This is a genomic window from Lysobacter sp. Soil_N_23 (assembly GCF_057656135.1).
This window is the reverse complement of the sequence record NZ_JBDGKY010000015.1, coordinates 1-57,671: the sequence shown is the minus strand read 5'-3', so window position 1 is coordinate 57,671 and position 57,671 is coordinate 1. Positions and strand designations below refer to the sequence as shown.

At 67.9% G+C, this 57,671-nt stretch carries 49 protein-coding genes and 1 pseudogene (1 of these 50 running past the window's edge); 18 read left to right on the top strand and 32 right to left on the bottom strand.

Translation table 11 applies throughout. From position 1 onward, the window contains the following. Positions 1-496: the start of a type I glyceraldehyde-3-phosphate dehydrogenase gene (gene gap / locus AC3A3X_RS12395; protein ID WP_487583329.1), read on the bottom strand. Its footprint begins 509 nt before the window's first position; only the first 496 of its 1,005 coding nucleotides appear in the window; its start codon is at positions 494-496; its stop codon lies off the left edge, out of view. 196 nt (positions 497-692) lie between these two features. Between gap and AC3A3X_RS12390 the strand changes: the two genes are divergently transcribed. From AC3A3X_RS12390 to AC3A3X_RS12365, 6 genes are all read left to right on the top strand, one after another. Then, positions 693-1,316 carry an OmpW/AlkL family protein gene (locus AC3A3X_RS12390; RefSeq protein WP_487583328.1) on the top strand — a complete coding sequence of 208 codons (624 nt, stop codon included), beginning with the start codon at positions 693-695 and terminating at the stop codon, positions 1,314-1,316. Positions 1,317-1,400: 84 nt separating this feature from the next. Beyond that, complete coding sequence (locus AC3A3X_RS12385; protein ID WP_487583327.1) at positions 1,401-2,204, top strand: S1/P1 nuclease; 804 nt, start codon at positions 1,401-1,403, stop codon at positions 2,202-2,204. 49 nt (positions 2,205-2,253) lie between these two features. After that, positions 2,254-3,120 carry an MBL fold metallo-hydrolase gene (locus tag AC3A3X_RS12380; RefSeq protein WP_487583326.1) on the top strand — a complete coding sequence of 289 codons (867 nt, stop codon included), beginning with the start codon at positions 2,254-2,256 and terminating at the stop codon, positions 3,118-3,120. Between the two features lie 13 nt (positions 3,121-3,133). Beyond that, complete coding sequence (locus AC3A3X_RS12375; protein ID WP_487583325.1) at positions 3,134-3,559, top strand: YeeE/YedE family protein; 426 nt, start codon at positions 3,134-3,136, stop codon at positions 3,557-3,559. Continuing rightward, positions 3,556-3,969, top strand: coding sequence for a DUF6691 family protein (locus tag AC3A3X_RS12370; protein WP_487583324.1), 414 nt, complete (start codon positions 3,556-3,558; stop codon positions 3,967-3,969). The genes AC3A3X_RS12375 and AC3A3X_RS12370 overlap by 4 nt, the downstream gene beginning before the upstream one ends. Positions 3,970-4,016: 47 nt before the next feature. After that, on the top strand, positions 4,017-5,963 hold the full coding sequence (locus AC3A3X_RS12365; protein ID WP_487583323.1) for an acetyl-CoA hydrolase/transferase C-terminal domain-containing protein: 1,947 nt from the start codon (positions 4,017-4,019) through the stop codon (positions 5,961-5,963). Between the two features lie 334 nt (positions 5,964-6,297). On the opposite strand, the gene tkt is transcribed toward AC3A3X_RS12365, so the two are convergent. The 13 genes from tkt to AC3A3X_RS12300 form a co-directional block, all read right to left on the bottom strand. Then, complete coding sequence (gene tkt / locus AC3A3X_RS12360; RefSeq protein ID WP_487583322.1) at positions 6,298-8,289, bottom strand: transketolase; 1,992 nt, start codon at positions 8,287-8,289, stop codon at positions 6,298-6,300. 169 nt (positions 8,290-8,458) lie between these two features. Further along, complete coding sequence (locus AC3A3X_RS12355; protein WP_487583321.1) at positions 8,459-9,775, bottom strand: dicarboxylate/amino acid:cation symporter; 1,317 nt, start codon at positions 9,773-9,775, stop codon at positions 8,459-8,461. A 60-nt stretch (positions 9,776-9,835) separates the two neighbouring features. Next, positions 9,836-11,557 carry a BatD family protein gene (locus tag AC3A3X_RS12350; RefSeq protein ID WP_487583320.1) on the bottom strand — a complete coding sequence of 574 codons (1,722 nt, stop codon included), beginning with the start codon at positions 11,555-11,557 and terminating at the stop codon, positions 9,836-9,838. Then, a complete protein-coding gene (locus AC3A3X_RS12345; RefSeq protein ID WP_487583319.1) occupies positions 11,554-13,296 on the bottom strand; it encodes a tetratricopeptide repeat protein in 1,743 nt (580 codons plus the stop codon). The genes AC3A3X_RS12350 and AC3A3X_RS12345 overlap by 4 nt, the downstream gene beginning before the upstream one ends. Then, the gene (locus AC3A3X_RS12340; protein WP_487583318.1) at positions 13,293-14,309 is read right to left on the bottom strand and encodes a vWA domain-containing protein; all 1,017 of its coding nucleotides are present in this window, start codon (positions 14,307-14,309) and stop codon (positions 13,293-13,295) included. The genes AC3A3X_RS12345 and AC3A3X_RS12340 overlap by 4 nt, the downstream gene beginning before the upstream one ends. Then, the gene (locus tag AC3A3X_RS12335) at positions 14,306-14,782 is read right to left on the bottom strand and encodes a DUF4381 family protein (RefSeq protein ID WP_487583382.1); all 477 of its coding nucleotides are present in this window, start codon (positions 14,780-14,782) and stop codon (positions 14,306-14,308) included. The genes AC3A3X_RS12340 and AC3A3X_RS12335 overlap by 4 nt, the downstream gene beginning before the upstream one ends. Then, positions 14,782-15,732 carry a DUF58 domain-containing protein gene (locus AC3A3X_RS12330; RefSeq protein ID WP_487583317.1) on the bottom strand — a complete coding sequence of 317 codons (951 nt, stop codon included), beginning with the start codon at positions 15,730-15,732 and terminating at the stop codon, positions 14,782-14,784. The genes AC3A3X_RS12335 and AC3A3X_RS12330 overlap by 1 nt, the downstream gene beginning before the upstream one ends. Before the next feature lie 23 nt (positions 15,733-15,755). Then, positions 15,756-16,748, bottom strand: a complete 993-nt coding sequence (locus AC3A3X_RS12325; RefSeq protein ID WP_487583316.1) for an AAA family ATPase — start codon at positions 16,746-16,748, stop codon at positions 15,756-15,758. 175 nt (positions 16,749-16,923) lie between these two features. Beyond that, the gene (locus tag AC3A3X_RS12320) at positions 16,924-18,855 is read right to left on the bottom strand and encodes a type IV pilus secretin PilQ (protein ID WP_487583315.1); all 1,932 of its coding nucleotides are present in this window, start codon (positions 18,853-18,855) and stop codon (positions 16,924-16,926) included. Between the two features lie 19 nt (positions 18,856-18,874). After that, positions 18,875-19,441: a pilus assembly protein PilP gene (locus AC3A3X_RS12315; RefSeq protein ID WP_487583314.1), complete on the bottom strand. Its 567-nt coding sequence runs from the start codon at positions 19,439-19,441 to the stop codon at positions 18,875-18,877. 1 nt (position 19,442) lies between these two features. Next, positions 19,443-20,111 carry a type IV pilus inner membrane component PilO gene (locus AC3A3X_RS12310; protein ID WP_487583313.1) on the bottom strand — a complete coding sequence of 223 codons (669 nt, stop codon included), beginning with the start codon at positions 20,109-20,111 and terminating at the stop codon, positions 19,443-19,445. Continuing rightward, entirely contained in the window at positions 20,108-20,887 is a 780-nt protein-coding gene (locus tag AC3A3X_RS12305) for a PilN domain-containing protein (RefSeq protein ID WP_487583312.1), read from the bottom strand. Before AC3A3X_RS12305 ends, AC3A3X_RS12310 begins: the two co-directional genes overlap by 4 nt. Next, positions 20,887-21,945, bottom strand: coding sequence for a pilus assembly protein PilM (locus tag AC3A3X_RS12300; protein WP_158734115.1), 1,059 nt, complete (start codon positions 21,943-21,945; stop codon positions 20,887-20,889). Before AC3A3X_RS12300 ends, AC3A3X_RS12305 begins: the two co-directional genes overlap by 1 nt. Positions 21,946-22,190: 245 nt before the next feature. Here AC3A3X_RS12300 and AC3A3X_RS12295 point away from each other — a divergent pair, with 245 nt between their 5' ends. Together AC3A3X_RS12295 and AC3A3X_RS12290 are read left to right on the top strand one after the other, a co-directional pair. Further along, on the top strand, positions 22,191-24,686 hold the full coding sequence (locus tag AC3A3X_RS12295) for a penicillin-binding protein 1A (RefSeq protein ID WP_487583311.1): 2,496 nt from the start codon (positions 22,191-22,193) through the stop codon (positions 24,684-24,686). Positions 24,687-24,926: 240 nt separating this feature from the next. Beyond that, entirely contained in the window at positions 24,927-25,592 is a 666-nt protein-coding gene (locus AC3A3X_RS12290) for a hypothetical protein (protein WP_487583310.1), read from the top strand. Positions 25,593-25,604: 12 nt separating this feature from the next. On the opposite strand, the gene AC3A3X_RS12285 is transcribed toward AC3A3X_RS12290, so the two are convergent. The 11 genes from AC3A3X_RS12285 to AC3A3X_RS12235 form a co-directional block, all read right to left on the bottom strand. Further along, on the bottom strand, positions 25,605-26,213 hold the full coding sequence (locus AC3A3X_RS12285) for a hypothetical protein (protein WP_487583309.1): 609 nt from the start codon (positions 26,211-26,213) through the stop codon (positions 25,605-25,607). A gap of 16 nt (positions 26,214-26,229) precedes the next feature. After that, complete coding sequence (locus AC3A3X_RS12280; protein ID WP_487583308.1) at positions 26,230-27,543, bottom strand: citrate synthase; 1,314 nt, start codon at positions 27,541-27,543, stop codon at positions 26,230-26,232. A 501-nt stretch (positions 27,544-28,044) separates the two neighbouring features. Continuing rightward, on the bottom strand, positions 28,045-28,290 hold the full coding sequence (locus AC3A3X_RS12275) for a type B 50S ribosomal protein L31 (protein ID WP_158734120.1): 246 nt from the start codon (positions 28,288-28,290) through the stop codon (positions 28,045-28,047). Between the two features lie 82 nt (positions 28,291-28,372). Further along, on the bottom strand, positions 28,373-29,308 hold the full coding sequence (locus AC3A3X_RS12270; RefSeq protein WP_487583307.1) for a nucleoside hydrolase: 936 nt from the start codon (positions 29,306-29,308) through the stop codon (positions 28,373-28,375). A gap of 37 nt (positions 29,309-29,345) precedes the next feature. Continuing rightward, complete coding sequence (locus AC3A3X_RS12265) at positions 29,346-30,077, bottom strand: copper homeostasis protein CutC (protein WP_487583306.1); 732 nt, start codon at positions 30,075-30,077, stop codon at positions 29,346-29,348. Further along, entirely contained in the window at positions 30,074-31,081 is a 1,008-nt protein-coding gene (locus AC3A3X_RS12260; RefSeq protein ID WP_487583305.1) for a glycosylasparaginase, read from the bottom strand. Before AC3A3X_RS12260 ends, AC3A3X_RS12265 begins: the two co-directional genes overlap by 4 nt. Before the next feature lie 106 nt (positions 31,082-31,187). After that, positions 31,188-32,204 (bottom strand): glucokinase, encoded by a 1,017-nt coding sequence (locus AC3A3X_RS12255; protein WP_487583304.1) that lies wholly within the window; start codon positions 32,202-32,204, stop codon positions 31,188-31,190. 178 nt (positions 32,205-32,382) lie between these two features. Further along, complete coding sequence (recG, locus tag AC3A3X_RS12250) at positions 32,383-34,503, bottom strand: ATP-dependent DNA helicase RecG (protein WP_487583303.1); 2,121 nt, start codon at positions 34,501-34,503, stop codon at positions 32,383-32,385. 79 nt (positions 34,504-34,582) lie between these two features. Further along, positions 34,583-37,006, bottom strand: coding sequence for a TonB-dependent receptor (locus AC3A3X_RS12245; protein WP_487583302.1), 2,424 nt, complete (start codon positions 37,004-37,006; stop codon positions 34,583-34,585). Positions 37,007-37,101: 95 nt separating this feature from the next. Beyond that, positions 37,102-38,262, bottom strand: coding sequence for an SO2930 family diheme c-type cytochrome (locus AC3A3X_RS12240; protein ID WP_487583301.1), 1,161 nt, complete (start codon positions 38,260-38,262; stop codon positions 37,102-37,104). Further along, positions 38,259-39,512, bottom strand: coding sequence for a parallel beta-helix domain-containing protein (locus tag AC3A3X_RS12235; RefSeq protein WP_487583300.1), 1,254 nt, complete (start codon positions 39,510-39,512; stop codon positions 38,259-38,261). Before AC3A3X_RS12235 ends, AC3A3X_RS12240 begins: the two co-directional genes overlap by 4 nt. 161 nt (positions 39,513-39,673) lie before the next feature. On the opposite strand from AC3A3X_RS12235, the gene AC3A3X_RS12230 reads away from it, so the two are divergent. Further along, positions 39,674-40,711 (top strand): AraC family transcriptional regulator, encoded by a 1,038-nt coding sequence (locus AC3A3X_RS12230; RefSeq protein WP_487583299.1) that lies wholly within the window; start codon positions 39,674-39,676, stop codon positions 40,709-40,711. Between the two features lie 590 nt (positions 40,712-41,301). On the opposite strand, the gene AC3A3X_RS12225 is transcribed toward AC3A3X_RS12230, so the two are convergent. From AC3A3X_RS12225 to AC3A3X_RS12205, 5 genes are all read right to left on the bottom strand, one after another. Beyond that, entirely contained in the window at positions 41,302-41,685 is a 384-nt protein-coding gene (locus tag AC3A3X_RS12225) for a RidA family protein (RefSeq protein WP_487583298.1), read from the bottom strand. A gap of 45 nt (positions 41,686-41,730) precedes the next feature. Further along, on the bottom strand, positions 41,731-43,917 hold the full coding sequence (locus tag AC3A3X_RS12220) for a RelA/SpoT family protein (protein WP_487583297.1): 2,187 nt from the start codon (positions 43,915-43,917) through the stop codon (positions 41,731-41,733). 166 nt (positions 43,918-44,083) lie between these two features. Next, the gene (gene rpoZ / locus AC3A3X_RS12215; RefSeq protein ID WP_158734183.1) at positions 44,084-44,383 is read right to left on the bottom strand and encodes a DNA-directed RNA polymerase subunit omega; all 300 of its coding nucleotides are present in this window, start codon (positions 44,381-44,383) and stop codon (positions 44,084-44,086) included. A 181-nt stretch (positions 44,384-44,564) separates the two neighbouring features. Beyond that, on the bottom strand, positions 44,565-45,182 hold the full coding sequence (gmk, locus tag AC3A3X_RS12210; protein WP_487583296.1) for a guanylate kinase: 618 nt from the start codon (positions 45,180-45,182) through the stop codon (positions 44,565-44,567). A gap of 136 nt (positions 45,183-45,318) precedes the next feature. Further along, on the bottom strand, positions 45,319-46,179 hold the full coding sequence (locus tag AC3A3X_RS12205) for a YicC/YloC family endoribonuclease (RefSeq protein WP_487583295.1): 861 nt from the start codon (positions 46,177-46,179) through the stop codon (positions 45,319-45,321). A 71-nt stretch (positions 46,180-46,250) separates the two neighbouring features. Here AC3A3X_RS12205 and rph point away from each other — a divergent pair, with 71 nt between their 5' ends. From rph to AC3A3X_RS12165, 8 genes and pseudogenes are all read left to right on the top strand, one after another. After that, positions 46,251-47,024: a ribonuclease PH gene (gene rph / locus AC3A3X_RS12200; protein ID WP_487583294.1), complete on the top strand. Its 774-nt coding sequence runs from the start codon at positions 46,251-46,253 to the stop codon at positions 47,022-47,024. 135 nt (positions 47,025-47,159) lie between these two features. After that, positions 47,160-47,549 carry a VOC family protein gene (locus tag AC3A3X_RS12195; protein ID WP_487583293.1) on the top strand — a complete coding sequence of 130 codons (390 nt, stop codon included), beginning with the start codon at positions 47,160-47,162 and terminating at the stop codon, positions 47,547-47,549. 8 nt (positions 47,550-47,557) lie between these two features. Beyond that, entirely contained in the window at positions 47,558-48,154 is a 597-nt protein-coding gene (gene rdgB, locus AC3A3X_RS12190; protein ID WP_487583381.1) for an RdgB/HAM1 family non-canonical purine NTP pyrophosphatase, read from the top strand. Between the two features lie 20 nt (positions 48,155-48,174). Further along, positions 48,175-49,338: pseudogene (gene hemW, locus AC3A3X_RS12185) on the top strand (radical SAM family heme chaperone HemW); the annotation flags it as partial. A gap of 250 nt (positions 49,339-49,588) precedes the next feature. Then, positions 49,589-51,901 carry a DUF1631 domain-containing protein gene (locus AC3A3X_RS12180; RefSeq protein ID WP_487583292.1) on the top strand — a complete coding sequence of 771 codons (2,313 nt, stop codon included), beginning with the start codon at positions 49,589-49,591 and terminating at the stop codon, positions 51,899-51,901. 76 nt (positions 51,902-51,977) lie between these two features. Next, on the top strand, positions 51,978-52,328 hold the full coding sequence (locus AC3A3X_RS12175; RefSeq protein ID WP_487583291.1) for a PilZ domain-containing protein: 351 nt from the start codon (positions 51,978-51,980) through the stop codon (positions 52,326-52,328). 130 nt (positions 52,329-52,458) lie between these two features. Next, entirely contained in the window at positions 52,459-53,781 is a 1,323-nt protein-coding gene (gene pepQ / locus AC3A3X_RS12170; RefSeq protein WP_487583290.1) for a Xaa-Pro dipeptidase, read from the top strand. Positions 53,782-53,906: 125 nt separating this feature from the next. Next, the gene (locus AC3A3X_RS12165; protein WP_487583289.1) at positions 53,907-54,437 is read left to right on the top strand and encodes a hypothetical protein; all 531 of its coding nucleotides are present in this window, start codon (positions 53,907-53,909) and stop codon (positions 54,435-54,437) included. Between the two features lie 4 nt (positions 54,438-54,441). On the opposite strand, the gene AC3A3X_RS12160 is transcribed toward AC3A3X_RS12165, so the two are convergent. Together AC3A3X_RS12160 and AC3A3X_RS12155 are read right to left on the bottom strand one after the other, a co-directional pair. After that, positions 54,442-55,713 carry a hypothetical protein gene (locus AC3A3X_RS12160; RefSeq protein WP_487583288.1) on the bottom strand — a complete coding sequence of 424 codons (1,272 nt, stop codon included), beginning with the start codon at positions 55,711-55,713 and terminating at the stop codon, positions 54,442-54,444. A gap of 97 nt (positions 55,714-55,810) precedes the next feature. Further along, complete coding sequence (locus tag AC3A3X_RS12155; RefSeq protein ID WP_487583287.1) at positions 55,811-56,554, bottom strand: SDR family oxidoreductase; 744 nt, start codon at positions 56,552-56,554, stop codon at positions 55,811-55,813. Between the two features lie 101 nt (positions 56,555-56,655). On the opposite strand from AC3A3X_RS12155, the gene AC3A3X_RS12150 reads away from it, so the two are divergent. Further along, positions 56,656-57,552, top strand: a complete 897-nt coding sequence (locus AC3A3X_RS12150) for an AraC family transcriptional regulator (RefSeq protein WP_487583286.1) — start codon at positions 56,656-56,658, stop codon at positions 57,550-57,552. Positions 57,553-57,671 lie beyond the last annotated feature (119 nt).

Genomic DNA, 57,671 nt, shown 5'->3' with positions numbered 1-57,671 from the left:
CATTGACGACCTTGGCAATCGGCGCCAGGCAGTTGGTGGTGCACGAAGCGTTGGAAACGATCGCCTCGCCGTTGTACTTGGTGTGGTTCACACCGTAGACGAACATCGGCGTGTCGTCCTTCGACGGCGCCGACAGCACGACCTTCTTCGCGCCGGCATCGAGATGCTTCTGCGCGGTGACCTTGTCGAGGAACAGACCGGTGGATTCGATGACGACGTCGGCGCCGACTTCATCCCACTTCAAGTTGGCCGGATCGCGCTCCTGGGTCAGGCGGATCTTCTTGCCGTTGACCAGCAGCGTGTTGCCCTCGACCTTCACGTCGCCCTTGAAGCGGCCGTGGACGGAATCGTAGCTGAGCATGTAGGCCAGGTAGTCCGGCTCCAGCAGGTCGTTGATGGCGACGATCTCGATCTCGCCATTGAAGTTCTGCACGGCCGAGCGCAGCACGTTGCGCCCGATGCGGCCGAAGCCGTTGATACCCACCTTGATGGTCATAGCTGGAAAACTCCTGCGGCCGCGCCCGGCGCGGCGGATGGACGGGGAACGCCCATTCTAACAGGCCCGCCCGCGGGCCCGGGATGAAAGGGTCACCGCGGCTCAAGGGCGACTTGATCAGGGGCGACTTGATCCGGATCAAGCGCGTCCGCAGGCTCCTGCAGACACTGGAGCCCTCCTACAACGAGGCTCCCCCATGCACAAGCCGCTTCTGTCCTGCGCCGTCGCACTCGCCCTCGGCAGCGCCGCCCTCCCCGCCCTGGCCCAGTCCGCCGGCGACTGGACCCTGGGCGTCGGCGTCCACGCCGTCGACCCCAAGTCGGACAACGGCCGCCTGGCCGGCGGAACCCTCGACGTCGACGTCGACCGCGACTTCAAGCCGAGCCTGACCTTCGAATACTTCGTGCGCGACAACCTCGGCGTGGAAGTCCTCGCCGCCTGGCCGTTCGAGCACGACATCAACATCGTCGGCCTGGGCCGGGTCGGCAGCACCAAGGAGCTACCGCCTACAGTCTCGCTGCAGTACCACTTCAACGGCCAAGGCAAGATCTCGCCGTTCGTGGGCGCGAGCATCAACTACACCGCGTTCTTCAGCGAGGACACCACGGGTGCGCTGGCCGGCAGCAAGCTCAAGCTCGACGACTCCTGGGGCCTGGCGGCGCATGCCGGCGTCGACTTTGCGGTCGGGCAACGCGGCGCGATCCGTATCGACGCACGCTGGATCGACATCGATACCGATGTCGCCCTCGACGGCGCCAGGCTGGGCACGGTCGCGATCGACCCGATCGTCTACGGCGCTGCCTACGTCATGAAGTTCTGATCATGGCGTTCCGGGGCCGCGTTTCAGCCGCGAACACCCCGCCACGCAAAGGAGTGTCATCGCAGGTCGGCTAAAGTGCGCGCCATGATCAGAGCCCTCACCGCCTTCCTGCTTGTCCTCAGCCTCCTGCCCGCCCCCGCTGCCGCGTGGGGCCGGCTCGGCCATCGCCTGGTCGCGTCGCTGGCCTGGGACGGGATGACCCCGGCTGCCCGCGCAGCCGCCCTGCAACTGCTCGAAGGCGAACCGGAGCCGACCCTGGCCGGCATCGCCAACTGGGCCGACGACCTGCGCGAGAACGACCCCGACCTGGGCAAGCGCACCGGCAAGTGGCATTACGTCAACATCGCCGAGGACGGCTGCGTCTACGAGCAGCCGCGTCATTGCCGCAACGGCGACTGCGTGGTCGAGGCGATCCGCGCGCAGACCGCGATCCTCGCCGACACGAAGCGACCGAAGGCGGAACGGCTGCAGGCGCTGAAGTTCGTCGTCCATTTCGTCGGTGATGTCCACCAGCCGCTGCATGCCGGTTATGGCCACGACAAGGGCGGCAACGACTTCCAGGTGAGCCTCGACGGTAGCGGTAGCAACCTGCATTCGCTGTGGGACAGCGGCATGCTCAAGGACACCGGTCTGGACGAGCCGTCCTACCTGCAACGCCTGCGCGCGATGCCGGCGGCGACGCCGACGGCCGGCAAGCCCCTGCCGCCGCAGTCCGCGGCCTGGGCCGAAGCCTCCTGTGCGATCGTCAGGCGCCCGGGTTTCTATCCGGCCCGCGCGAAGATCGGCCCGGACTACCTGCTGGCATGGCGCCCCGTGGCCGAGGCGCAGCTGCGGCTTGCCGGCGCCGAGCTCGCGGCGACCCTCAACGCAGCGCTTGCCCGACGCTAAGGCCCATACCGGCCTAGACTGCCGGCACGGTTCCACCCCGGACAAGACGATGAAACCCCAGGTCCAGCCGTTCTTCCACGCCGACAGCAACACCTGGAGCTACGTCGTGCACGAACCCGCCGGGCAGGCCGCGGTGGTGATCGACGCGGTCCTGGATTTCGATGCCAAGGCCGGGCGCACCTCGACGACGTCGGCGCAGCAGCTGCTCGACTACGTGCGCGATCACGACCTGCAGGTGCAGTGGATCCTGGAAACACACGCACACGCCGACCACCTCAGCGGCGGCCACTGGCTCAAGGCGCAGTGGCCGCAGGCCAGGCTGGCGATCGGCGAAGGCATCCGCAAGGTGCAGGAAACCTTTCGCCCGATCTTCAACCTCGGCGAGCACTTCCCGGTCGATGGTTCGCAGTTCGATCACCTGTTCGAGGACGGCGAACTGTTCCGCATCGGCACGCTCGAAGCGCGCGTGACTGCCGTGCCGGGGCATACGTGCGACAGCTGCGCGTACCTGATCGGCGATGCGCTGTTCACCGGCGACTCGCTGTTCATGCCCGATGCCGGCACGGCACGCTGCGACTTCCCCGGCGGTGATGCGCGCACGCTGTTCCGCTCGATACGGCATCTGTTCCACACCCTGCCCGACGACACCCGCGTATTCGTCTGCCACGACTACGGCCCCGGCGGTCGCGAAGTGGCGTGCGAAACCACGATCGGCGCGCAGAAGCGCAGCAACATCCATGTCCGCGAAGGTACCGGGGAAGACGCGTTCGTCGCCCTGCGCGAGACCCGCGATGCGACGCTGGCGATGCCGGCGCTGATCCTGCCCGCGGTGCAGGCCAACATCCGCGCCGGCGCGTTGCCCGCACCGGAGGACAACGGCGTGCGCTACCTCAAGATTCCACTCGACCAGCTTTGATCGGCCCGTCCAGATGCCAACCCAGTTCACCCCTGTTTCGGCCCTGATCGGCGGCGCCCTGATCGGCTTGGCCGCCACTTGGCTGCTGCTCGCACTGGGCCGCATCGCCGGCATTAGCGGCATCCTCAATAGCACCGTCGACGGTGATACCGGTCGCGGCTGGCGGATCGCATTCCTGGTCGCGCTTGTTGCCGCCGCAGGCGCATGGTTCGCCTGGTCCGGCTCGCCCGGCCGCAACGGCTTTCCGTTGCCCTGGCTGCTCGCCGGCGGCCTGCTGGTCGGCTTCGGCACGCGCCTGGGCAACGGCTGCACCAGCGGGCACGGCATCTGCGGACTGGCTCGGCTGTCGAAACGCTCGCTGCTGGCGGTGCTGGTGTTCATGGGTGCGGGCTTCTTCACCGTCTACCTGCTGCGTCATGTGATCGGAGGTGTGGCATGAGACTGATCGTCCACGGCGCGATCGCCGGCGCGCTGTTCGGCCTGGGTCTGGCGGTGTCGGGCATGACCGACCCGGACAAGGTCCTGAACTTCCTCGACCTGGCCGGGCATTGGGATCCTTCGCTGGCGCTGGTGATGGGCGGCGCACTGGCCGTGGCATTGCCGGGTTTCGCCTGGGTGCGACGCCGCGGCCGCACGTTGTCGGACGCTCCGTTGCCGGCGCCACCGGCGCCGACGATAGACCGCCGCTTGCTGCTAGGCAGCGCGCTGTTCGGCGTCGGCTGGGGCATCGCCGGCTACTGCCCCGGCCCGGCCCTTGCCAACCTCGCGCACGGCACGCTGGAATCGGCTGTATTCGTCGGCGCGCTGCTGGCAGGCTCGCAACTGGCCCGTCTGGTGGCGCGCAGGTGAGGCTTCTTCTTGGCAACGCCTACACACGCAGCGCATAGGCTGTTGCCATGAGTGAACGCCCCGCCCCCACCCTGTTCGACTCGCTCGACTCCGCGGTCGAGTTTCTGCTCACTGTCCGCCACGGCCCGCTGCATGTGGGCGCACCGCTGGGATTGGGCAAACCGCATCGCCTGCTCAACGCGCTGTATGCGCGGATCGAGAAGGATCCATCGCGCCCCCTGCATCTGTACACCGCGCTGTCACTGGATCCGCCCGGCGGCGGCAAGGGCCTGGAAGACCGCTTCATCAAGCCGTTCACGCAACGCCATTTCGGCGACGACTTCCCGCGCTTGGCCTATGTGCAGGCGGCCAAGCGAGATGCGTTGCCATCGCACATCAAGATTGAGGAGTTCTACCTGCAGTCTGGCGCGATGCTCGGCTCGACGCAGGTGCAGCGGCGCTATGCCAGCCTCAACTACACCCACGTCGCGCGCGCCCTCGCCGATCGCGGCCTCAACGCCATCGTGCAGAAGGTGGCACGCTCGGCGGACGGCAGCCGGATGTCGCTGTCGTGCAACACCGACCTCACCTTCGATGCGCTCGACGCAATCGCCGCACGCGGCCTGCCGCGGCCGCTGCTGATCGCCGAAGTCGACCCGGAACTGCCCTGGCTCGGAGGCAGCGCGGAAGTCGATGCCGGATTCTTCGACGCGATCGTGCAACCGCCCGGCCCCTACCCGAAGCTGTTCGGATTGCCGCGCCAGCCGGTCAGCGACGTCGACTACGCGATCGGCTTCCACGCCAGCACCCTGGTGCGCGACGGCGGCACGCTGCAGATCGGCATCGGCGCGCTGGCCGACGCGTTGTGCCACGCCCTGGTATTGCGCCACACCGACAACGCGGCCTATCGCGCGGTGCTGCGTGCCCTTGGCTCGGCGCAGGCCGAAGACCCGGCGCTGGCGCCGTTCGCGCAGGGCCTGTACGGCTGCAGCGAGATGATCAACGAAGGCTTCCGCCGCCTGGTGGAGGTCGGCGTGTTGTCGCGCAAGGTCGTCGACGATCGCGGGTTGATGCAACGCATCGCCGACGGCCATGCCAGTGCACAAGACCTGGAGCGACTGCAGCACGAAGGCGAGTTCCTGCACGGCGCCTTCTACCTGGGCTCACCGGATTTCTACCAGTGGCTGCGCGAGCTGAGCGACGAGGAGCGTCGCGGCATCGGCATGAAGCGCGTCGGCGAGGTCAATGAACTCTACGGCGGCGACGAGACCCTGGAGCGCCTGCAGCGTCGCGACGCCCGCTTCTTCAATACCTGCATGATGGCGACCGCACTGGGAGCGGCGGTGTCGGATGCGCTCGAGGACGGTCGAGTCGTCTCCGGCGTCGGCGGCCAGTACAACTTCGTCGCCATGGCGCACGCGCTGCCCGACGCGCGCTCGGTGCTGTTGCTGCGCGCCAGCCGCGAATCCAGTGGCGCGACCACCTCCAACATCGTCTGGAACTACGGCCATACGACGATCCCGCGTCACCTGCGAGACATCTACATCACCGAGTACGGCGTCGCCGACGTGCGCGGCCGCAGCGACGAGGACTGCATCATGGCGATGGCGGCGATCTGCGACGCGCGCTTCCAGCAGCCGCTGCTGGAGACCGCGCGCGGCGCTGGCAAGGTGCGCCGTGATTTCGTCCTGCCCGCACACGCTGCCGGCAACACCGCGCAGTCGCTGCAGGCTGCGCTGCGACCGTACCGCCGCAACGGCACCCTGCCCGACTATCCGCTGGGCAGCGACTTTACCGACGTCGAGCAGCGGCTGGTAAAGGCGCTGGGATGGCTGAAGGCGAATACGGCGACGCGCTCGGGCAAGTTGCGCACGCTGTGGCGTGCTCTTTCGGCGCGGGAAACCGACCGGGAGGCGCTGGAGCGCATGGGCCTGGCAGCGCCTTCCAACCTCGGTGAGCGGATCGAGGCGCGCCTGTTGAATCTGGGGCTGGTGCAGACTGCGAGTGAGTGTTGAGGCGCGAGCAGCAGGGGAAGAGCAACGTCCATGGGTTCCCGCATTCGCGGGAATGACGGGCATGGAGCAACGACGCTGGGTCCCCGCCTTCGTGGGGATGACGGTCTTCTTTAGCCCCTCTCCCGTTTACGGGAGAGGGGTTGGGGTGAGGGCCGCCGAAGACCACGCAACGAATTGCCGAAGCGTCGTCCGCAGACGCAAGCCCAATCCGCAACAGCGAGCACCAGCAGGTCCCTCACTGCGTTCGGGACGACGGGCAATCACCTGCTGTCGAGCCAAAAAAGAAGCGGCCGAAGCCGCTTCTTTCAACCCCCCGCGATCGCAGCGGAAAAGATCAACCCAGCGCGCGCGCCGCCTCGACCACCTTGTCGACCGTGAACCCGAACTCCGGGAACAGCTTCTCCGCCGGAGCCGACGCACCAAAATCGTCGATGCCGATCACCGCACCGTCCAGGCCGACGTACTTGTGCCAGAAGCCGGTCACGCCGGCCTCGATCGCCACACGCTTGCGGCAATCGCGCGGCAGCACCGACTCGCGGTACTCCGCGTCCTGACGATCGAACACGTTGGTCGACGGCATCGACACCACGCGCACCTTGTCGCCGAGCTGCGCCGCCGCATCCATCGCCAGGCCCACTTCCGAACCGGTCGCGATCAGGATGACCTCCGGCGCGCCATTGGAATCCTTCAGCACATAACCACCGCGGGCGATATCGGCCACCTGCTGCTCGTTGCGCTGCTGATGGGCCAGGTTCTGGCGCGAGAAGATCAGGCAGCTCGGGCCATCGTCGCGCAGGATCGCCGCCTTCCAGCAAGCCGCCGACTCGACCGCATCGCACGGACGCCACAGATCGTTGTGCGGGATGTAGCGCAGCGACGCCATGTGCTCGATCGGCTGGTGGGTCGGACCGTCCTCGCCCAGGCCAATGGAGTCATGCGTGTAGACGTGGATCGCGTGCGCGCCCATCAGCGCGCTCATGCGCACGGCATTGCGCGCGTAGTCGCTGAACACCAGGAAGGTGGCGTCGTACGGAATGAAGCACTCGTGCAGGCCCAGGCCGTTGCTGATCGCGGTCATCGCGAACTCGCGCACGCCGTAGTAAATGTAGTTGGCGTTGGGATCGTCGCTGGCGACCGACTTGCTTCCCTTCCACAGGGTCAGGTTGGAATGCGCCAGGTCGGCCGAACCACCGATCAGCTCCGGCAGCAACGGCGCGAACGTCTCGATCGCCATCTGCGAAGCCTTGCGCGAAGCGATCACCGGACCTTCGGCCTGGAGCTTGGCGATGTAGGCATCGGCGGCCTCGACGAAGCCTTCCGGCAGCGCGCCGCTGGCGCGACGGGTCAGCTCGGCGGCCAGTTCCGGGTACTGGCTCTTGTAGGCGGCGAACAGCTGGTTCCATTCCGCCTCGCGCTGCACACCGGTGCTGCGCACGCGCCAGCCGTCGTAGATCGCTTCGGGAATCTCGAACGGACCGTACTCCCAGCCCAGCGCCTGGCGCGTGGCGACGACTTCGTCCTTGCCCAGCGGCGCGCCGTGCGAGGATTCCTTGCCGGCCTTGGCAGGCGAGCCGAAGCCAATGGTGGTGCGGCAGCAGATCAGGGTCGGCTTGTCGGTCGACTTCAGCGCGGTCTCGATCGCGGTCTTGATCTCCGCGGCATCCTGGCCATTGACGCCACGCACGACGTTCCAGCCATAGGCCTCGAAGCGCGCCGGCGTGTTGTCGGTGAACCAGCCGTCGGTGTTGCCGTCGATGGAGATCTTGTTGTCGTCCCAGAACGCGACCAGTTTGTGCAGGCCCCAGGTGCCGGCCAGCGACGCGGCCTCGTGCGAGATGCCCTCCATCAGGCAGCCGTCGCCCATGAACACCCAGGTGCGGTTGTCGACGATCTTGTGATCGGGTTTGTTGAAGCGCTGCGCCAGCAGCTTCTCGGCGAGCGCCATGCCGACGGCATTGGCAAAGCCCTGGCCGAGCGGGCCGGTGGTGGTCTCGATGCCCGGCGTCATGAAGTTTTCCGGATGGCCCGGAGTCTTCGAGTTGAGCTGGCGGAAATTCTTCAGCTCGTCGATCGACAGGTCGTAACCCGACAGGTGCAGCAGCGCGTACTGCAGCATCGAACCGTGGCCGTTGGACAGCACGAAGCGGTCGCGGTTGAACCAGTTCGGGTTGCTCGGGTTATGGCTGAGGTAGTCGTTCCACAGCACTTCGGCGATATCGGCCATGCCCATCGGCATGCCGGGGTGGCCGGAGTTGGCGGCCTGCACGGCGTCGATGGCAAGGAAGCGGATGGCGTTGGCTAGTTCGCGGCGGCTGGGCGTCGTCATGGCGTCGGGGCGGGTCTTCGGCTGCGGGGAGGGGCCCTTGCGCGAGACCTGGCGGTCGAAGCCGGGCCGGGCGGGCCCGCCATTGTCCCATTGACTCGCCGCCCTGTCGCCCCGGCTCGCGGCCGGGGGCAGGAAAAGGACAGGGAGGGCCTGCCCCCCTGCCGGAGACCTAGGCCGTGGCCGGTTCGGCCGGCACTTCCGCCGGCTCGCCTCGCGAGACCACCGTGGCGAGCATCAGGTCGCCGGTGACATTGAGCGTCGTCCGGCACATGTCGAGGAAGCGGTCGACGCCCAGGATCAGGCCGATGCCCTCCGGCGGCACCCCGACCATGCCGCAGATCAGCGCCACCACCGGCAGCGAGCCGGCCGGCACGCCGGCAGTGCCGATGCCGCCGAGGATGCAGACGAACATCACCGTGGCCTGCTGCACCAGGGTCAGCTCGACCCCGAAGAACTGCGCCAGGAACAGCACCGTCACGCCCTCGAACAGCGCCGTGCCGTTCTGGTTGGCGGTGGCGCCCACGGTCAGCACGAAGCGCGAGACCCGGCGCGGCAGGCCGAGCTGCTCGTCGGCCACGCGCAACGCGGTCGGCAGGGTGGCGTTGGACGAGGCCGTGGAGAAGGCCATCACCATCGCTTCCTGTACACCCTTGAAGAACTTCCTGGGCGAGTAACCGCCGGCGAACTTCAGCACCAGCGAATAGACCACGAACATGTGCAGCGCCAATGCCAGCACCACCACGCCGACGTAGGCGCCCAGGCTCCCGAGCAGCTCCCAGCCGAACAGCACCGCCAGGTTGAACATGAAGCAGAACACCGCGTACGGCGCCAGCTTGATGACCATCCCGATCAGCGTCATCGACACCTCGAACAGGCCTTCGATGCCGCGCTGCAGGGTTTCGGTGGCCTTGGTGCGGGTCAGCACCAGGCCGATGCCGAGCATCAGGGCGAAGAACATCACCGCCAGGATGGTGTTGTCGGCGGCGGCCTTGACGATGTTGTCGGGGACGATCGCGACCAGCATGTCCAGGCCCTTGGGCTGGGCATGGGTGCTGCCGACGATGGCGCTGGCGCGCTCGGAGCCTTCGCTGAGCAGTTGCTGCGCGCGTGCAGGATCGACGCCGGCACCAGGTTGCAGCCAGTTCACCAGCAGCAGTCCGAGGATGACCGCGATGCCGGAGACGACCACCGTGTAGCCCAGCGTGCGCCAGCCGATGCGGCCCAGCGCACGCACGTCGCCCATTTCGGCGACGCCAATGACCAGCGCCGAGAACAGCAACGGGATCACCAGCATGAAGATCAGGCGCAGGAACAGCGTGCCGGCGGGCTGGGTCACGTAGGTCGTGAACGTCTTGACCCAACCTGCATCGGCACCGACCCCGTAGTGCACGACCAGGCCCAGCAGCAGGCCGGCGACGAAGCCGATCGCCATCTTCCAGTGCAGCGGCAGCTTGCCCTTGCCGGCGCTGGTGTTCGAATCACTCATCCTGCAACTCCTCGGGGAACCGCGCGAGCTTAGCAAACCGCCCGGCGGCGCCTTCCCCGCTCAACCGCGCAGTCGCCCGGACCGGTCGGGTGCAGGCGGGTACAACGGCGGCAATGGCGAAGGAGCGTCGACGGAGCGCTCGCGCCAGCGCGGACCGGATGCGAACGCCTTGCGCAGCTGCTGCCGTGCGGCGACGCCATCTCCGTCGCCCCAGCGCGCACGCTGGAGGGCCTCCACCGCCGCGCGCTGCTCGGCATCGGACAGACGGGCGAGTACCTCTTCCAGATCCTGCGCGCGTGGCCTCGCCGCCGCGCACAAGGCCTCGGCCACGTCGCCAAGCGCGCCGCGGTCGAGCGCCTGCTTGAGGTCGTTGCCGGTGGGCGCCTCGGTGTCAGTCGCAGGCGCGGCGGCCGCTGCCCGCGCATCGCCGCGGTGCAAGCCCCAGACCAGCGTGAACAGCCACAGGGCGGCGAACAGCAGCGTCGCCAGCACCCAAGCCTTGCCGGCGCCCGGAATCGCCAGCAGCGGCGAACCGGTGTCGGCAGCCGCGGTGTCAGCCGGCGCCGGCGAGGCCGTGGCGGGAGTTGCCGCTGCCGTCGCGGGCGCGGCACCCGCCAGCGCCGTCCAGGACAACGCCGGCAACGTGGCGGTGCGAACCGTGCCGGCGCGTACATCCCACCAGCTCATGCGCATGCCGGCCAGTTGGACCTTGCCCGTGCGCGAGGGCACCAGTGAGAAACGTCGGGTCAACTTTGCCCGCGGCCTGCCGTCGACAAAACGTTCGTCGGCCTGAACCGGTTCGGCGAACACCTGCACGCCATCGATCGCCGGCAACTGCAGTTCCGGCATCTGCACGGCGGTGGCGCCGTCGGCCACCGCCTCCACGACCAGGCTCGCCGCCGCGCCCGCGCGCAGTTCCTGCGGGGTCGACTGGTAACGCAGTTGCAGATCCTGCAAGGGCAGCCACGGCTGTGGCGCATCGTTGGGCACCGGTCGCACCTGCAGCGAGCGCGGTGCGGACTGCGCCTGCAGGGCGCCGCGATTGCTGCCGAACAGGTCGTCGAAGAAACCGCCGGCGCCGCGGCCCTCGAAGCTGGCCGGGGGTATCGTCAGCGTACCGCTGCGCTCGGGCACCAGCAGGTACCGGCGCTCGACCACGCTGTAGCGGCGACCACCGACGTCGCGCTGGTACTGGGCATCGTCACCGACACGCTGCAGCGAGGCGCCCTCCGGGGCGGGCTGGTCGAGCTGTCCCGATACCAGCGGCGCGGCGGAGTACAACCGCACGACCCAGCCGACGGACTGCTGCACGTACGGATCGTCGTCATCGGCCTGGCTTTCGATGAAGACGTCGTCGCCGGCACGGCCCGTCGCACGGCCGCCGTTGGGCGTGACCACCAGTGACAAGGGTTGCGTCTGTTCGCTGCCGAGGGCGAGCGCGGGCACGGTGAGCACGCCGTCGCGTCGCGGCCGCAACGCCACTGCATAGAGCAGACGCATGCTGTTGCGGCCGTTGATGCTTTCGAACTCGCGGCGACTGGTGTGGCCACTGACGGTGAAGTCCGTCTGCAGCGGTGCGTAGTCCGGCTCCGATGCCGCCGTCGAGGTCGTCTCGATGTTGAGCGTGACCGTTTCGCCCAGGGCGATGCGGTCGCGGTCGAGCCAGGCGCGGGTCTGCGCCGATGCCGCCAGGCTCGCGGTCGACAACAACAGCCAGGCGGCCAGACGCAACAGCATGCGCGCCGACGGGAATCGAAGTTTCTTGTCTGCGATGGCACTCATTGCGGTCCCTGGCCCTCGGTCAGACGGCGCTCCTGCTCGATCCGGAATTTCTCGCGCAACAGGCTGCCCGGGTCATCGGGCACGCGCCGCAACCAGGCCTCGTTGGCCAGGCGCTGCTCGCGCTGCTGCGGGGTTTCGTTGGCCTGCCCGGCGCGACGCTGCGCTTCCTGCTGGCCGTTGCGTTGTTGTTGCTGCAACGCGCGCTGCATGCGCTCGCGCTGGGCGGCGTCGGCATCGCGCTGGGACTGGGCATCGGCGGGCTTGCTCGTTTGCTGCTGCGACTGTTGCTGCGTCTGTGCGGGTTTTCGCTGCTGCTCCTGGCCCTTGCCCGCCTGCTGCGAGGGATTGCCCTTTGCATCCTGCGATGGCTGCGACTGACCGGGCTTCGACTGGCCTGAATTCGAGTCGTTCTTCGACTTTGACAATTGCTGCCGTTTCATCGCTGCCTCGACCGCCCGCTTGTTGGCGATCGCGTCGTCCATGCCGGGTTGTCGCTTCAGTGCTTCGTCGTAGGCGGCAATCGCTTGCGGGTACTGACCGGCCTTGGCCAATGCGTTGCCGCGGTTGTAATGGGCGTCGGCATCGTGGGCATCGCCGTAGAGTTTCGCGGCCTCGGCGAAATCGCCACGCCGGTAGGCCTGCGACGCCTGCTCCATGCGTGCATGCTCGACCTGGTCGGCGCGACGCCACAACTCCGCTGACATTGCCCGCGAGCCAGGCCAGAGCAGGCAAAGCGGCAACAACAACATCACGGCGCGACGCCGGAACGCGAACAGCGCCAGCAACAGCAACGGCGGCAGCAGCCAGTAGCCCTGGTCCTGCCAGGCCATGCCCTTGCCGCGGGCAATGGCGGCATCGTCCTGCCGCGGATCGAGGATGCCCAGCGCCCTGAGGTCGTCGTCGCCTTCCGCCAGCGCGGTGTATCTGCCGTCGCCGGCGGCCGCCAGCGCGCGCAGCGTTGCGGCATCCAGGCGCGCCTGGCCGAAGCTGCCGTCACTGCGGCGATAAGGCGCCCCGGCAGCGCTGCCGATGCCCAGGGCGAACACGCTGTAACCCTGCCTGGCGGCACGGGCGGCGGCATCGCGCGCGGGCTCGTCGGCCTGCGCGGTGAGCAGGACGATGTCGCCGCGATCGAAGCGGGCGCGCTTGAGCAGTTGCGCCGACCAGTCGATGGCGCGATCGGCGCGCTGGCCGTCGACCGGCATCACGTCCGGCGCCAGCGCATCGAGGAACAACGCAACGTTGGCCGTGTCTTCGGTCAACGGTGCGACCGTGAAGGCATCGCCGGCGTAGGCGACCAGCGCCACCTGCCCGCCGGCGCGCTCGCGCAGCAGCGTGGAGATCTTTGCGCGCGATTGCGCCAGTCGCGATGGCGGCACGTCCGCGGCCGTGGCCGCGCTCGACAGATCCAGGGCAATCACCAGCGGCGCCCGGCTTTCCCACAACGGTTGCGCGACCTGGCGCCAACTCGGTCCGGCCAGTGCCAGCACCGCGACCGCATACGCCAGTGCAGCCAGTCCGCTCGCCCAGCGCGCACGCGCATCACCGCGCTGCGCCAGCAGGTGCGGCAACAGGTGCGCATCGACGGCGTCGTGCCAGACGCTGGCGCGATGCCGCCGCCATCGCCACAACCATGCCAGCAGCGGCAGCGCCAGCAATGCCCACAGCCACTGCGGGCGCAGAAGGTGCAGCGCGGCCATGTCGAGCGCGGTGATGTCGAGCGCGACGGGCAGGTTCATGCCAGCCTCCGCCGCGGCCATGCGAAGGCGAGCAAGGCGCAGGCAAAGGCCGCCGACAGCGGCCAGTGATAGCGCTCGATGCGCGGGCGCAGCGCCTGCCCCGGTTGCCGGACCGGTTCGATCCGGTCGATCTCGGCGTAGATGTCGACCAGCTGCGAGGTATCGCGGGCGCGGAAGAAGCGACCGCCGGTGGTCTTGGCTATCGCACGCAGGCCGGCCTCGTCGATTTCATCGCCGGCGCCCGGCATCGGCATGGGCACGCCGAACAGCGACATCGAGCCTTCGCCGCCGAAGGCGATGGTGTGCACGCGCACCCCTTCGGCACGCGCGATCTGCGCGGCCTTGGCCGGGTCGAGGAGACCGGCGGTGTTGACGCCGTCGGTGAGCAGCACGAGCACGCGCTGCTCGGCCGGTCGTGCCTGCAGGCGCTTGACCGCCAGGGCGATGGCATCGCCGATGGCGGTTTCCTGCCCGGCCAGGCCGATGACGCTGTCGTTGAGCTGTTCGCGGACGGAATCGAGGTCGAGCGTGAGCGGCGTCAGCGCATAGGCGCGACGACCGAACACGATCAAGCCGATGCGGTCGCCGCCGCGACGATCGAGGAAATCGGCGAGTACCGCCTTGGCGGCGGTGAGACGATCGACGGTGCGCCCGCCCAGGTCCATGTCCGGCTCGCGCATGCTCGCCGACAGGTCCAGCGCCAGCATCAGGTCGCGCGCGGCCTGCGGCGGTTGCACGGCTTCGCCCAGCTGTTGCGGCCGCGCCGCGGCCACGCACAGCAGTATCCAGCCCAGCCAGGCCAGCGCGCCGGCACTGCCGCCGAAGCCGCGACGACCGGCCGCGGCGACACGCTGCAGGCGCTCGCCGTAGGGCACGTGCAATGCGGCCACGCTGCCGCGCGCGGGCGGCAGCAACCATCGCGCCAGCCACGGCAGCGGCAGCGCGAGCAACCACCACGGCCAGGCGAAGGTATCGACCAGCCAGTGCCATGGGGCAAGCAGCGAATCGATCATTGCGCGCCCATCCATTGCAGGAAGCGGGCTCGTGCCAGCGTCCGCAGTGCTTGTACGTCAGCGGCGGCAACATCGCGCCGATAGCCTCCGTCGAGCAGCAGGCGGCCGTGGCCGCGACTGAACTCTTCGGTCGTCGCGGAACCTCGCCGCGACGACGTCTGCGCGTCCAGAAACGCCAGCCATGCCTCGCCCTGCAGGCGGTCGGCCCCGGCGTCACGACGGCGCGCGGCACGACGCAGCAGGTCCGACATCGCCGCCACCTGCGCGGCAGGTGAGCCGGCGGCGTCGACACTGCGATCGAACAATTCGGTGATCGCCTGACGTTGGCGGCTCCGCCGCCGCATGACCCATGCCACGGCCACGATCAACGCCAGCAGCACCGCCGCCAGCAACCACCATCCCGGTGCCGGCGGCCACCACGGCGGCGCCGGCAGCGAGTGGATGTCGCGCAGGACCAGCGCATTGCCACCCATCACGCCACCAGCGGCCGGTTGCGGCCCAGCAGTGGCAGCCACGATTCGCTGGCCATCTGCGTCGACAGCGCCTGCACGCGGACACCGGCAGCCGGGAGCTGCGCCAGCACCTGTTCCATCGGTCGCGCGAACTCGTTGCGCCAGGCCTGCCGCTGCGCGGCCGAGGCCAGGTCGAGTTCGATCCGTGTGTCGCGGCCCTGGGTGTCGTGACTCTGGAACGGCAAAGGCGATTTCGGCGGCGCGTCCTCGAATGGATCGGTCAACAGCAGCACGATCACTTCATGGTGCTGGGACAGTGCCGGCCAGCGTCGTTGCGCGATGGCTGCCACGCTTTGCGCATCGGCGAGCACCAGCAGTCGCGCACCGGGTCGCAGCAGTCGCTGCGCATGATCGAGGGCGACATCCAGTCCGGCATCGTCCGACGGTGGCTGCGAATACCAGCGCACCAGGGCATCGAGCACGCGCAGCGCACCGCGCGGCCCTGCCGCCGGCGCCACCGGCGCTTCGGCACGGCTGCCGCGCAGGGCAGCGATACGATCGCCGTCGCGCACGCCCGCCCACGCAGCGATTGCGCCCGCGCGCGCCGCCTGCACCGACTTGAAGCGAACGCGGGTGCCGAAGTACAGCGCCGGCGCGGTATCGGCGACGATCAGGCTGAGCCGCTCGCGCTCGGCCTGGAACAGTTTGGTATGGGCGCGACCGGTGCGCGCGGTCAGTCGCCAGTCGATGTGGCGTGCGTCGTCGCCGCTGGAGTATTCACGCGACTCGGCGTATTCCATGCCGCGGCCGCGCAGCGGCGACAGTGCATGCCCGCTCACGCCGAAGCGACCACGGCGTGCCTGGCCACGCGCGGTGACGACCGAACGCAGCGCCACCAGCTCCGCCAGCGATGGCGTTACGCCATTGCCCACGGCAACCGCGTCGTCGTCGCCATTGCGCATCGAAGTCATCGCATCCACTCCGGGCCATCGGCTCAGGGCAAGGGCACCCGCTGCAGCAGTTCGGCCACCAGGCGATCACCGTCCCAGCCCTCGGCCGTGGCCTCGTAGCTGGGCAGGATGCGGTGGCGCAGCACGTCCGGCGCGACCACACGGACATCGTCGGGCGTCACGAAGGCGCGGCCGGCCAGCCATGCGTGCGCACGCGCGCAGCGCTCCAGTGCGATCGAGCCGCGCGGGCTCGCGCCCCAGGCGATGCGCCGAGCCAGCGCCGGGTCGTAGCGCGCGGCATCGCGCGAGGCGAGCACCAGTTCGATCAGGTAACGCTCCACCGGCGGCGCCAGGTGCAGTTCGAGCACGGCCGCGCGCGCAGCGAAGACATCCGACAGCGGCATGCGCTCGACCACCGGCGCCGGTGCGTGCAAGGCTACGCGCGCGCGCTCGCGGGCCAGGCGCAGGATCTCGGTCTCGGCGGCGATCTCGGGGTAGCCGATGCGCACGTACATCAGGAATCGATCGAGCTGCGCTTCCGGCAACGGGAAGGTGCCTTCCTGCTCGATCGGGTTCTGCGTGGCCATCACCAGGAACAACGCCGGCAGCGCGTAGGTCGCGCGCCCCACGGTGACCTGGCGTTCGCCCATGGCTTCGAGCAGCGCCGACTGGACCTTGGCCGGCGCGCGATTGATCTCATCGGCGAGCAGGATGGGATGGAAGATCGGCCCGGCCTGGAACTCGAAGCGCCCTTCCTGCGGCCGCCACACTTCGGTACCGGTCAGGTCGGCCGGCAGCAGGTCCGGGGTGAACTGGACGCGGGCGAACTCGGCGTCCATGCGCGCCGCCAGCGCGCGGATGGCGCTGGTCTTGGCCAGGCCCGGCGCGCCTTCCACCAGCAGGTGGCCGTCGGCCAGCAGGGCGATCAGCAGCCGCTCGATCAGCGCCGCCTGGCCGACGATCTCGGCCGAAAGCGCCTCGCGCAGGGCGCGGAAGGCATCGTGCACACGGGGCAGGTCGTCGCTGCGGCGGTCCATGGGGGTCTCGAATGCGGGGCAGGACCAGTTTGACCGAAGTTCGGCGGCGGGGTTCAGCAGCGCCGTCACCCATTCAGCGACAGGTACCCCTGGCCGCCTTCGCGGCAATGGCGACCATGACGCAGAAAGCCCGGCTTTCGCCGGGCTTTCCGTCAAATCGCGAGAACCGGAGAACTTACCGCTGCTCGACCTTGAGCACCTTCGGCGTGACCATGATCAGCAGCTCGGCCTTGTCCTTGTTGCGGCCCTTGCGCTTGAACAGGTTGCCCAGGAACGGCACGTCGCCCAGGAACGGAACCTTGGAGATGTCGCTGCGATCGCGGAACTCGTAGACGCCGCCGACGACCACGGTCTGGCCGTCCTGCACCAGCACGGCGGTGTTGACCTCGCGCTTGGCGATCTGCGGGACCTGGCCGATCGAGGTATTGGTGAAGCCCTCGACCTCGTCCTTCTTGACGTTCATGTTCAGGAACACGCGGCCGTCGTGGGTGATGGTCGGGGTGACCTTCAGCTCCAGCAGCACGTCCTTGAACTGCACGTTCGGGATCGGAATCGAGTTACCGCCCTGCTGCGGCGAGATCGTCACGTAGCCGACTTCCTGGCCCTGGCGGATCACCGCTTCGCGCTGGTTGCTGGTGACGATGCGCGGGTTGGAGATCACCTCGCCACGGCCTTCCTCCTGCATCGCCGACAGCTCGACATCGAGCAGGTAACCGGCGTTGAGGATCGACAGGGCAAGCGCACTGGGGTTGGTGACCGAAGCGGCGGGCAGGTTGCTCATCAGCGAGCGGGTCACGTCGAAGGCGTTGGCGCCACTCTGCACCGCGTCCGCACGCGAGCCGGCATTGGCCGAGGCGGCGTCGGTGTTGCCGCCGAAACCGACCGAGCTGCGGTCACCCGCCTTGCCGCTGGCACCGCTGATGCCGAACTTGGCACCCAGGTCGCGGGCGAAGGTATCGGTGGCGATGACGACGCGAGCTTCGATCAGCACCTGGTCGACCGGGCGGTCGATCACGTGGATCAGCTCCTTCATCTGCGTGATCTTCTTCGGGATGTCGCTGATCATCAGCGTGTTGGTGCGCTCATCGGCGACCAGGCGACCACGCGGCGAGAGGAAGCCGCTGTCCTGGTTGCTGCCGCCGGTACCACCGCCACCGCCGCCGCCGATGCCCTTGGCTTCGGTCAAGGCCTTAAAGATCTGGCCGGCGTTGTGGTAGTTGATCTGCACATACTCGGTGGCCAGGTCGACGCGGTTGTCGATGGCGATGCGCGCGTCTTCCTTGTCCTGCTCGTACTTGGCGATCTCGGGCTGCGGGGCGACCCACACCACGTTGCCGCTGCGACGCTTGTCCAGGCCCTTGGCCTGCAGGACGATGTCCAGTGCCTGGTCCCACGGCACGTTCATCAGGCGCAGGGTGATGTTGCCGGTGACCGTGTCGGAGGCGACGACGTTCAGGCCCGACTCTTCGGCGATCAGCTGCAGGACGGTGCGAACCGGAATGTCCTGGAAGTTGAACGTGACCGGACGGCCGCTGTAGGTGCGACCACCGGTGGCGGCGGGCTTACCGTCGACCGTGGCGCCCACGGCGCGGCCGGTGGCGGCTCCCGTGCGCGGCACGATTTCGACGATGTACTCGCGGCCGGTCTGGTAGGCCATCGACTCGAAGTTGCCCGTGGTGTTGAGCACCAGCTGCATGCCCTTGCCGCTGGCGCGGGCGTCGATGCGTTGCACCGGCGTGGCGAAGTCGACCACGTTCAGCGGCTTCTGCAGCGATGCAGGCAGCTGTGCGTTGCCGACGTCGATGACGACGCTGGAGCCCTGGTTGCGCAGGTCCGGCGCGGCACCGTCGCCGCTGAACTTCACGACCAGTCGGCCGGAGCCGTCAGTGCCGCGCTTGAAGTCGATGTTGGACACCGCGATGGTGCCCGGCAGCTGCTTGGCCGGATCGGCGCTGGCCGCGGGTGCGACCGTGGCCGGTGTCGTGGCGGGTGCGGCGGCGTGGACGGCGCTGAAGGCGGCAATTGCGCCGACCATCAGACCCACCGACCCGCTGCGCAAGAGCAGCGGGCGACGGGCCGGTCGCATGCGTGTGTTGAAAACGGTCATCGTTGCTATCCCCCAATCCCTATTGATCTTCCAACGCGACCGTGGCCGGGCGTTCCAGCCATCCACCCGCGCCGTCCGGCACCAGTTCCACCAATTCGATGTGGTCTTCGAACACGCCGGTCACGCGACCGTCGCTCTGCCCCATGTACGCGCCGGACTGGACCCGGTAGGTCACCTTGTCCGGCGCCATCACCAGCGCCACGACGCCACCGCCCAGGCCCAGCGTACCGACCATGTCGAGGCTGTCGAGCGGGAACTGCTCCAGCGTCTGCTTGCGGCGCGCCGAATCCGGACGCAGGCCATTGCTGCCATCCTCGTCGGTGAAGGCCGTGCTGAACGGATCGCGCATGGCGTAGGCGTTGTATTCGAACGTCTCGAACTGCTGCATCACCGGCAGCGGATCCAGCGGCGGCGCCGGGCGTGCCTTGACCTCGGCGATCCACTTTTCCAGGTTCGGCGACTCGCCTGGGGTGCTGGTGATGCCGCGCGAGCAGCCTGCCAGGACCAGGGCGACTGCCAGCAGGGTCAGCGCGCGCCTGCTCAGAGCACGCGGTGCCGCGCCGTCACGAATGGAGATTGCGCGCATCTCAGGTCCCCCCCTGCTTGCCGGCCGCGGCCGTTTCCTGCTTGGCCACTTCATCCTCGTCGAGGTAGCGGTAGGTCTTGACCGTGCCGGCCAGTTCGAGCGGACTGTTGGGCGTGATCGCGGCGCCGGCTTCCTTGCTGCGCGGCTTCAGCGAGATGTCGTGCATGGTCATGATGACCACGCGCGGCAGCGAGGCCACGCCGCTGACGAAACCGCCGAACTGGTGGTAGCTGCCCACCATGCGCAGTGCGATCGGCTTCTCGGCGTAGAACTCCTTGGGCTGTTCGCCACCGGGCTGGAACAGCTCGTTGGTGATGCCGGTGGCGAGCGCGGTCTGCGAGATGTCGACGATCAGGTCGGGCATCTCGGTCTTGCTCGGCAACTGGCGCAGCATCTGCTGGAGCTGCTGCTCCATCTGTGCCAGCTGCTGCTTCAGGGGTTCCAGGTTGGCGGCGCGGCCCTGCTTGGTCTCGTACTCGGTGCGAAGTTCCGCTTCCTGGCGTTCGAGTCCTTCCAGTTCGGTGCGCTTGTCGCTGACGAACAGGTACCAGGCCAGGCCGACAATGAGCAGGGCGACCAGGACGCAGAAGCCCAGCTTGGCCTGCTGCGGCCAGGAGCCGATGTTGTTGAAATCGAGTTCGTTGAGCTTGATGGATTTCTTCTTGCTCATGACGCCGCTCCCTTGGTCGGCGCTGCAGCCGGCGCCGTCGGCGCGTTGGCGGGGGTCGCTACCGGCGCGGAAGCCGGGGTGCTTGCCGGTTGTGCGGCGGCTGCGCCCGGCGCGGCCGGTGCAGCAGCTGCCGGTGCGGTGCCGGCGGCGGTGGCGTCAGCCGATTGCGCGATCTGCGAGGTCGATGCCGCCGGCGCGTCCGGCATGCCGTCGCCGTCCTCGTCCTTGGGCGCGTTCGGGTTGGCCAGCTGGACCTGCAGCTTGAACATGTACGGCAGGCCCTTGTCGGTGCCCTTGGCCTCGATGATCGACAGGTCCGGCTTGGTCATCCAGCCGGAGCTTTCCAGGTTGCGCATGTAGGTACTGACGCGGGCGTTGGACTGGGCGCGACCTTCGAGCGTCAGGGTCTGGCTGTCCTGCTTGATCGAGGTCAGCACGGCGCCGTCGGGGATCGTGCGCACCAGCGAATCGAACAGGTGCACCATCTGCGAGCGGTTGGCCTGCAGCTCTTCGATCACTTCCTTGCGTGCGAGCAGCTTGGCCTTCTTCTTGTCGAGTTCCTCGATCTCCTTGATCGCCTTGTCGACCTGCGTGATCTGGTCACGCATGTAGGTGTTGCGCTCGTTCTGGCCGTCGATCTGGCCGTTGTAGTAGCTGATGATCACGAACGACAGCAACACCGCGCCCAGCGCCGCCATCGCGAACATCACCGCGAATTCTTTCTGGCGCAGCTTGCGGCGTTCTTCGCGCCACGGGAGGAGGTTGATGCGTGCCATCAGTCGAAGCTCCTCAGGGCGAGGCCACAGGCGATCATCAGCGCCGGCGCATCCTGGGCCAGGGCGTGCGCCTGCACGCGCGGCCCCAGGGTCATGTGGGCGAGCGGGTTGGCGATCGTGGTCGGCACGCCGAGCTGTTCTTCGACCATCTCGGCGATGCCGGCGATCGAGGCGCAGCCACCGGCCAGGACGATCTGGTCGACGCGGTTGAACTCGCTGCCGGCATAGAAGAACTGCAGCAGGCGGCTGATCTGCTGGACCATCGCCTCCTTGAACGGCTCCAGCACTTCGGCCTCGTAGCTCTCCGGCAGTCCGCCCTGGCGCTTGGCCAGTCCGGCTTCCTCGTAGCTCAGGCCGTAGCGGCGCATCACTTCGTCGGTCAACTGCTTGCCGCCGAACACCTGCTCGCGGGCATACAGGCTGCGGCCCTGGCGAAGGACGTTGAGCGTGGTCATGGTTGCGCCCGAATCGACCAGGGCGACCAGGCCGTCGCGCGGCCCGCCGAGCTGGTCGGCCACCAGGGCGAAGGCGTTCTCGAGCGCGAAGGCTTCGACGTCCATCACCTTGGGCGTCAGGCCGCCGATCTCCAGCGCCGAGGCGCGGACTTCGACGTTCTCCGAGCGCGAGGCGGCCAGCAGCACCTGCAGCATGTCCGGGCTGCCCGGCATCGGACCCAGGACCTCGAAGTCGTGATTGACCTCTTCGATCGGGTACGGAACGTAGTTGACCGCCTCGAGCTCGACCTGCGACTCCAGGTCGTCATCGTCCAGATCGCCCGGCATCGGGATCACCTTGGTGATCACCGAGGAGCCGGCGACGGCGGCGGCGGCATGTTTGGCCCGCGTGCCAGAGCGCGCGACGGCGCGCTTGATCGCCTGTCCCACCGCCTCGACCTCGACGATGTTCTTCTCGACCACGGCATTGGGCGGAAGCGGTTCAACCGCGTAATGCTCGACGCGGTAGCGGTTGCCAGCCCGGGAGAGCTGCAACAGCTTGACGGCAGTCGAACTGATGTCCACGCCGACGACTGCCGGCTGGCTTTTTGTGACAATCCCCACGGTATTCTCCCCTTGTCACAGGCGCTTACGTGCGCTTCGTGTGACCCCGCTTTAAATATCGAAGTTTGCGCAGCCTGGCAACCGTTTCGTTCGGAATTGCCTTACTGCGTCACTTTCCGCCCCTTCAACGGCTGGCCAGCCCTGCCCCGTCTGGCCCGTCCGCCCCGCCCTTGCCCCGCTCAAGTGCCTTTCCCCGGCTCATCTATACTCCACGGCCACTACACCCGCAATCGGAACCTGCCTTGATGCCCCGTTTCCGCCGCCTGCTGCGCTGGGCGCTGATCGCGTCCGCCGGCCTGGCCCTGCTTGGCGCCATTGCCCTGGGCACCCTGTACTACCTCGTCGCCCCCAAGCTACCCGACGTCGAGACCCTGCGCACGGTCGAGATGCAGGAACCGATGTACGTCTACGCCCGCGACGGCCGCCTGATGGCCCTGTTCGGCGAGACCCGGCGTTATCCGATCTCGATCCAGGACGTCCCCGAGCGGCTCAAGCAGGCCTTCATCTCGATCGAGGACGCGCGTTTCTACAAGCACCATGGCGTCGACTTCAAGGGCATCGGGCGCGCCGTCTGGCTGCTGGCCACGACCGATGCGCGTCGCGTTCCCGGCGGCTCCACCATCACCCAGCAGGTCGCGCGACAGTTCTTCCTCAGCAACGAATACAGCTACACGCGCAAGCTCGCCGAAATGCTGCTGGCGATGCGCATGGAGCGCGAGCTGAGCAAGGACGAGATCTTCGAGCTGTACCTCAACAAGAGCTTCTTCGGCAATCGCGCCTACGGCGTCGGCGCTGCCGCGGAGTTCTATTACGGCAAGAAGCTGGGCGAGCTCACGCTCGACGAAATGGCATCGCTCGCCGGCATTCCGAAGTTCCCCTCCAGCGGCAATCCGCTCAGCAATCCCGAGCGCGCCAAGGAACGTCGCGACTACATCCTGCAACGCATGGCCGACCTGCGTTACGTCAGCCAGGCCGAGGCCGACCAGGCCAAGGCCGCACCGATGCATGCCACGCCGCATGAGCGTCCGGTCGAGGTCTACGCGCCGTACGTGGCCGAGATGGTCCGCCAGGAGATGGTGGCCCGATATGGTGCCGAGGCACTGACCCGCGGCTACCACGTCACCACGACCATCGACCCGGTCCTGCAGGTCGCCGCCGACCAGGCCATCCGCGACGGTCTGTCGGTGTACGACCGACGCCACGGCTGGCACGGCGTCGAACAGCACTTCGACCTTGCCGCCGGCGAAGACGCGGCCTCGCTGCGCAATCGCCTGCGCGGCGTTCCGGCGCAGGCTTCGCTGTTTCCCGCCATCGTCACCGGCAGCAACGGCAGCCAGGTGCAACTGGTGCTGGCCGACGGCAGCGAGATCGAGCTGGGCCCCGACCAGGGCTTCGGTGGACGCAGCCCGGCGAGCCTGGTCAAGCGCGGCGACCTGGTGCGCGTGCAGCGCATCGACCCGCCGCCGGCCAAGCCCGGCCAGACCGGGCCGATGCCGGCACCAGGCTACCGCCTGGACCAGATCCCGCAGGCACAGGCAGCGCTGGTCTCACTCGAGCCGGGCAATGGCGCACTGCGCGCCCTGTCGGGTGGCTACAGCTTCGCCGGCGCCAAGTTCAACCGCGCCACCCAGGCGCGACGCCAGCCGGGCTCGAGCTTCAAGCCGTTCCTGTACGCCGCTTCGTTTGAGCGCGGCTTCAACCCGGCCTCGGTGGTGCTCGATGCGCCGGTCGTGTTCAAGGACCGTCGCGGCCATATCTGGCGCCCGCAGAACGACAGCGGCAACTTCGCCGGTCCCATGCGCCTGCGCGAAGCGATGGTGCAGTCGCGCAACCTGGTGTCGGTGCGCCTGCTCGACGCCATCGGCGTCGACTACGCACGCAAGTACATCAGCCACTTCGGATTCGACGAAGCCGAACTGCCGCCGAACCTGTCGATGTCGCTGGGCACCGCCTCGCTGACGCCGATGTCGGTCGCGCGCGGTTTCGCGGCCTTCGCCAATGGCGGTTTCCGCATCACCCCGTGGTTCATCGACGAGGTGAAGGACCGCGAAGGCGCGGTGGTGTTCAAGGAAAAACCGGCGATCGCCTGCCCTGCCTGCGGCGGCAACCCGGGTTCAACGAACAGGGCGGTGCAGACCACCACGGTGGTCGATGGCTTCAATCTCGGCCCGGATGCGACCCCGGCGGCCGCGGCCGAGAGCAAGCCGAAGGACGAGCCGAAGAAAGCCGAGATCGACACCAGCAACCTGGTGCTGGCGCCACGCGCGATCGACAGCCGCATTGCCTACCAGATCAACTCGATGCTGCGCGACGTGGTCCTGCGCGGCACCGGCACGGCGGCCAAGGTGCTCGAACGCGAGGACGTCGGCGGCAAGACCGGTTCCACCAACGACCACCGCGACGCCTGGTTCTCCGGCTTCGGCGGCCCTTACGTCACTACCGTCTGGGTCGGCCGCGACAACTACAAGTCGCTGGGCTACCGCGAATACGGCGGCAAGGCCGCGCTGCCGATCTGGATCGACTACATGCGGGTAGCGCTGAAGGACCAGCCGATCTCCCTGAACGAGCCGCCCGAAGGCATGGTCAAGGTGTCGGTGTCGGCCAGCGGCGCGCTGGTGCCGGGCGAAGGCGGCGGCATCGTCGAATGGGTCAAGGCCGAAGATCTGGAGCGCATGCAGAGCTACGTCGACTATGGCCCGGCCGAGACGGCGCCGGCAGAGGAAGAGTTCGACATCTTCTGATTCGCCCCCTGGTTCGCAAACACCAGCAAGCAACAAACGACGCCGGGTTCGCCCGGCGTCGTCGTTTCCGCCCACCCGGCGCAGGGCATTGGTTCATGCTGCGCGGGCAAAATGAACATCACCGATACGCCCGAAGCGGTAACTTCCAGGCGCGATGAAACGTGTTAGGTTTCTGCTGCCGGTGCAGTTTCGGCCGCGGCGCAACCGGTCGCCGACGTCGTGCCAGATGCGGAGGTCGACATGCCACACGCCCGACAGCACGCCAACCTGCACGCACAGACACGCACCCGCGAACGCCGTCACCGCCTCGCCCACGAGGCCGCCCGGCTGATGGCCGAAGGCGGAATCCGCGACTACCACCAGGCCAAGCTCAAGGCTGCCGAGCGCCTGGGCATTTTCGACGACGCCTCGCTGCCGCGTAACCGCGAGATCGAAGAAGCGCTGCGCGAGTACCAGCGGCTGTTCCAGCGCGAGAACATCCCGGCACTGCGCCAGCGCCGCGAGTCGGCGTTGCGCGCGCTCGAGTTCTTCAAGTCGTTCGAGCCGCGCCTGGTCGGCCCGGTGCTCGACGGCACCGCCGATACGCGCAGCCCGGTGGCATTGCACCTGTACAGCGACGACCCCGATGCACCGCCGCGCTTCCTGGAGCAGCATGGCATTCCCGCCGAAGCGCGCAGCCGCCGCCTGCGCCTGGATCGCGAACGCACCGGCGACTTCCCGGTGTACATCTTCAGCGCCGAGGACATCACCTTCGATCTCACCGTGCTGCCCCTGGACATCCTGCGCCAGGCGCCGCTGTCGAACACCGACGAGAAGCCGATGAAGCGCGCCAGCGCTACGCAGCTACGGCAGTTGCTGGCGGACGACGAGATCCTCGATTACGAGAACGGCGACACGACGCCGTAGGTGTCGGGGGCGTTACCCACCCCGCATCGCCCTGCGCGCGGCAGCGCCGGAAGCACCAGTGAACCCGAACACGTTGAGTTCGATCACCACGAAGGCGACCAGCCACAACAGCGCATCCCAGGTATCCAGCCAGGCGGCGTGCGGATCCTGCCCGCCAATGCCCATCGCCGCCCAGGTCAGCATGAAACCGACCAGCGCCAGGTAGAGCAGCGAGGCGGCAATACGGCGCAGCTGGTGCAGACGCAACGCACCCGGCGGAAGACGAACCTCCAGCTCGAGCAGCGCGATCACCCCCAGCCAGACCACCTCGTTGGCGAAGTCCAGCCAGACCCGCTCCAGTGCATAGCCGACCACCGCGACCACGACGGCGACAGACGCCAACGCACGAACACCATGCAGAAGCGGCAGCCAGCGACGCGGCAACGGCCAACCGCCGGTCTCCCACTCGAACAGAAGCAGCAGCACGAACCACGCCGCGGTATCGATCAGCTCGGTGACGCGGCCATACAGCGCATACAGCACGACATCGCCGGCCAGCAACACATAGACCAGCCATTTGAAAACGACAAAGCCGCGGTGTGGCCGCGGCTTTGTCGTTGCGTCGGCGCGAACGCCGGCCATGTGCGCGGGCGAAGCCTCAGCGCTTGCCGGCGTCGACGTAGTCGCGCTGCGGCGAGCCGACGTAGATCTGGCGCGGACGGCCGATCTTGTTCTCCGGATCGTTCTGCTGCTCCAGCCAATGCGCGACCCAGCCAGCGGTACGGGCGATGGCGAACATCACCGTGAACATCTCCACCGGGATGCCGAGCGCCTTGTAGATGATGCCCGAGTAGAAGTCGACGTTCGGATAGAGCTTGCGCTGCACGAAGTACTCGTCCTTCAGCGCCGCCTCTTCCAGCTTCATCGCCACTTCCAGCAGCGGATCGTTGACGCCCAGCTCGCCCAGCACCTTGTGGGTCATCTCGCGGATGATCTTGGCGCGCGGATCGAAGTTCTTGTAGACGCGGTGGCCGAAGCCCATCAGGCGGAAGCCCGACTCCTTGTCCTTGGCCTTGGCGACCGCCGAACCGACGTTCTCCGGACGGCCGATCTCCTCGAGCATCTTCAGCACGGCTTCGTTGGCACCGCCGTGCGCCGGACCCCACAGCGCGGCGACGCCGGCGGCGACGCACGCGTACGGGTTGGCACCGGTGGAACCGACCAGGCGCACGGTCGAGGTCGAGGCGTTCTGCTCGTGGTCGGCGTGCAGGATGAAGAGCAGGTCCAGCGCCTTGGCGGCGACCGGGCTGAGCTCCAGCGGCTCGCTCGGCACTTCCTTCATCATGTGCAGGAAGCGCGTGGTGTATTCGAGGTTGTTCTTCGGATAGCGCATCGGCCAGCCGATCGAATAACGATGGCAGGCAGCGGCGATCGTCGGCACCTTGGCGATCAGGCGGATCGCGGCCAGGCGGCGCTGTTCCGGATCTTCCAGGTCGAGATCGTTGTGGTAGAAGCTCGCCATCGAACCGAGCATGCCGACCAGCATCGCCATCGGATGGGCGTCGTGGCGAAAGCCGTACAGGAAGGTGCGGAAGGCCTCGTGCATCATCGTGTGATGCGTGACTTCGTGCTCGAACCTGGCGAACTCGCCCTGGTTCGGCAGCTCACCGTTCATCAGCAGGTAGGCCACTTCGAGGAAGCTCGAATGCTCGGCCAGCTGGTCGATCGGGTAACCGCGGTACAGCAGCACGCCGGCATCGCCATCGATGTAGGTGATCGCCGACTTGCAGCTGGCGGTGGCGGTGAAGCCGTTGTCGTAGGTGAAAGCGCCGGTTTCCTTCGGCAGCTTGGCAATGTCGATGCAGGGCTGGCCGAGGACCGGATGGTGGACCGGCAGGGTCACGGTCTTGTCGCCAGCGGTCAGGGAGACCTGGTCGAACTTGTTGGGACCGGGCTTGGTGGAATCGGACACGAAACACTCCTCAAGTCTGCATGCCTGCCGCGGAGGCAGGCCGGGCACGAGTGGGCCACAAATGGGCACGGGGTCACGGCAGAACTCGGCCGAACCGCGATAGTGAATTATCGCACAACGCCCTGGAGCCAAGGCTCGGACTTTGGTCGGCTTGCACCCCGCGATCGCAACGGTGCGTCGCGTCCACGGGGGCTCGCGCCGCCTGGGGCAGCGCCACCGGCTGTAGCCGGGCCGACCGTCGGCGCCAATGGCCAGACACGGCAACGGCCGCCTTGCGGCAGCCGTGGCTTGTGTGGTCTGACCGAAGCGGACGGCGTTCGTGCAGCCCTGCCTTTGCTGGCGCGCTCCGCGCAAACGGCAACGGCCGCCTTTCGGCAGCCGTTGTTGCAACAGATCCCTGGCTCCAGCGACAGCCTTTCGACAGTCGTTGCTACAGCAGATCCACCGCGTCGCTCACCATGACCTCTCGGCAAAGCCGTGCCTGAAGCACGGCCCGGAAGATCACTTCTGGGCGTAGCGCTTGCGGAACTTGTCGACGCGACCGCTGGTATCCATGATCTTGTGCTTGCCCGTGTAGAACGGGTGCGAAGCCGAGCTGATGTCGACCTTGATCAGCGGATACTCATTGCCGTCCTCCCACTTGATCGATTCCTTGCTGCCAAGGGTCGAGCGGGTCAGGAACTGGAAGTCGGTGGTCACGTCTTGGAACACGACTTCGCGGTATTCGGGATGGATGCCGGCCTTCATGGCACTCACCAATCTTTAAGCGGGAAAGCGCGGAAGTATAGCGGCCCCGCCCCGCCCGGGCAAGTCCGGATTTCAGCCAGGATCAAACGGCGGCAAGGGCATCCCGGATCAGGCCCTCCAGGCGGGCCTGGTCGTAGCGCAGCACGATCCTGGCCCTGTCCGGGCGGCCGCTCTGACGCTGCCAGTCGACCACGGTCATGCCGCGGGCATGGCCATGGCCCAGCTCGACCGCCAGCGGGCGCCGCGCCTCTTCCAGCACCCCATCCGGGGCCAGGGCGCAGGCCATGGCGAAGGCGTCTGCCGAGTGCCAGTAATCGCCGCGGCGGTCGGCCGACCACTCGCGGGTCTTCTTCGAGATGCGCTCGTAGAAGCGCGCGCGCTCCGAATCGGCGCCCAGCCATTGCTCCACGCACTGGTGATGCAGGCCGTGGGCGATGGTGCCTTCCCAGTCCGCCAGATCAAGGTTCGCGAAGGCCTCGAAGACGATGTGCGCCGCTTCGGGATCGAAGTAGATGTTGAACTCGGCTGCCGGGGTGATGTTGCCGTGGCCGGTGACGGCGCCGCCCATCACGACGAAACGCGCCACGCGCTCAGGCAGCGTCGGATCGAGCTTGAGGGCGAGTGCGATGTTGGTGAGAGGCCCCAGTGCGACCAGCAGCAGCTTGCCGGCATGCTCGTGCGACAAGCGCAGGATCGCCAGCGCGGCATGCTCGGCCTGTACCTTCTGGCGCGCCGGCTCATAGCCGACATCACCGAAGCCATCCTGGCCGTGCACGTAGCCCGCATCCGGCGCCGGATGCAGCAGCGGACCGGCGCAGCCGGCGAACACCGGTACGTCGACGTCGGCGACCTCGCACAACTTCAGTGCGTTGGCCACGGTGTGGCGCAGACCGACATTGCCGGCGGCGATGGTCAGGCCGACGACGTCGTGGCGTGGATCGTTGAAGGCCAGCAGCAGGGCCAGCGCGTCGTCGACGCCCGGGTCGGTATCGATCAGCAGGGGGATCTTGTCGCTCATGGACCGATTATGGCCGGGAAGATGACACGCCTGCACGTCAGGCTGCGTCGAGCACCGCACGCAGGGCCCGGATCCGATCGACATCGCTCTGCAGCCAGTGCGCATCAAGGCCTGAAATGACTTGGCTGACGGGATGCATGCGCGAGGAGCGAAGCACTTTCGCGGACGCATGGAATTCGTCCGCGCCGCTGCGGGTGACGAGTTCGGCGAGGTTGTCCTCGCTGATGCCCGCGCCCGCCATCACCCGGATGCGCCGATCGGCCTGCCGCACCAGCGCCGCGATCGCGTCGGCGCCTTCAGGCGCAGTCGATTGCGCGCCCGAGGTGAGCACCCGCTCGCAACCCAACCCGATCACCGCCTCCAAGGCCTGCGCCTGGTCACGCGCGACGTCGAAGGCGCGATGGAAGGTGGCGCCCAGCGTGCCTGCAGCCGCAATCAATTCGCGGCAGGTTGCCTCGTCCACGGAGCCATCGTCGGCGAGTGCGCCAATGACCACGCCGTCGCAGCCCAGGCGCACGCACGACTCGATGTCGCGCAGCATGACCTCGCGCTCGAGGGCGTCGTAGAGGAAGTCGCCGGCGCGCGGTCGGATCAACGCGTACAGCGGGATATGCAGGCGATCGCGTGCGAGCGCGATCGTCCCGTACGACGGCGTGCAGCCACCGTCGCCGAGGTTCTCGCACAGCTCGACGCGGTCGGCACCGCCTTCCTGCGCCGCCAAGGCCGAGGCCAGAGAATTGGCGGCAATCTCCAGCAATGGCCGGCTCATTTCTGTTCCGTCGTGTAGACCGAGGCCGATTCGTGCAGCTGTTCGTGCGGCCCTTTGCCACCATCGTGCAGCGCGTAGACGAAGCCCTTGTGCAATGCGAACGCGCCAACCTCGCCGTCGCGGTTGAGCGCGAGGAAGCACACCTGCAGCTGCTTGCTCGCCTCCGGCCGTTTGCGCACCACACGCTCGATCGCTTCGCGGCAGGCATCGGCCGGCGACCGACCCTGACGCATCAGTTCGACGACGAGGAAGCTGGCGGCGTTGCGCACCATCTCCTCGCCAACACCCGATGCGGTGGCCGCGCCGACTTCGTTGTCGACGTACAGGCCGGCGCCGACGATCGGACTGTCTCCCACCCGGCCATGCAGCTTCCACGCCATGCCACTGGTGGTGCAGGCGCCGGCCAGGCGCCCCTTGGCGTCGAGGGCGAGGATGCCGAGAGTGTCGTGGTTGCTCTTGTCGCCCGGGCGCTGCTGGCGCTCGGCGTTGATCTGCGGCGTGTATTGCGCGGTCTTGAGCCATTCGCGCCAGGCCTGGCGTGCCTGGTCGGTCAGCAGCGGCGTCTTCTCGAAGCCCTGGGCGATGGCGAACTGCTGCGCGCCGGCACCGACCAGCATCACGTGCGGCGTCTTCTCCATCACCGCGCGCGCCACCGATACCGGATGGGCGATGTCCTCCAGCGCGGCGACCGCGCCGCAGCGGCCGTCGCCGTCCATGATGCTGGCATCGAGGGTGAGCACGCCATCGCGATCGGGATTGCCGCAGCGACCGACGGTTGGATTGCACAGGTCGGCCTCGGCCCAGCGCGCGCCGGCCTCGACCGCATCGAGCGCGCTGCCGCCGTTGCCGAGCACGCGCCATGCGGCAGCGTTGGCGCCGACGCCGAAGTCCCACGTTGATACGACGCGGGCACGATTCGTCGCGGGAGCGGCGCCTGCATTGGGCAATGCCAGCGCGCCGGCGGCGAGCAGGGAAGACTGGAGGAACTGTCGGCGATTGGTCATGGCACTCCGTACTGTAGGAGCGAGCTTGCTCGCGATAGGGCGTAATCGTGTGGGCGACGCCCGATCGCGAGCAAGCTCGCTCCTACCGCGTTGTCAGATCACGTTTTCAGAAGCCGGAATGGCGCTCGTAGTACCAGGCCGCGGCGCCGACCAGGCCGAGCTGGCCATGGTCGACCAGCCACACCGGCACGCGCGCCAGCACCTCGCCTAGCACACCCTTGTTGCGGAAGCGCTCAGCGAACTGGCTGTCGAGCAGGAACGGTCGGATCTGCGCAGGGATGCCACCGGCCAGGTACACCGCGTCTGCGCCGAAGGTGACCGCAAGGTCCCCGGCGAGGCTGCCGAGCAGCGCGCAGAACAACTGCAGCGTCTCCACCGCGCGCGCGTCGGTACCGGCTTGGGCCGCAGCGGCAATGGCTTCGGGGTTGTCCAGCGCAGGCGCGACGCCGTCGAGTTCGCACAGGGCCTGATAAGTGTTGACCAGTCCGGGACCCGACAGCACGCGTTCGTTGTCGACGTGCGGCCAGCGCTGCAGCAGATGACGCACCAGGTCGAGTTCGCGCGCGGTACCGGCGGCCAGTGCGGCGTGCCCGGCTTCGCTGGCCAGCACGCGCAACGGGGCGTGCTGCTGCGCGCTGGGCAGGCACAGGGCGGCACCGAAGCCGGTGCCCGGGCCCAGCACCAGCGCCGGGCCGTTGCCGGCGCGCTCCGGGCCGCACACCCGCGTCATCGTCGCCGCATCGACGTACGACATGGCGCAGGCCACCGCCTCGAAATCGTTGAGCAGGGCCAGGTGGGTAACCCCGGCAGCCTCGCGGGTGCTGCGCACCGATACCGGCCATTGCAGGTTGCTGTTGATCAGCGTGTCGCCTTCCAGGCGACCGGCGATCGCCACCACGGCGTGGGTGCGCTCGGCTGCGAACTCGCCGGCGAAATGGTCCAGGATCGCCGCCAGGCTCGGGTACTCGGCGCAGGCATAACGGCGGTACTGCAGCACGTCGACCTTGCCGTCGGCTCCCACCCGGACCAGGCCCAGGCGCGCGTGCGTACCACCGACATCGGCGGCAATGAACGGCTGGGCGCCTTGGCGGACAGCGGACTCGTTTGCGGGATCGGCAATCACGGAATACGGCGGGACGACCAAGGGTCGGACTGCGCATGATGCCACTGTGGGGTCAGGACCGACCGGCACCCCAGCAGTCTTCTGACCGTCGGAAGGCCAAAACACAGCCCCGTAGGAGCGAGCTTGCTCGCGATCGGGCCTTGCCGCGGGATACGCCCGATCGCGAGCAAGCTCGCTCCTACGCCCCGGCGAAGCGCACCGCCCCGCCCACCCAGCGCGCGACGATGCGCTGCGCCAGCTCCGGCGATTCGCGCAGCAGGCGTTCACCGATGTCCTGCACCTGGGGCAGCAGGTCGGCGTCGCGGCCGAGGTCGGCGACGCGGAACTGGGCCAGGCCGGTCTGGCGCGTGCCGAGCAGTTCGCCGGGCCCGCGCAGTTCCAGGTCCTTCTCGGCGATGACGAAGCCGTCGTTGGTCTCGCGCATGGTCTCCAGGCGCTGGCGGGCCATCTGCGACAGCGGCGACTGGTACAGCAGCACGCAGCTGGAGGCGGCACTGCCGCGGCCGACGCGGCCGCGCAGCTGGTGCAGCTGGGCCAGGCCCAGGCGCTCGGCGTTCTCGATGATCATCAGCGAGGCATTGGGCACGTCGACGCCGACCTCGATGACGGTGGTCGCCACCAGCAGGTCAATCGCGCCTTCCTTGAAGGCGCGCATCGTCGCCTGCTTGTCGGCCGCCTTCATGCGACCGTGGACCATGCCGACGCGCAGCTCGGGCAGGCGCTTGGACAGGTCCTCGAAGGTGGACTGTGCGGCCTGCGCGATGACTTCGTCGCTGTCGTCGATCAGGGTGCAGACCCAGTACGCCTGGCGGCCCTCGGCGCAGGCGCGGCGAATGCGCTCGACCAGCTCCGGGCGACGCTCGGCGCTCAGCGCCACGGTCTGCACTGGCGTGCGCCCCGGCGGCAACTCGTCGATCGCCGATACGTCGAGGTCGGCATAGGCGGCCATCGCCAGCGTGCGCGGAATGGGGGTGGCGGTCATCACCAGCTGGTGCGGGACGATCGCGTCGCCGTTGCCGTTGCCACCGACGCCCTTGTCGCGCAGCGCCAGGCGCTGGTGCACGCCGAAGCGATGCTGCTCGTCGACGATGGCCAGGCCGAGGTCGCGGAACGCCACGCCCTCCTGCATCAGCGCATGCGTGCCCACGACCATCTGCGCCTCGCCGGAGGCGACCTCTTCCAGCACCTTGGCGCGGGCGCGGCCGGTGACCTTGCCGGCCAGCCAGGCCACGCGCACGCCCAGCGGCTCGAGCCAGCCGCGCAGGTTGCCCAGGTGCTGCTCGGCCAGCAGTTCGGTCGGCGCCATCAAGGCGGCCTGCTTGCCGGCCTCGACCGCCTGCATCGCCGCCAGCGCCGCGACCACGGTCTTGCCGCTGCCGACGTCGCCCTGGACCAGGCGCAGCATCGGATGCGGCCTGGCGAGGTCGGCGCGGATCTCGTCGAACACGCGCTTCTGCGCGCCGGTCAGTGCGAACGGCAGCGCCTTGCGCAGGCGCCCGGCCAGCGCGGTCTTGCGCAGCACCGGCGCGGCATGGGCCTGCTGGGCGATGCGCTGGCGGCGCAGGCTGAGGTGGTGCGCCAGCAATTCCTCGAGCGCGAGCCGGCGCTGCGCCGGATGGCGGCCGGCGATGAGCGCGGCGACATCGGCGTCCTGCGGCGGCCGATGCACGGTCAGCAGCGCCTCGCGCAGCGACGGCAGCTTGAACCCGTCGCGCAGCTCGCGCGGCAGCAGTTCCAGCGACGCCTCGTCGGGAAGGCGATCCAGGGCCAGGCCGATCAGGCGGCGCAGCGATACCGGGCCAATGCCCTCAATTGCCGGATAGACCGGATCGAGGCTGCTGCCCAGTTCGGCATCGGCGTCCTCGTCGAGCATGCGGTAGCTGGGATGGACGATCTCCAGGCCGTTCTGGCCCGGTCGTGGCGTGCCGTAGCAGCGCACGCGTGCGCCCGGCTGGAACTGCGCGACCTGGGCCGCGCGGAAATGGAAGAAGCGCAGCACCAGCGTCGCCCGAGAGTCGTCGCCGATCGCCACGCGCAGCGTCGGCCGGTAACGGAAGCCACGCTCGACCGCCTCCACCCGCCCTTCCACCTGCGCCGCCACGCCGGGCTGCAGCAGGCGGATCGGAGTCAGTGCGGTGCGGTCCTCGTATTGCCGGGGCAACTGCAGCCACAGATCCTGCAGCGTGGTCAGGCCGCGGGCGGCCAGCTTTTCGGCCACGCGCGGGCCAACGCCGCGCAGGCTGCTGATCGGTTGCTGGTGATGGAGAGCGACGGCAATTCCGCCCTTGCGTGTCGGCATCCGCCAAGGATGCCCGGATCGCCGCAAAACCTGAACCCCGGCACGAGGTGCCGGGGTCGGTGGAGGCCTTGCCTCCCGGTCAGAACTTCGCGCTGACTTCCAGGCCGTACTGGCGCGGCTGGGTCATGCGCGCGCCAACGGTGCCGAGCACGGTCATGCCGTAGGTGCCCAGCGAGTTGACGTACTGGTTGTCGAACACGTTGTTGCCGTACAGCGCCCAACCCCAATGGCCGCTGGCCGAGGTCCAGCCCAGGCGCACGTCGGTGAGGTTCTGCGCCTCGCCGATGTCGATCGCGCCAGCGCCCGTTCCGCAACCCAGCAGGCTGGCGGACTCGTCGTTGCTGCGGCATTCGCCGACGTAGGAGTGACGCAGCGAGGCGCGCATGTCGCCGGCATCGCCCAGGTGCCAGACATAGTTGGCGCCGGCGGCGAACGACCAATTCGGCGCGCCGCTGGGTTCGCCGGCCAGGTCGACACCCTGCGGGTTGATGTACGACTTGTAGGTCGAATCCAGGTACTCGGCGTTGAAGTCGAAGCCGAGACCGTCGGTGGCCTGCCAGCGCAGGTCGAAGTCGACGCCGTAGGCTTCCTGGTCGGAGGTGTTGACCACGAAGCGCGGAATGGCCGTCGTCATGTCCAGCGTGACGGCCTGGCGGTTGTCGTAGACGTAGTAGAAGGCCGAGACGTTGTAGGCCAGGCGCTGCTCCGGGAACGACTGCTTGATGCCGGTCTCGAAGTTCCAGACGTCTTCGTTCTCGAACTCGCTGCCGATCTGCAGCGCGTTGAAGCCGCCGGCCTTGTAACCCTTGGCCAGCGAGGCGAAGCCCATCAGGTTCTCGGCGAAGTGGTAGTCGGCGACGAAGCGCGGGCTCCAGTCGTCCCACGACTTCTTGGCGCGGTTGAGCACGCCCTTGTTCGCCATCGCCGGCGGGTCGATGAAGGCGACGTCGAAGATGAACATCTCCTTGGGCAGGCCGATCGCATCGAAGAAGCCGATCGAATCGAGCAGGTCGAGCTGCGCATCCAGCTCCGGCGCGCTGCGGTGATCGTTGAACCAGGTGAAGTCCTTCTCGTCGCGGGTGTAGCGCAGGCCGGCGGTCAGGTTGAGCTTGTCGTTGACGTGCCAGGTGGCGTCGCCGAACGCGGCGTAGGCCTTGGTGTCGAGCGTGTTGACGAACTTCTCGTTCCACGGCAGGCCGGTCAGGTCGACCGGGATGCCGAACATGTTGGCGACCTGGGTGATCGGGCCGAACAGGCCGCCCGGGGCGAGTCCCATGTTGTTGGCGATGGTGTCGATCGAGTCAGTGAGCGCGTTGACTTCGCTGGTCTGGTCGGCCTCTTCCTGGAAGTAGCTGACGCCGGCGGACCAGTCGATGCGGTCGGTGCTGCCGGTGAACTTGAACTCCTGGTAGAAGTTCTCGTTGCTCTCGGTGTTGGTCGAATCGACGTAGAGGTAGCTGAGGTTGGTGCCGTCCTCCTCGACGCGGTTGAGCGAGTCGTACTGGTGCCAGGCCGAGGTCGAGGTCAGGCTGCCCCAGCCGAAGTTGTGGTCGACGATCATCGTCACGCCGTCGAACGTGCGCGTCTCGGCGTTGCCCTGCGCATCGGTGGCGGTCGCTATCTTCAGCGGATCGAGGAACTGCGACGGGTCGGCCGGTGCGGCCGGCAGCATCGGCAACGCCGGGATCGGCACCACGCCGGTGGTGGCCTGGCCGAGCTGGTCCAGGCTCTCGTGGTCCCAGGTGATCCAGGCGCGGGTGTTGTCGCCGAACCGGGTCTGGAACGAGGCCCGCGTGGCCCAGTTGTTCTCCGGCGCCAGGTCTTCCCCGGTCACCGAATCCTGCAGCCAGCCATCGCTGTGGTTGAAGATGCCGTTGAAGCGGAACGCCGAGTCCTCGCTCACGGCAACGTTGGCCATGCCCTCGAAGTAGGTCTTGTTGTCGTTGCCCAGGCGCAGCTTGGCGCGCGCGCCGTTCTGGTCTTCGGGGCGGGTGGTGATGATCGCGATCGCGCCGGCGGCGGTGTTGCGGCCGAACAGCGTGCCCTGCGGGCCCTTGAGCACTTCGATGCGCTGCAGGTCGGTGAACGGCAGCAGCACGCCGCCGCCGCGACCGGCGTAGACGCCGTCGACGTACACGCCGACCGCCGGATCGGTACCGATGCCGAAGTCGTCGGTGGCGATGCCGCGCAGCTGGAAGCTCGGCTGTGTCGGCTGCAGGCTGTTGATCTGCAGGCCGGGCACGAAGCTGTCGATGTCGCCGAGGTCCTCGGCGGCGACGTCCTCGAGCAATTGCTCGGTGACGACCTGCAGTGCGATCGGCACGTCCTGCAGTTCCTGTTCGCGGCTCTGCGCGGTGACGGTGATCGTGTCCAGCTGCGTGGCGCTGACCGGCGCGGGTGCGTCGGCGGTCTGCGCCATGGCCAGCGGCATTGCCGCGGTGAAAGCCAGACCTGACAGTGCGCGGCCCAGACTGATTGCGAGCCTGCTCTTGCGTGGCGACATCGGAACTCCCCTCCCAATGACTTTCTTGTTGTTTTGGCGCCGGCAGCCCACGTTCTAGCGGACCGCACGGCAGTGGTTACTTCATTGCGATTGCATCATCGCGACTGCATCGCGACGTTCTGCTCGGTATCGGTGCAACTCCCCAGCCATGCTCCGATCCAGTCACGGATCAGGGCAACGCCTTCCTCATGCACGGTTCCCCGACCGAGCTCGGGCATCATCGCACCTGGATCGAGGCTGTCCATCCGGTAGACCAGGATCGAATCGTCCGGGCGGCCCGGCACGATGTCGAACATGTGGTCGCCGGTGCCCTGCCCGGCCGCGACCGGCGGCTTGCACAAGCCGAGGCGGCGCGAATCGGTGGTGCCGGCGTCGAGCCAGAGACCGGAGGTATCGGCCGGTCCCTTCGGGTTGTGGCAATGGCCGCAGTTGACGTCGAGGTAGGCCCGCGCGCGGTCGCCGAGCTTGGCCGATGCGTCGTCGAAGCGGGCATTGCGCGGCACGCCGGACTGCGGCAGCCCCTGCAGACGGCCGAGTTCGACCATGCGCGCGAGCTGGTTGCTTCCCGGATGCCAGGGATCCTCGCGGTTGAGGTGGCGCGCCTTCGGGCCGATCGGATGCAGCACGCGAGTGGTGTTGTTGGTGGAATGGCACCCGGCGCACTGGTTCTCGTCGGGGACCATGTAGCTGAAAGCCTGCTTGCCGCTGCCGTCGGGCTTGTGCAGCGTCATCGCGATCGAGTCGCCGGCGCGCGCCAGCGCCGCTTCGGTCTGCGCCGTGTTCCACACGTAGGCCATCGCCACCCAGCCCTTCTCGCGACGTACCAGCAGGCGAGTCTCGATCAGGCGGACCTTGGAGAGGTCCAGGCCGTCGCGGCTTTCCGACGGCGTCTCGGCCACGCGCAACACTGCCTCACCGTTGCCTGCGCGCGGGTAGTAGAAGGTCTTGCTGATGATGGTGCCGACCGGGAAGTCGAAGGCTTCGTAATCCTGGTACGTGGCCTTGGTTCCCGGCGGCAGCCACAGCGTGCGCAGCTTGTGCGCGTAATCGCTGAACAACGCGCTGTTGAGGGCGTACGGCTCGACGCCCTCGTTCATGCGCAGGTGGCCGTCGGCGACCGACAGCACGTGCCAGTCGCTGAGGTTTTCCGGATGGCCGGTGGCATGGAACTGCACCGGCTCCTGGCTGCGCTTGCATCCCACCAGCGACATCGCGGCCAGCATCACGGCCGCGCCGATCACGAACAATTGCTTCATGCCGTCGGAACCGCCTTCGTTGCCGTTGCTCCGATATCGCCCGGCATCGTCACCACCGGCAGCGGAGGCAGCTTGCAGCGCACCGCTTCGGTCACCAGGTTCGGGTTCTTGTACTTGTTGGGGCCGTCGGCGTTGAGCGTTTCCGCGGCACCGTTGTCAATGCAGACCTGCGCGCCGCCCGGGCGCGCGGTGTTGACGTAACCGTCCCACAGCACGTCCGGCAGGCGGCCGCCCAGGCCGAACATCGCCACGCGCAGTGCCTTCAGGTCGAGGCCGTCGGGCTTGTCGCCACCGCCCTTGAAGCGGTTGCCGTAGATGGCGATCTCTTCGGGATACGGATCGAACGCCTTGGCCACGCCCTTCTCGGTCATGTAGCCGGTGGAGAAGTAGCTGGAGATGATCACGTTCGCCGTCTGGTTGTCGGCGATGTCGTTGTCGAAGATCTCGACCTTGTCGTTGGAGTTGATCACCACCCCCGAGCCGGCCGGCACGCTGGCCACGGCCGCGCCCTTGGCGGCGAAATTGCCGGTGTTGTTGGCGATCACCTTGTTGCGATAGACGCGGGTGGTGTGGCCCGGCTGCGGCAGGTTGGGCATGTTGAACACGAGGATGCCGCCGGTATTGTCGGTGGCGGTGTTCTCGTAGACGTCGGCGCCGATCGAGTTCTCGATCTCGATGCCGGCGACGTTGCGCTCGGCGCGGTTGCGGCGCACGACCACGTTCCTCGACTGGCCGACGTAGATGCCGGCATCGGACGCGCCGATCGCGACCGAATCCTCGATCAGCACGTTGGTGGTCTGCACCGGGTAGATGCCGTAGGCGCCATTGGTGGTCTTGGGGCCGCCGGTCCATTCCACGCGGACGCCGCGGATGGTGATGTTCTCGCCTTCGTTGACCTTCAGGCCATCGCCCTTGCTGTCTTCGATGGCGAGGTTTTCCAGGGTGAAGTTGCCGGCGTTGACCAGCAGGCCTTCGGCACCGGCCTTCTGGTCCTTGAAGCTGAGGATGGTCTTGTCCATGCCGGCGCCGCGGATGGTCACGCCGTCCACGCGCAGGCTCAGGCTGCGATCAAAGGAGAAGCGGCCGGCCGGAATTTCGATCACGTCGCCCGCCTTGGCGTCGAGCAGCCGGCCGATCAGCACCTTCTGGTACTCGGCGTCGGCGGCCGGGGCTGCGGCCTCCTGCTTCTGGCAGCCGGCCAGGCCCGCCATGCCAACTGCGATTGCAATGCTGAGAGTGATGCGCTTCATAAGGTTTGCGTCCGTCCCCATTCCAGACTGTCCCGGCGGCCTTCCCCGGCCGCATGGCGGAGGGGGAAGAAGTAAAACGCAGTCTGTGACCTTCGGAGGACGCCGGTGGAGGGCAAACCCGGCATACTCCGGGGGGCAAATCGGACAAGCTACGCAAGCGTATGCAACCAATCGACCACGACGACCCGCGCCAGAGCGTGGCCAACATCAAGAGCGGCATCGTTGCCGGACTCGTCACCATGGCTGCTGAGTCCGGCATGGGCTGCGAGGGCTGGTTCGCCGGCCTGCGCCTGGGGCCGGCGGAGTTCGACGGCGAGACTCCGGTCTACCTGTCGTACCGCCAGACCTGCCAGATCATCCGCCGCGCGGTGCGTAGCCTGCCGATCCGCGGTCCCGGACTGGTCCTGGGGGAGCACCAGAACATCGGCCATTTCGGCCTGCTCGGCCTGGCCATGCTGACCGCGCCACGTTTCGCCGAGGCGCTGCAGCTCGGCGTCCATTACGCGCCGATCACCGGCGCGATGATGGAACTCGAGCTCGACATCCAAGGCACCGACGGCCTTGGCATGGTCGCCAGCATGCGCACCCCGGATCCGGAGCTGGAGCCGTTCCTGTGCGAGGAGCTGTTCGCCAGCTGCCTGATGCTCTGCCGCGGCCTGCTCGGCGCGGCCTTCCGGCCGACGGTGCTGGAACTGGCCTATCCCGCTCCGGACTATGCCGACGACTATGCGCGCGTGTTCGACTGCGAGGTGCGTTTCGGTTGCCCGCGCAATCGCGTGGTCATCGACGCGCGCTGGCTGGAGACGGCCATGCCGGCCGGCAACGCCGCCAGTGCCCAGCGCGTGCTGGCGCTATGCGATGAGCAGATGCCGGCGGGGCAGCCACGCAGCGAAATAGTAGCAGTGGTGGAACGACTGCTGCTGCAGCGCCTGGCCGACAACCCGCGCCTGGTCGACATCGCCGCGGCGTTGCACCTGACCGAACGCACGCTGCGCCGCCAGTTGCAGGCGGCGCAGACCAGTTTCAGCGAGTTGCACGACCGCGTCCGCAGTGAATCGGCGCGGGCCATGTTGAGCGATCAGAAGCTGAGCATCGCCAACGTCGGCGCGGCGGTCGGTTTCAAGGACGCGCGCGAGTTCCGACGCGCGTTCAAGCGCTGGACGGGCGTGGCGCCGAGGGAGATGCGGGCGCAGGGCTGAGACAACCTCTGGTGCGTGTCGGGCCTGCGTCTGCGGAGCGGCGCCGTCCGCCGGGCCGGGGATTTGTTGCTCGGTCTTCGGCGGCCCTCACCCCAACCCCTCTCCCGCAAGCGGGAGAGGGGCTTTCCACCGTCATCCCCGCGAAGGCGGGGACCCAGCGTCGTTGCTCCCATGCCCGTCATTCCCGCGAAGGCGGGAACCCATGGACGTTGTTCTTGCCCGTCATTCCCGCGAAGGCGGGAACCCAGTGACTCTGCTCCATGGCGGGTTTGAAACCACCTGATCCTTTCGCGGGCGTCCGGGCCCGAGCTCCCGACCGAGCGAAGGCACGGACACCGCCCCGTATCGCTACAGCCCGAGTCCGACCCTTGCAGTCACGTCGCGCGGACATCGCGCGAGTACCAACACGCGAGGTCAATAGAACAATTGCAGCGTTGGGAAGGAGGGGGTGGGGTGTATTTCGCGAACAATTAACGGAGCGAAGCGGAGGTTCGCGGAATACACCCCACCTCCTCCCCCACATACCGCACAGTCAAAAGAAACGGGCCGAATGACGGCCCGCTTCTTGGGGATTGCAGGTGCGGCTTGGATCAATCCAGCACCATCACCGCATCGACTTCGAAACCCGCACCGCGTGGCAGCCCCGACACTTCGATCGTCGAGCGCGCCGGATACGGCGCCTTGAAGAACTCGCTCATCACCGCATTGACCGCGGCGAAGTTGCCCAGGTCGGTCAGGTACAGGCCGAGACGGACCACATCGGACAGCGAACCACCGGCGGCTTCGCACACGGCCTTGAGGTTCTCGAACGCACGCCGTGCCTGGGTGCTGATGTCGCCCTCGACCAGCAGGCCGGTACCCGGATCGAGCGGGATCTGCCCGGACAGGTAGACGGTGTCGCCGGCGCGCACGGCCTGCGAGTACGGGCCAATGGCGGCGGGGGCCTTGTCGGTGTGGATGATCTGGCGGGACATGGGGTGGCTCTCTAGAAGTCAGAGGGCAATGCTAGCAACAGGCGGCTACATCCGCTGCACGCCCAGCACCACGCCCAGCCGCCGCACGCGTCGCATGACGTCGGCGAGGTGACGACGGCCGCTGACTTCAATCGCAAAACGCATCACCGCCACGTTCGCATCGCGGTCAAGGTACTCGACGCGATCGATGTTCGATTCGGCTTCGGCGATGGCCGCCGCGACCTGTGCCAGCGAGCCGGGCCGGTTGTCGACCTCGATTCGCAGCGCCGCGGCAAAATCGCCGCTGACCTGGCGGTCCCAGCCGATCGGCACCCAGCGATCGGGCGACTTGCGGTAGTCGGCCACGTTCGGGCAATCGAGGCGGTGCACCACGATGCCCTTGCCGGCGGTGTGGTAACCCATGATCTCGTCGCCGGGAATCGGCAGGCAGCAGTTGGCGAAACTGATCACGCCGCGCTCGGCGCCGGTGATCAGGATCTTGTCCTGCGACAGCGGCTGCAGCGGCAGGTCCTTCGATCGCAACGGCTTGCCCGGCGTCTCGCGCGCCAGCGCCTGCGCGACCTGCTGCGGCATGCGGTTGCCCAGGGCGATGTCGGCCAGCAGCGCTTCCAGGCGCGGGTAGCGGAACTCAGCCAGGTAGGCTTCCATGCGCACCGCCGGAACGCGGTCGAGCGAGATGCCCAACGCTTCCAGCGCGCGGTCGAGCATGCGATGGCCCAGCTGCACCGCATCCTCGTGCTCGAGTTGCTTGAGCTGCTGGCGGATCGACGTGCGCGCCTTGCCGGAGACGACGAACTCCAGCCACTGCGGCTTCGGCGAGGACGACTTGGCGGTGATGATCTCCACGCGCTGGCCGCTGGCCAGGCGCGTGCGCAGCGGCACCAGCTTGCCGTCCACGCGCGCGGCCACGGCACGGTTGCCGACATCGGTGTGCACGGCGTAGGCGAAATCGAGCGCCGTCGAGTTGCGCGGCAGCGACATGATGTCGCCCTTGGGCGTGAACAGGTAAACCTCGTCCGGGAACAGGTCGACCTTGACGTTCTCCAGGAACTCCAGCGACGAACCGGTCGAGCGCTGCGACTCGACCAGGTTGGCGATCCAACTGTGGGCGCGGCTCTGCGCGCTGCTGGGGCCGTCGCCGCCGTGCTTGTACGACCAGTGCGCGGCAATGCCGCGCTCGGCGATCAGGTCCATTTCCTCGGTGCGGATCTGCACTTCGATCGGCGAGCCATACGGCCCGAACAGCACCGTGTGCAGCGACTGGTAGCCGTTGGCCTTCGGGATCGCGATGAAGTCGCGAAAGCGCGAATCCAGCGGCTTGTACGCCGCATGCACCACGCCCAGCGCGTGATAGCAGTCCGGCACCGTGCGCACGACGACGCGGAAGCCGAACACGTCCATCACCTGGGCGAAGGTTTTGTGCTCCGAGCGCATCTTGGTGTAGATGCTCCACGGCGACTTGACCCGGCTGACCAGGCGGTGCGGAACCCGCTCCTTGGCCAGGCGCTGCGCCAGCTGCGCCTCGATCTGCACGAGCGATTCGCGCCGCACGACCGGCTGGGTGCGCAGGCGCTTCTCGATGACCGCGTGCCGCCACGGATGCAGCGCACGGAAGCCCAGGTCCTGCAGCTCGGCCTTGATCAGGTTCATGCCCAGGCGCTGGGCGATCGGCGCGTAGATCTCCAGCGTTTCGCGGGCGATGCGGTGGCGCGCCTCCATGCCCTGCGCGCCGAGGGTGCGCATGTTGTGCAGGCGGTCGGCGAGCTTGATCAGGATCACGCGCAGGTCGCGCGACATCGCCAGCAGCATCTTGCGGAAGCTTTCCGCGGTCGCCTCCTGGCGGTCGCGGAACTGCAGCTTGTCGAGCTTGGTGACGCCGTCGACCAGCTCGGCCACGGTTTCGCCGAACTCGCTGGCCAGGCCGTCGCGAGTCAGCGGCGTGTCTTCGATGGTGTCGTGCAGGATCGCCGCGATCAGGGTTTCGACGTCCAGGCCCTGGTCGGCCAGGACCTTGGCAACCGCCACCGGATGGGTGATGTACGGCTCGCCGGATTTGCGGGTCTGCCCGGCATGCGCGGCGGCGCCGATCGCCCAGGCCCGGCGCAGGCTCTGGCGCTGCGGCTCGGGCAGGTATTCGGCGGCGTTTTCCAGCTCGCGCACATAGTCCGGCACATCCGCGTCGTCGAGGACGACGGCGGGATGCGTGCTGATCGCGGACTCTGCGGGGCTCATGGAGAGAATCTACGCGTGCGGCGGCGCGCTGTGCAATCAGCGGCCTCTTGGAATGCAAACGGCCCCGCCAAGGCGGGGGGCACATATGCAAACGGCCCCGCCAAGGCGGGGCCGTGCAGTTCGCGGTACCGGTGAAACCGGCCCGCGAGCGTGTCTCAGGGGCGGATCAGTCGTCGCCCTTGGACAAGTCGTCGTCGGCAACCACTTCAGCGGCGGCCCATTCCAGCGCCTCGCGCTCCTTGCGCTCGCGCTCGGCCTTCTCGACGGCGTCGATGTAATCGGTGTCGATGCGGCGCGCGGCGATTTCGCGCAGCGCCAGCACGGTCGGCTTGTCGTTGGCTTCGCTGTTGTCCAGCTGCGGATCAACGCCATTGGCCAGCTGGCGGGCGCGCTTGGCGGCCATCATGACGAGTTCGAAGCGGTTGTCGACCACTTCCAGGCAATCTTCAACGGTGATGCGGGCCATGGGACTCCTGGCGGCCGGCGGGCCGTCCATACAGGCTTGTAAGGGACCGCAGAGTGTAGTCGCGCCGCGGGGGCGAAGCAAGCGGATCGTTGTAAATCAATCAGTTAGCAGGCCCGCGGTCCACGGCAGCCCGGCTTTTGCCCCTCCACCTGCGTCCAGCGGAGGCTGGAGGGGGCAAAACTCACTCGTCGGCCAGCAGCGCCGTGATCAGGCGCGAGTGGCGCGCCACCTGCTGGTCGCGACGGACCCGGCTGGCGATGAAGATCGCGCACATCTCGTCGACCGCGGTGTCGAAAAGCTCGTTGACGATGACGAAGTCGAACTCGCCGTAGTGCGACATCTCTTCGCGCGCCGCCGCCAGGCGCTGGGCGATCACTTCCTCGCTGTCCTGGCCGCGGCTGCGCATGCGCTGGTCGAGCGCCTTGCGGGAGGGCGGCAGGATGAACACGCTGACCGCATCGGGCACCTTGGCGCGGACCTGGCGCGCACCCTGCCAGTCGATCTCCAGCAGCACGTCCTTGCCGGCCGCCAGCTGCGGTTCGACCGACTGCCGCGCAGAACCCTTCCAGTCGCCATGCACCAGCGCGGACTCGAAGAAGTCGCCGGCCGCGACCATGCTTTCAAACTCTTCCTTGCTGACGAAGTGGTAGTGCTCGGCATGACGCTCGCCCGGCCGCGGCTGGCGCGAGGTGAACGAGATCGACAGGCAGATGTTCGGGTCGCGTGCCAGCACTGCATTGACGATGCTGGATTTGCCGGCGCCCGACGGTGCCGCGACGATGAAAAGGGTTCCGCGCATCAGTGATTGGATCCTGCTGTTTTTTCCCTTCTCCCGCTGGCGGGAGAAGGTGCCCGAAGGGCGGATGAGGGCAGCTTCTGCTGGCGCACCTGCCCTCACCCCAACCCCTCTCCCGCGAGCGGGAGAGGGGCTTCGATCATTCGATGTTCTGGATCTGCTCGCGGACCTGGTCGATCAGCACCTTCAGCTCCACGGCCGCCGCCGAACTGCGGGCGTCGACCGACTTGGAGCCAAGGGTGTTGGCCTCGCGGTTGAATTCCTGCAACAGGAAATCCAGGCGCCGTCCGACCGCTTCCTTGAGCTTGAGCACGCGGCGGGCTTCGCTGACATGCGAATCGAGCCGGTCGAGCTCCTCATCGACATCGAGCTTCTGCAGCCACATCACCAGTTCCTGCTCCAGGCGGCCCGAGTCGAGCGGCTGGGCGAGATCGGCCATGCGTGCTTCGAGCTTGTTGCGCTGGCCGGTGCGGATGATCGGCATCAGCGTGCGCACTTCTGCCGCGATCGCGGCGATGCCGTCGACGCGCTCGATGATCACCGCCGAGAGCTTGGCACCCTCGCGCTCGCGGGCACGGATGAACTCGTCGAGCACCTGTTCGAGCAGTTCCAGCGCCTGCGCCTGCAGCGCCGCCGGATCGGCGGACTGGGTCTGCAGCACGCCGGGGAACTGCAGCAGCTGGGTCAGATCGGTCTGCAGGCGCGGGAACCGCGCTTCCAGGTCCAGCGCCAGCTCGCTCAGTTCGCGCAGCCGGCTGGGGTTGAGCTGCAACGCGCCGTCGCCATCGGCGGTGCGCAGGCGCAGCGCCAGGTCGATCTTGCCGCGGGCGACCCGGGCGGCGACGCGCTCGCGCAGCGCCGGTTCCAGCGCGCGCAGTTCGTCGGGCAGGCGCACGCCCAGCTCGAGGAAACGGTGGTTGACCGAGCGCAGCTCGCAGCCGAGCGTGCCCCACGGGGTGACGCGTTCGCCGCTGGCGAAGGCGGTCATGCTGCGGATCATCGTCGAATCCAAGGGCTGGCAGGGTGCGAATGGTAAACTCGCGCGCCCCAATAACGGTAATCACCCTCCTCATGGCCACGACCGGCACGCCGCAAGCCCCCTCCGCCGGCCAGACCGCGCCGACCGTGGTCCGCCCCAGCGGGCGGGCGCCCGCGCAAATGCGCGAAGTCCGCATCGAGCGCGGCTACACGCGCCACGCCGAAGGTTCGGTCCTGGTCAGCTTCGGCGAGACCCGCGTGCTGTGCACCGCCAGCATCGACAACAAGGCCCCGGCGTTCCTGCGCGGCAAGGGCGAAGGCTGGGTCACCGCCGAGTACGGCATGCTGCCCCGCGCCACCCATACCCGCAGCGATCGTGAGGCCGCGCGTGGCAAGCAGGGCGGCCGGACCCTCGAGATCCAGCGCCTGATCGGCCGCTCGCTGCGTGCCTGCGTCGACCGCAAGCTGCTCGGCGAACGCACGATCACCCTCGACTGCGACGTGCTGCAGGCCGATGGTGGCACCCGCACGGCCGCGATCACCGGGGCCTACGTTGCCCTGGTCGATGCCGTGCGCTGGCTGCAGTCGCGCCGCGAAATCACCCGCGACCCGGTCTTCGGCGCGGTCGCGGCGGTGTCGGTCGGCATCTACCGCGGTGTTCCGGTGCTCGACCTCGACTATGCCGAGGACAGCGACTGCGACACCGACATGAACGTGGTGATGAACGATGGCGGCGGCTTCATCGAACTGCAGGGCACCGCCGAGGGCCATGCCTTCCGTCGCGAGGAGCTCGATGCGCTGACGGCGCTGGCTGAGGCCGGCATCGCCGAACTGGTGGCGAAGCAGCGCGAAGCCCTGGCGGGTTGAGTCCCCCTTCTCCCGCTTGCGGGAGAAGGTGCCCGAAGGGCGGATGAGGGCGCTCTTGCGTTGATGCTGCGGCTGCCCTCACCCCAACCCCTCTCCCGCAAGCGGGAGAGGGGCTTTCTCCAATATCGGATTGGTATGAAACAAACCATCGCCAACGTCACCCTCGTCGTGCGCGACTACGACGAAGCCATCGCCTTCTACATCGGCGCACTCGGCTTCGCCCTGCTCGATGACATCGACCTGGGCGACGGCAAGCGCTGGGTGCGCGTGGCCCCGCAGGGCGCGCAGACTGCCCTGCTGCTGGCCCAGGCCAGCGACGACAGCCAGCGTGCGCATGTCGGCAACCAGACCGGCGGCCGCGTCGGCTTCTTCCTCCACACCGATGATTTCCTTCGCGATCATGCCGCCATGCGCGCGCGTGGCGTGAAGTTCCTCGAGGAGCCGCGCTTCGAACCCTATGGCACCGTGGCCGTGTTCGAGGACCTGTACGGCAATCGCTGGGACCTGCTGGAACTGAAAGCATGACCCTGCCGATGAAATGGGTGATCGCCAGCAGCAACGCCGGCAAGCTGCGCGAGTTCCGCGAGCTGCTCGGTGGCAGCGGCATCGAGTTCGTGACCCAGGCTGAACTCGGCGTCGGCGACGCCGACGAAACCGGCGTGACCTTCGTCGAGAACGCGCTGCTCAAGGCGCGCAAGGCATCGCGCGAAACCGGCATGCCGGCGCTGGGCGACGACTCGGGCCTGTGCGTGGATGCACTGGGCGGCGCGCCCGGCCTGTACTCGGCGCGTTACGCTGGTGTCCATGGCAACGCCGACGCCAACATCGACAAGCTGCTCGAAGCGCTCAGGGACGTCCCCGACGAGCAGCGCGGCGCCCACTTCTACGCCGTGATCGTGTTGCTGCGCCACGCCGAGGATTCGCAGCCCCTGATCGCGCAGGGCACGTGGCCCGGACGCATCCTGCACGCGCGCCGCGGCGATGGCGGCTTCGGCTACGACCCGGTGTTCCTCGATCCCGAGCAGGGCCACAGCGCGGCCGAACTGGACACGGAACTGAAGAACCGCATCAGCCACCGCGGCCGCGCACTGGCCGCGCTGCGACAACTGCTGGTCGGCGCCACACGCTGAGCACGATGCCACAGAACACGATGTCTCAAAGCACCATGTCGCTGACCACGCCGCCGCTGTCGCTCTATGTCCACCTGCCCTGGTGCGTGCGCAAGTGCCCCTATTGCGACTTCAATTCGCACGAGGGTCGCGGCGCGCTTCCGTTCGACACCTACATCGACGCGCTGCTGGCCGACCTCGACTTCGACCTGCCGCTGGCCTGGGGCCGCAACGTGCACTCGGTGTTCTTCGGCGGCGGCACGCCGAGCCTGTTCCCGCCCGAGCACATCGATCGTTTCCTGCAGCAGGCCAGCAGCCGCCTGCGCTTCGTCCCGGGGTGCGAGATCACCCTGGAGACCAACCCCGGCACCGCCGAGCATGGCCGCTTCGAGCTGTATCGCCAGGCCGGCGTCAATCGCCTGAGCTTCGGCATCCAGAGCTTCGATGACGGCTGCCTCAAGCGGCTGGGCCGGATCCACGACAGCGGCGAGGCGGAGGCGGCGGTGAAGCTGGCCCAGGATGCCGGCTTCGACAACTTCAACCTCGACCTCATGTACGCGCTGCCGCAGCAGACGCTGGCGATGGCCGAGCACGACCTGGAACGCGCCTTCGCCCTGCAGCCCACGCACGTCAGCCACTACCAGCTGACCCTGGAGCCGAACACCGTGTTCGCCGCGCGGCCGCCGCAGGGCATCCCCGACGACGACGCCAGCTGGGACATGCAGGAGCATTGCCAGGCCCTGCTCGCCGCCGCCGGCTACGCCCAGTACGAAGTCAGTGCCTATGCGCAACCGGGCAGGCAGTGCCTGCACAACCTCAACTACTGGCAGTACGGCGACTACCTCGGCATCGGCGCCGGCGCGCACGGCAAGCTGACGCTGGGCGCCGAACAGACCGTGCTGCGGCGCTGGAAGACCAAGCACCCGACCCGGTACCTGGTCCAGGCCGGACATGCCGGTGCGATCGGCGGCGACGACCGCGTCGAACCGGCGCGACGTCCTTTCGAATACATGCTCAACGCGCTGCGCCTGGTCGAGGGCTTCAGCCTGGCCGCGTTCGAAGCCCGCACCGGCCTGGGGCGCAGCGCGATCGCTGCGCAACTCGATGCTGCAAGCGCACAGGGCTGGCTCGAAATCGATGGCGACCGGGTACGTCCGACCGAGCTCGGGCGGCGTTTCACCAACGACGTGGTCGAGCTGTTCCTAGTTGATGACGCCCTGGTAGACGACGGGGCTAGCGAGACCATTGCTGACCCCGACAGTCCGAACCTGGCGCAACGCGTCATGGTCGACCACGCCAAGTAGCTTGAGCGCCCGTACGCAGGCTCGAGCTGGCCGCTGGCGGCCGCCCACGCCGTTACAACAGTTGGTCGCTCCCTGAGGGACCGCTGGGGCGGGAGGCTGGCGGGGCGCGGGGGGACAATGCATGATCGTCCCGATCACAGGGTGCCCCTAAATGTCCGCAACGTTCGAACCTCTTGGCAGTTCGATCCCTCGGCCTACGCTGGCGTCAGCGGCGTTGCCAAAGCGGGTTCGCCGGGTACTGGAGCATCTGTATGCCCTGGTCTCGGATGAAATGGCGCGCCAGCTCGAGCACATGCTCGGCGAATTCGAGCAGCAGCTGTTCAAGCATGCCGACCAGGCGCGCACGTCGGCGCAGCAGGCCGCCCACCTTGAAACCCTGCGCACTGCGCGGCTCAACCGCTCCGACCTGGTTCCGCACTTCCTGGCACTGCTGGAAGGCGAACTGACCACGGTCCGCGACCCGACCCCGACATCGGAAACACCCGCAGCCCTGCCGACCTTCCGCGACCTGCGCCTGGTCGACGACGGCGAGGCCGACGAGGCCAACCTGCTGCGCAGCATCGCCATTCGCCACGAAGCACGCGCGGGTCTGCCGCTGCTGCTGCTGGGCCAGCGCTTCGGCGTCCTCGGCGGCGCCCCGGCCTTCGACGCCGATCGCCTGCCCGTGGGTCCCTACCACCTGTGCCGGATCCTGGCCGAGGCCACGCAGTCACTGCAGATCACGCCCGAGGCCCGGCTGCACCTGTACAAGGTGTTCGACCAGCACGTGATGTCCGGCTACGCGCAACTGGTCGAAACGATGAACGCCCTGCTCGCACGCGAGAACGTGCTGCCGAGCCTGTCGTTCGTGCCGGTGCGCAGCCGCGGCAAGGCACAACGCCAGGGGCACGCGCAGGGTCAAGGTCAGGGACAAGGTCAGGACGAGGGACAAGTCCGGGGGCAACGCGAGGATTCGATGGTGCCGCGTCGCGGCGCCGACGCCAGCAGTCCCCTGTTCGATCCGCAACGTCCGCACACCGCCTGGCCCGGGCAGCCGGTTCCGCACCATGGCGACGACCACGACTCCTACGTCTCGCTGCAGAACCTGCTCAACGGTCGCCGCGAACTGATGGACAAGCTGCGCACCGGTGGCGACACCGGCCCGCAGCGACCGACGCTTTCGGCACACGACGTCTCCAGCGCACTGGCCGGGCTGCAGTCGATGCCGGCGCACCTGACGCCGCCGCGCAACCTCAACGACGTCCGCCAGACCCTGCTCGCGCAGGCGCGGCAACAGCGTGGCGAAGCTGCCGCGCTGACGCGCGAGGACGCCGACACGTTCGAACTGCTCGACCAGTTCTACAACGAGATCGGACGCGAGCTTCGCAACGACGCGGCGGTCTCCTCGCTGCTCAATCGCCTGCAGGTGCCGCTGTTGCGCCTGGCGCTGCAGGACCAGGCGTTCTTCGTGCGCCAGGAGCATCCGGCACGCCAGCTGCTCAATGCCGTCGCCGAAGCCGGCGCGCACTGGTTGCCGAAGGAAGAAGCCGACCCTGCGCTCAACGAACAGCTGCGCCGCGCGGTCGACCACGTCGTCGAGCATTACGACGGCGACGACGGCGTGTTCGAGTCGGCCAACCAGCAGTTGCAGGAACACCTGCGCCTGATGGCGCGCAAGGCCGAAGTGGCCGAGCGTCGCCACGTCGAGGCCGCCCGCGGCAAGGAAAAACTGGTGCTGGCCAAGCACCAGGCGACCGAAGCGATCACCCAGGCGCTGAACGAGCAGAAGCTGCCGAAGTTCGTCCATACCCTGCTCACCCAGGCCTGGACCGACGTGCTGACCCTGACCCTGCTGCGCCACGGCGAGGAATCGGAGGAGTGGCAGCGCCAGCTCGAGGCCACCCGCCAGATCATCGCGGCCAATACCGTCGAGAACCGCGCACCGGCACCGGAGCCGCTGGGCGAGGACATCGAGCAGGCACTGACCCAGGTCGGTTACCACGTCGACGATGCCGGCGCGATCTCGCGCCAGCTGACCACCGGCCACGCCGCCAACGACGATGCCGCCACCCGCACCGAGCTGGCGCTCAAGCTCAAGTCACGCACGCGACTGGGCGAGGACGAGGCGGCGCGGCCGCAGGACCTGCAGCCGCGCAATCCGCACGAGCAGGAATGCTGGCAACACCTGCGCACCCTGCCGTTCGGCACGTGGTTCGAGTTCGACCTCGACGCGCCGGGCGAGGTGATTCGCCGCAGGCTTTCCTGGTTCAGCCCGCTCACCGACAACGCACTGTTCGTCAACCAGCGCGGCCAGCGCGTCGGCGAGCAGTCGCTCGACAGCCTGGCGCGGCAGATGGCCAGCGGACGCGCGCGCATCGTCACCGTCGAGAAGAGCCGCCTGGTCGACCGGGCCTGGAACGCGGTCGTCAGCGCGCTGAGCAATTTCGTCTCCGGTCCGGCCGCACCACAGCAGGCGCAAGCCTGATGGGCCACGACATCACCGCAACCAGGCACGCCTGCCACGCCTGCAAGGGCCACGCCTGCAAGGGCAAGGATCGCGCATGAACGAAGAATTCCGCCGCGCCCGTCGCCGCTCGATCCAGGAGCCGGTGCAGGTGGTCGACACCATGACCGACACCGTGATCGGGCAGCTCAGCAACCTCTCCGAAAGCGGCATGCTGCTGATCGCCACCGCGCCGCTGGTCGACGATGCGCTGTACCAGTTGCGCTTCAACCTGCGCGGCACGCCGCACCAGGCCTCGCCGATCGAAGTGGGCGCGCACCTGCTGTGGCAGGACAAGACCAGCACGCCCGGCCAGACCTGGTCCGGCTTCCGCTTCATCACCATGCTTGAAAGCGAGCTGCAGCAGCTGCGCAACTGGCTGGACTCGGGCAACGGTCACCCGGCCTGAACTGCGCAGCAGCCGCATTCATGCGGCGCCCGCAGGGGGCCGGGACGACGGCAACGGGCAATCACGGTAACGCCGCTTGCCGCACCAATGCGGCAAAATGGGCCGGTCTCCGCCCCCTCGCCGTATCCGCATGAGCACGCTTGCCACGTTGTACCCGCAGCACCTCGCCGAACTGCACCGCCGCACCGAACAGGCCCTGGCCCGCGGCGGATTCGACCACCTGGTCATCCCCAGCGGCACCTCGCATTACCAGGTGTTCGACGACCGCGACTATCCGTATGCGGTCAATCCGCAGTTCAAGGCCTGGCTGCCGCTGACGCGCGCACCGGGCAGCTGGCTGGTGGCGACGCCGGGGCAGAAGCCCAGGCTGGTGTTCCTGCAGCCGTTCGACTATTGGCACGTCGTACCGGCGGCTCCGAGCGGCTACTGGGCCGATCACTTCGACATCGTCGTGATCCGCAAGCCCGAAGAGGCGCTGCAGCACCTGCCGGGCAACGCCGCGCGCTGCGCGATCCTCGGTGAACCCCTCAGCGCGCTCGGCGCGTTCGTGCCCAACAATCCGGCACCCGTGGTGAACTATCTCGAGTACCACCGCGCCTACAAGACGCCGTACGAGATCGCGATGATGCGCGAGGCAACCCGTCGCGGCGTGCGCGCGCACCGCGCCGCGGAGAGCGCGTTCCGCGCCGGTGCCAGCGAGTTCGGCATCCACCTGGTGTACTGCCAGGCCGCCGGCCAGGACGCCAACGACCTGCCCTACAACAACATCATCGCCCTCAACGAGCATGGCGCGGTGCTGCACTACACCGACCGCGACCTGACTCCGCCCGGCGCCCTGCGCAGCTTCCTGATCGATGCCGGCGCCGCGCACCACGGCTATGCCTGCGACATCACCCGCAGCCATGCGCTCGATGCCGGCAGCGAGTTCCAGGCGATGATCGACGCCGTCGACGCCGCACAGCTGAAGATGTGCGACCAGGTTCGCGCCGGCAGCGACTACAAGCAGATCCATGTCGATGCGCACCTGGCGCTGGCGGGGATCCTCAAGGACTTCGGCGTGATCAAGGTGTCGCCGGAAGCCGCACTGGCCACCGGCGTCAGCAGCGCGTTCTTCCCGCACGGCATCGGTCACGGCATCGGCCTGCAGGTGCATGACGTCGCCGGCTTCGCCGCCTCCGACAGCGGCGGCACGATCGCCAGGCCCGACGGGCATCCCTACCTGCGCCTGACCCGCGTGCTGGAGCCGGGCATGGTGGTCACGATCGAGCCGGGCATCTACTTCATCGACATGCTGCTCGATGAAGTGAAGGCCAACGGTCACGCCGACAGCATCGACTGGGCGCGCGTGGAGGCCTTCAAGCCCTACGGTGGCATCCGCATCGAGGATGACGTGGCCTGCACCGACGGCGCGCCGGCCAATCTCACCCGCGAAGGCTTCGACGCGGCCGCCTGACGGCCTGCCTCACGCTGCCCTCCTGCCCCCCTCCTGCAGGCCCTGCCGCCGGGAGGGCGGCTGCGATTACCTGCAATCGACCCACACGACGTTAGCCTCATCAGGGGCCCGCGTCGGGAAGCATCATGCTGCGATCGTCATTGCCGGGAATCGTGCTGGTATGCGCCGGGGCGCTGGCTCATGCGCAGGAAGTCGTGCCGGAGGCAGCCGCCGAACCTGCCACTGAACCTGCTGCCGCCGCAGAACCGGTGGAGCCGCCACCGGCCGCGGACGTTCCGGTGCCAGAGGCTCCCGTCACTGTCCATGTCTCGGCCTCTGCCGTGGACGCCGTCGGCCGGCAGTTCGTCGACGCCATCGCCGAGCAACTGCGCCAGTCCACGGACCTGGTGCCGGTCGATGCCACCAACGGTGCGCGCATCCGCCTGAAGATCGCCACGCTCGATCCGGACAACGACATGGGGCGTCGCACGGTCTACTCGGTGGTGGTGACGGTGCGCCCGGTCGACCGCGAGCTCGATGTCTACTGGAACAACTACGTCGGCCTGTGCGGGCAGGCGCGGGTGCAGGCGTGCGCGCGCGGCATCGTCGAAGAAGCAGGTGCGCCCGCCGCATCGTTGCGCACGATCATCGAAACCACGCTTGGCCCTGCCCCGTGAGCATTCAGGGCGATGATTGCGGCGAGCTGCGCTCGCACTCGCGCAGGCGGTAGTCGACATAGCGCTGGTACAACGTCGTGTGCAGGTTGTGCAGCGCCAGCTCGATGCGAAACGGCGTACGCGGATTGCGGTCGAGCAGGCGCGCGATATGGAAGCCGGCCGGCTTCACACCCTGCTTGTGCACATAGACCAGGAAGCCGCGATAGAACGGATCGCCAAGCAGCAAGTCGATCTGTTCGAGCGTGGCCTGTGTCGTTGCAGACTGCTCCGCACGCAGCGTGGCATCGTGCTCGAACAAGAGGCGTTCGAAGTAGCGCCGCGGCTTGCGTGCCTGGATCGACCTCGCCAGCGACCACACCTCGCGATTGCGTTCGTTGTAGAACTCCAGTCCTTCATGCTGACGCAGCGCTACCGCCGCATCGGCACTGAGGTCATAGACCACGAAGTTCTCGGCCTGATTGTTGAGATCGTCCAGCTTGCTGCGATCGAATACGTGGAAGATGAAGCCCGGAAGCCCCATGAACGCCTGGCGTCCCTGCCGCGACGCCTGCACGGCGCGTCCGTCGCGGATGAAGTCGCCCGCGGAGGATCCGACCAGGATGCTGCGCGTCGAATTGAGCCGGTTGAACGTGCCGATGACGATCTCGTCGGCGGCGAACTCGGCATCGAATCCATCCATGCCGTAGAGCTCGGCCTGCGTCGCGTACTGTGCAACCTGGCGGCCGACGCCGCATTCGCCGCGTACCTGCCCCGTGTAGAAGGCTTCGATCGCGCGCGAGTTCGTGCCACTGGGCTGGTAGCCGCGGCCGAACGTCGTGATCGCCTTCCAGCCGTCATGCGCCGCGCCGGTCGGCCCGAATCCAATCCATCCCATCTGCACGGACGAGAAGCGGAAGCCGCGGTTTGCCACCAGCCTATCGACCGCGCGCCGCGTCGCCGTACCCAGCGCGAAGGCATAGGCACAATGGGTCGCGGGATGCGCCAGCAATTCCTCGCCGAGGCGGCTCCTGGCGGCGGCATCGAGGTTGTGGGGAACCCGCACGACGAGGTCCCCGGCCGCCATGGCCTCGGCCAGGCTGGCTCGATCGCAGGGCGTGCCCGGGCGGATGTCGATCGCGGCGACATCGGCCGCAACGAAACGCCACCCCAGTTCCTGCAACAGCCGTTGTGTGCAGTCGGGCTCGCTGCCGGACCCGGCCACGAGTTGCCCCACGCGCAACGCCACCAGCAGCCCGGCAACCGCGGATGCCGGACGCAGACGCCTCTTCGTTTTCACCTGCGCCGATAGCACCTCGCCAGCGTACGGCCCGGTGGTGAAGGGATCATCATTACGGACTACATGATTACGGACGACATGGCGTCCTCGCCCTCAGTCACCTCGAACCCGCCAGCGCCAGCGCGTCGGCGCCGGCTGCGAAACGCAGCGACCGGCTCTCATCGTTGGCGGCACGCCACACCACCTTGGCCACATCGGTCGGCAGCGTTACCGCCGCCGGCTGCATGAACGAGGCGAACGTGCGCTGCGCAAACCCGGCATACGCTTCGGGAATGAGTCCGTCCATGCGCGAGCCGCTGTTGGCCGAGAACTGCGTGCCCGGCCCGTAGCCCGGCTCGACCAGCTTTGCACGTACGTTGAATTCGGCCAGCTCCAGGGCAAGCGATGCGGTGAAGCCTTCGATCGCGGTCTTGCTCGCGGTGTAGGCGGCCACCAGCGGCATCGGCGCCAGTGTCGCGCTCGAGGTGACGTTCACCACCGCACCCGACCGGCGTTCGCGCAACTGCGGCAGCACCGCCTGCGTCACCGCCATCACGCCAAAGACGTTGGTCTCGAAAATCTCGCGCACGGTCGTCATCGGCGTTGCTTCGAAGGCTCCGAACAGGCCGATGCCGGCGTTGTTGACCAGCACATCGATCGATCCGCACCCGCCGATCGCGGCGGCGATGCTGTCAGGTCGAGTGACGTCGAGCTGCAGCACGCGCAGGCGGTCGGATCTCGGCAGCACGTCCTCGCTGGGCGTGCGCATGCTGGCGATGACGTTCCAGCCCAGGGCGTGGAAGTGGCGCGCGGTTTCCAGGCCGTAGCCTGAGGAGCAGCCGGTGATGAGTACCGTTTTCATGGAAGGTCCGTCGGAGGGGGAATTGACGGTGAATACGATGGCGGAAGCTTTCAGGACTCTCTACCATCTGAAGTCCGCATTTAATTTGCGAGCGTCCAGACATGCAGGACCCGCTCTCCGAAGTGATCGCGCTGCTGCAGCCGCGCGCGGTGTTCTCCAAGGGCATCAGCGGCGCCGGGCGCTGGGCGGTGCGCTACAGCGACTTTGGCCAGCCCAGTTTCTGTGCCGTTCTCGACGGCCGTTGCCGACTGGCGGTCGATGGCCATCCCGACCTGGTGCTCCAGACCGGTGATTTCGTGCTGTTGCCGGCGACGCCAGGCTTCACGATGTCGAGTCTGGACCCTGCGCAACCGGTGCACATCGACCCGAAGCTGACGCCTGCGCCGACCGGCGAGGTCCGCCACGGCAGGCGCGGCGGCAAGCCCGACGTGCGGCTGCTGGGCGGCTACTTCGTGTTTGGATCGCCCGATGCATCGTTGCTGGTGCCGTTGTTGCCGACCGTGATGCACGTGCGCGGGATCGAGCGGCTCTCGCTGCTGGTGCGCCTGGTCGGCGAGGAGGCCGGCGACGATCGGCCGGGACGCGACCTGCTGCTGGCACGCCTGGTCGAAGTGCTGCTGATCGAGGCGTTGCGCTCGACCTCCGGCGACGACGCCCCGCCCGGATTGCTACGCGGCCTGGCCGATGCGCGGCTGGCCCCGGCAATCCGGCAGATGCACGGCCACGTTGCCCGCCCGTGGACGATGGCGGAGCTCGCCAGCAAGGCCGCGCTGTCGCGCTCGGCATTCTTCGAACGCTTCACCCGCACCGTCGGCCTGCCGCCGATGGAGTACCTGCTGGCCTGGCGCATGGCCGTCGCCAAGGATCTGCTGCGCGTGGGCTCGCTCGGGCTGGCGGAGGTCGCCGAACGCGTGGGCTACAGCTCGGCCAGCACCTTCAGCACTGCGTTCAGCCGGCACGTCGGCCAGGCGCCTGGCCGGTACGCCCGCGCCCAGTAGCGGGGCAAACTGTTTTGGCGTGCGGGGTGTGCGTCGTGTGCAGGGGGAGGAGGTGGGGTGTATTCCGCGAACCTCCGCTTCGCTCCGTTAACTGTTCGCGAAATACACCCCACCCCCTC

Coding starts and splice junctions, on each gene's coding strand:
- AC3A3X_RS12390 (WP_487583328.1), top strand. CDS start 693: ATGCACAAGCCGCTTCTGTCCTGCGCCGTCGCACTCGCCCTCGGCAGC.
- AC3A3X_RS12385 (WP_487583327.1), top strand. CDS start 1,401: ATGATCAGAGCCCTCACCGCCTTCCTGCTTGTCCTCAGCCTCCTGCCC.
- AC3A3X_RS12380 (WP_487583326.1), top strand. CDS start 2,254: ATGAAACCCCAGGTCCAGCCGTTCTTCCACGCCGACAGCAACACCTGG.
- AC3A3X_RS12375 (WP_487583325.1), top strand. CDS start 3,134: ATGCCAACCCAGTTCACCCCTGTTTCGGCCCTGATCGGCGGCGCCCTG.
- AC3A3X_RS12370 (WP_487583324.1), top strand. CDS start 3,556: ATGAGACTGATCGTCCACGGCGCGATCGCCGGCGCGCTGTTCGGCCTG.
- AC3A3X_RS12365 (WP_487583323.1), top strand. CDS start 4,017: ATGAGTGAACGCCCCGCCCCCACCCTGTTCGACTCGCTCGACTCCGCG.
- tkt (WP_487583322.1), bottom strand. CDS start 8,289: ATGACGACGCCCAGCCGCCGCGAACTAGCCAACGCCATCCGCTTCCTT.
- AC3A3X_RS12355 (WP_487583321.1), bottom strand. CDS start 9,775: ATGAGTGATTCGAACACCAGCGCCGGCAAGGGCAAGCTGCCGCTGCAC.
- AC3A3X_RS12350 (WP_487583320.1), bottom strand. CDS start 11,557: ATGAGTGCCATCGCAGACAAGAAACTTCGATTCCCGTCGGCGCGCATG.
- AC3A3X_RS12345 (WP_487583319.1), bottom strand. CDS start 13,296: ATGAACCTGCCCGTCGCGCTCGACATCACCGCGCTCGACATGGCCGCG.
- AC3A3X_RS12340 (WP_487583318.1), bottom strand. CDS start 14,309: ATGATCGATTCGCTGCTTGCCCCATGGCACTGGCTGGTCGATACCTTC.
- AC3A3X_RS12335 (WP_487583382.1), bottom strand. CDS start 14,782: ATGGGTGGCAATGCGCTGGTCCTGCGCGACATCCACTCGCTGCCGGCG.
- AC3A3X_RS12330 (WP_487583317.1), bottom strand. CDS start 15,732: ATGACTTCGATGCGCAATGGCGACGACGACGCGGTTGCCGTGGGCAAT.
- AC3A3X_RS12325 (WP_487583316.1), bottom strand. CDS start 16,748: ATGGACCGCCGCAGCGACGACCTGCCCCGTGTGCACGATGCCTTCCGC.
- AC3A3X_RS12320 (WP_487583315.1), bottom strand. CDS start 18,855: ATGACCGTTTTCAACACACGCATGCGACCGGCCCGTCGCCCGCTGCTC.
- AC3A3X_RS12315 (WP_487583314.1), bottom strand. CDS start 19,441: ATGCGCGCAATCTCCATTCGTGACGGCGCGGCACCGCGTGCTCTGAGC.
- AC3A3X_RS12310 (WP_487583313.1), bottom strand. CDS start 20,111: ATGAGCAAGAAGAAATCCATCAAGCTCAACGAACTCGATTTCAACAAC.
- AC3A3X_RS12305 (WP_487583312.1), bottom strand. CDS start 20,887: ATGGCACGCATCAACCTCCTCCCGTGGCGCGAAGAACGCCGCAAGCTG.
- AC3A3X_RS12295 (WP_487583311.1), top strand. CDS start 22,191: ATGCCCCGTTTCCGCCGCCTGCTGCGCTGGGCGCTGATCGCGTCCGCC.
- AC3A3X_RS12290 (WP_487583310.1), top strand. CDS start 24,927: ATGCCACACGCCCGACAGCACGCCAACCTGCACGCACAGACACGCACC.
- AC3A3X_RS12285 (WP_487583309.1), bottom strand. CDS start 26,213: ATGGCCGGCGTTCGCGCCGACGCAACGACAAAGCCGCGGCCACACCGC.
- AC3A3X_RS12275 (WP_158734120.1), bottom strand. CDS start 28,290: ATGAAGGCCGGCATCCATCCCGAATACCGCGAAGTCGTGTTCCAAGAC.
- AC3A3X_RS12270 (WP_487583307.1), bottom strand. CDS start 29,308: ATGAGCGACAAGATCCCCCTGCTGATCGATACCGACCCGGGCGTCGAC.
- AC3A3X_RS12265 (WP_487583306.1), bottom strand. CDS start 30,077: ATGAGCCGGCCATTGCTGGAGATTGCCGCCAATTCTCTGGCCTCGGCC.
- AC3A3X_RS12260 (WP_487583305.1), bottom strand. CDS start 31,081: ATGACCAATCGCCGACAGTTCCTCCAGTCTTCCCTGCTCGCCGCCGGC.
- recG (WP_487583303.1), bottom strand. CDS start 34,503: ATGCCGACACGCAAGGGCGGAATTGCCGTCGCTCTCCATCACCAGCAA.
- AC3A3X_RS12245 (WP_487583302.1), bottom strand. CDS start 37,006: ATGTCGCCACGCAAGAGCAGGCTCGCAATCAGTCTGGGCCGCGCACTG.
- AC3A3X_RS12240 (WP_487583301.1), bottom strand. CDS start 38,262: ATGAAGCAATTGTTCGTGATCGGCGCGGCCGTGATGCTGGCCGCGATG.
- AC3A3X_RS12235 (WP_487583300.1), bottom strand. CDS start 39,512: ATGAAGCGCATCACTCTCAGCATTGCAATCGCAGTTGGCATGGCGGGC.
- AC3A3X_RS12230 (WP_487583299.1), top strand. CDS start 39,674: ATGCAACCAATCGACCACGACGACCCGCGCCAGAGCGTGGCCAACATC.
- AC3A3X_RS12225 (WP_487583298.1), bottom strand. CDS start 41,685: ATGTCCCGCCAGATCATCCACACCGACAAGGCCCCCGCCGCCATTGGC.
- AC3A3X_RS12220 (WP_487583297.1), bottom strand. CDS start 43,917: ATGAGCCCCGCAGAGTCCGCGATCAGCACGCATCCCGCCGTCGTCCTC.
- rpoZ (WP_158734183.1), bottom strand. CDS start 44,383: ATGGCCCGCATCACCGTTGAAGATTGCCTGGAAGTGGTCGACAACCGC.
- gmk (WP_487583296.1), bottom strand. CDS start 45,182: ATGCGCGGAACCCTTTTCATCGTCGCGGCACCGTCGGGCGCCGGCAAA.
- AC3A3X_RS12205 (WP_487583295.1), bottom strand. CDS start 46,179: ATGATCCGCAGCATGACCGCCTTCGCCAGCGGCGAACGCGTCACCCCG.
- rph (WP_487583294.1), top strand. CDS start 46,251: ATGGCCACGACCGGCACGCCGCAAGCCCCCTCCGCCGGCCAGACCGCG.
- AC3A3X_RS12195 (WP_487583293.1), top strand. CDS start 47,160: ATGAAACAAACCATCGCCAACGTCACCCTCGTCGTGCGCGACTACGAC.
- rdgB (WP_487583381.1), top strand. CDS start 47,558: ATGAAATGGGTGATCGCCAGCAGCAACGCCGGCAAGCTGCGCGAGTTC.
- AC3A3X_RS12180 (WP_487583292.1), top strand. CDS start 49,589: ATGTCCGCAACGTTCGAACCTCTTGGCAGTTCGATCCCTCGGCCTACG.
- AC3A3X_RS12175 (WP_487583291.1), top strand. CDS start 51,978: ATGAACGAAGAATTCCGCCGCGCCCGTCGCCGCTCGATCCAGGAGCCG.
- pepQ (WP_487583290.1), top strand. CDS start 52,459: ATGAGCACGCTTGCCACGTTGTACCCGCAGCACCTCGCCGAACTGCAC.
- AC3A3X_RS12165 (WP_487583289.1), top strand. CDS start 53,907: ATGCTGCGATCGTCATTGCCGGGAATCGTGCTGGTATGCGCCGGGGCG.
- AC3A3X_RS12155 (WP_487583287.1), bottom strand. CDS start 56,554: ATGAAAACGGTACTCATCACCGGCTGCTCCTCAGGCTACGGCCTGGAA.
- AC3A3X_RS12150 (WP_487583286.1), top strand. CDS start 56,656: ATGCAGGACCCGCTCTCCGAAGTGATCGCGCTGCTGCAGCCGCGCGCG.